Consider the following 56,962-nt stretch of genomic DNA (forward strand, 5'->3'; position numbering starts at 1 on the left):
TTGCGCTGGTGAAGCGCGCAATGCTCAACGGTACACTGCTGCAACGTTTGCTGGAAAACTAATACACGTCATTCTTCGAGCTGCCTCTGCGTTAGCTGCATCTGCTCACCCCGGTCACTTACTTCAGTAAGCTCCAGGGGTTCGCAGACTTGCCGCCTTGATGCAACTCGAATGATGTAGTGTATTTTGTGTATAGTAATGCCTTCTTTTTTTAATGTCGGATTGTCCATGGCCATTAAGAATGTAATTTGTGATATCGACGGCGTGCTGATGCACGACAATGTTGCCGTACCAGGTGCGGCAGAATTTCTGACTGGGATCCTGGAAAAAGGTCTGCCGTTAGTCCTGCTGACTAACTACCCTTCGCAGACCGGGCAAGATCTGGCAAACCGCTTTGCCACAGCGGGTGTGAATGTCCCTGATAGCGTCTTTTATACTTCCGCGATGGCTACCGCTGATTTTCTTCGTCGCCAGGAAGGGAAAAAGGCCTACGTGGTAGGCGAAGGCGCGTTAATTCACGAACTGTATAAAGCTGGATTTACCATTACCGACGTGAACCCCGATTTTGTGATTGTTGGCGAGACACGTTCTTATAACTGGGACATGATGCACAAAGCGGCGTATTTTGTCGCCAACGGCGCTCGTTTTATCGCCACTAACCCGGATACCCACGGTCGCGGCTTTTATCCCGCCTGTGGAGCGCTCTGTGCCGGTATTGAGAAGATCTCAGGTCGTAAACCGTTTTATGTCGGCAAACCCAGCCCGTGGATTATTCGTGCGGCGCTCAACAAAATGCAGGCGCACTCAGAAGAAACCGTTATCGTTGGCGACAACCTGCGTACCGATATTCTGGCTGGTTTCCAGGCGGGTCTGGAAACAATCCTGGTTCTGTCTGGCGTATCCAAGCTTGATGATATTGACAACATGCCGTTCAGACCAAGCTGGATTTACCCGTCCGTTGCGGAAATTGATGTGATTTAATTCGCAGGCCGGATAAGACGCGAGTGCGTCTTATCCAGCAATTTTGCGGCGTTATTGCCGGATAGAGGCATCAACGCCGCATCCGGCCTACGGCAGCCCCTCCATTTAATAAAACCGCCATAAAACTGTCGATTCATCAATAAACGCGTCTATTCTGTAATCTTTTTTCACTAATCCACAATGACCATTGCGTTTTTTATTTTTTGCCCCGTAATTCACTTGCGCCCTCTCCGCCTTTGCGGCATTTTCTTTATCAAGCAAACATAAAAAGCATCACGCAACAGGTTAACGGAGAAGGTTATGTGTTCTATTTTTGGCGTATTCGATATTAAAACTGACGCAGTTGAACTGCGTAAAAAGGCCCTGGAACTGTCTCGTCTGATGCGCCACCGCGGCCCGGACTGGTCAGGTATTTACGCCAGTGATAACGCCATTCTGGCACACGAACGTCTGTCCATCGTCGACGTCAATGCCGGTGCTCAACCGCTGTACAACGTGAAGAAGACACATATCCTGGCGGTTAACGGTGAAATTTATAACCACCAGACGCTGCGTGCTGAATACGGCGATCGCTACCAGTTCCAGACCGGTTCCGACTGCGAAGTTATCCTCGCGCTGTATCAGGAAAAAGGACCCGCGTTCCTCGATGACCTGCAAGGCATGTTTGCTTTTGCGCTGTACGACAGCGAGCAGGACGCCTACCTGATCGGTCGCGATCATATCGGGATCATCCCGCTGTATATGGGTTACGACGAGCACGGTAACTTCTACGTAGCGTCTGAAATGAAAGCGCTGGTTCCTGTATGCCGCACGATCAAAGAATTCCCGGCCGGTAGCTATTTGTGGAGTAAAGACGGTGAAATTCGTCAGTACTACCAGCGCGACTGGTTCGAATATGATGCAGTCAAAGATAACGTTACCGATAAAAACGAGCTGCGTCAGGCGCTGGAAGATGCGGTGAAAAGCCACCTGATGTCAGATGTTCCTTATGGAGTTCTGTTGTCCGGCGGTCTGGATTCATCCGTCATTTCCGCAATCACTAAAAAATACGCGGCACGCCGTGTTGAAGATCAGGAACGTAGCGAAGCCTGGTGGCCACAGCTGCACTCCTTCGCCGTCGGCCTGGAAGGCGCTCCGGATCTGAAAGCCGCGCAAGAGGTGGCGAACCATCTGGGTACTGTCCACCACGAGATCCACTTCACCGTGCAGGAAGGTCTGGATGCGATCCGCGACGTGATTTACCACATCGAAACTTACGATGTCACGACGATTCGCGCCTCAACGCCAATGTACTTAATGTCGCGTAAAATTAAAGCAATGGGCATTAAAATGGTGCTGTCGGGTGAAGGTTCTGACGAAGTGTTTGGCGGCTATCTCTACTTCCACAAAGCACCAGATGCGAAAGAACTGCACGAAGAAACCGTGCGCAAGTTGCAGGCGCTGCATATGTTCGACTGCGCCCGTGCCAACAAAGCCATGTCGGCCTGGGGCGTGGAAGCTCGCGTGCCTTTCCTGGATAAGAAATTCCTTGATGTGGCGATGCGCATCAACCCGCAGGATAAAATGTGCGGCAACGGCAAAATGGAGAAACACGTTCTGCGCGAATGTTTTGAGTCCTACCTGCCGGCAAGCGTCGCATGGCGTCAAAAAGAGCAGTTCTCTGATGGTGTCGGTTACAGCTGGATTGACACACTGAAAGAGGTGGCTGCAGAACAAGTTTCAGACCAACAACTGGAAACTGCCAGCTTCCGTTTCCCGTACAACACGCCATCGTCCAAAGAAGCGTATTTGTACCGTGAGATTTTCGAAGAGTTATTCCCGGTAGCAAGCGCTGCCGAATGCGTGCCTGGCGGGCCGTCGGTTGCCTGTTCTTCTGCCAAGGCGATCGAATGGGATGAGGCGTTTAAAACCATGAACGATCCGTCTGGCCGCGCCGTTGGCGTACACCAGTCCGCTTATAAATAAGTTAATCCTTAGCTAAGAGCCCTGCGGGGCTCTTTTTTTATGTTTGTTTTCTGTGCAAAAAAACAATTAATAACTAATAATTGCCGAATATTGCGTCATGCTGTTCGCAACCTAACCAAACAGTCACATTCCAGCTATTTTCAATGAAAAAGGGGTTGACGCTTCAAGGCTCAATACGCATAATGCGCCCCGCAACGCCGATAAGGTTACGCGAAAAAAAGATGGCTACGTAGCTCAGCTGGTTAGAGCACATCACTCATAATGATGGGGTCACAGGTTCGAATCCCGTCGTAGCCACCATCTTTTTTGCGGGAGTGGCGAAATTGGTAGACGCACCAGATTTAGGTTCTGGCGCCGCAAGGTGTGCGAGTTCAAGTCTCGCCTCCCGCACCATTCACCCGTAAGCGTTGCACGGATGGGGTATCGCCAAGCGGTAAGGCACCGGTTTTTGATACCGGCATTCCCTGGTTCGAATCCAGGTACCCCAGCCATTTTTTCTTCGATATAGCGGTTCACCGCAACGGTCATTGGGGTATCGCCAAGCGGTAAGGCACCGGTTTTTGATACCGGCATTCCCTGGTTCGAATCCAGGTACCCCAGCCATCGAAGAAAATGTTAGTATTTGGCTACGTAGCTCAGCTGGTTAGAGCACATCACTCATAATGATGGGGTCACAGGTTCGAATCCCGTCGTAGCCACCATATTAAGGACGTATCGATTCGTTCGGTAAATCCAAAAAATTGTTGGGGTATCGCCAAGCGGTAAGGCTCTGGTTTCTGATACCAGCATTCCGAGGTTCGAATCCTCGTACCCCAGCCAATTTCAAAAAGTCGTCCACTCTGTGGGTGCACCCGTTGGGGTATCGCCAAGCGGTAAGGCTCTGGTTTCTGATACCAGCATTCCGAGGTTCGAATCCTCGTACCCCAGCCATATTAAAAAAGCTCGCTTCGGCGAGCTTTTTGCTTTTCTAACGCCAGGTGACGGCAAGTCTTACCCGGCCTACAGGTTATGTAGGCCTGATAAGCGTAGCGCCATCAGGCACCGCTCGAGCTACAACCCTAACGCATACTTCAGTGCCTGACGTTTCAGTACGCCAGCGCGCTCTGCGGCCATGAGCCCGAGATTACGTATGATGCGCAGCGGCTGCAGGTTATTACTGAATCCGGCGTAGAACAGATCCATACCGCTTTGCATGATGAAATTGTCAGTCATACGGCGATTCTGATAGCGCTTGAGCACCGGCTGACTGGCCCAGGATTCACCGTAGCTGCGCGCGTTCACCAGCACATCAATCAACGCATCGACATCACGAAAACCCAGATTAACGCCCTGCCCCGCCAGTGGGTGAATGGTATGCGCGGCATCACCTACCAGCGCCAGCCCCGGTTGCACATATTGCAGCGCATGACGACGCGTAAGCGGGAACGCCCCCGCAGCCACTGGCATCACGTTACCGAGTCGCGATGGAAAATGTTTAGCAATCTCCGTCTGCAATTGCGACATATTCAGCGCTTGCAATTGGCGGATGCGAGCCGGTGAGTCGTACCACACCAGCGAGGCCCAGTTATCAAACAGCGGTAAAAACGCGCGCGGGCCGTCAGGCGTAAATTGCTGCCAGGTGCTATCTCCCGGTGAATTTTCGCATTGCACGGTTATCAACATACAGGACTGTGCATACTGCCAGGCATGGATACCAATCCCGGCCATTTTTCGCACCTGAGAGTTGGCACCATCGGCGCCGATGACCAGCTTCGCGCTGATGGTTTCGCCGCCTGCCAGCTCAAGCTCATGTCGATCGTTATGTTGATGCAAAGAAATCAGGGACGCCGGTACGCGCAACGTGACTTTGGGGTGAGCTTCCAGCGCCTGCCAGAGCGCCTGCTGCAAGACCGTGTTTTCCACCATATAGCCCAACAGAGGCAGCTTAAGCTCGGCGGCATCAAACATCACATGGGCATTTTCCCACTCCCACGTTTCCAGTCGACGATAAGGATGGCTGCGCATCCCCTGCACCGTATCCCAGACGCCAAGCCCTTTTAGCAACGACACCGACGCGGAACTAATGGCAGAAATTCTGACATCAGGCTGTCCGTCAGCCACAAACGGCGCGGGAACGGCATGCTCAATGACCGTTACCGTAAATCCATGCTGCGCCAGTCCAAGCGCCAGCGCGCCGCCGACCATCCCCCCGCCGACAATGGCAATTTCCGTTGGTTGATTTGTCATGGTCAATTATCCAGTTACATGTATTGTGTAAGTTTACAGGATTTTTTACCCCTTGAGGCTGACATCCGTCATACTGGTCACAACCGCGCCAAAGCAGTACACTATGCGCCCTGCATTTCAGCCACAATTTCGCAAGAGCAAGTCGATGACCAAAAAACTCCATATTAAAACCTGGGGCTGTCAGATGAACGAATACGATTCATCGAAGATGGCCGATCTGCTGGATGCCACTCATGGGTATCAACTGACTGACGTGGCGGAAGAAGCGGATGTGCTGCTGCTGAATACCTGCTCAATCCGTGAGAAGGCTCAGGAAAAAGTGTTCCATCAACTGGGCCGCTGGAAGCTGTTAAAAGAGAAAAATCCCAAGCTCATTATTGGGGTCGGTGGCTGTGTTGCGTCTCAGGAAGGCGATCATATTCGCCAGCGCGCACATTACGTCGATATTATTTTTGGACCGCAAACGCTGCACCGCCTGCCGGAAATGATCAACAAAGTGCGAGGGAGCACCACCCGTAGCCCGGTGGTTGATATCAGTTTCCCGGAGATCGAAAAGTTCGACCGCCTGCCGGAACCGCGTGCTGAAGGTCCAAGCGCGTTTGTGTCCATCATGGAAGGTTGTAATAAATATTGTACTTACTGCGTGGTGCCCTACACCCGCGGTGAGGAAGTCAGCCGTCCGGCGGATGATATTCTGTTTGAAATCGCCCAGCTTGCAGCCCAGGGCGTGCGTGAAGTGAACCTGCTGGGGCAAAACGTGAATGCCTGGCGCGGTGAAAACTACGACGGCACGATCGGATCTTTTGCCGATCTGCTGCGTCTGGTGGCCGCGATCGACGGCATCGACCGTATTCGCTTCACCACCAGCCATCCGATCGAATTCACCGATGATATCGTTGAAGTTTATCGCGATACGCCAGAGCTGGTGAGCTTCCTGCATCTGCCGGTACAGAGCGGTTCAGACCGCGTACTGAATCTGATGGGACGTACCCATACCGCGCTGGAGTACAAAGCGATCATCCGCAAACTGCGCGCAGCGCGTCCGGATATCCAGATTAGCTCCGACTTCATCGTTGGCTTCCCGGGTGAAACCACGCAGGATTTCGAGCAAACCATGAAGCTTATCGCTGACGTCAATTTTGACATGAGCTACAGCTTTATTTTCTCTGCGCGTCCTGGCACCCCTGCCGCCGATATGGTCGACGACGTGCCGGAAGAAGAGAAGAAACAGCGTCTGTACATTCTTCAGGAGCGTATCAACCAGCAAGCTATGGCCTGGAGCCGTCGTATGGTCGGCACGACCCAGCGCATTCTGGTTGAGGGCACATCGCGTAAGAGCATCATGGAACTGTCAGGCCGTACCGAAAATAACCGTGTGGTGAACTTTGAAGGCAACCCGGATATGGTCGGTAAGTTCGTAGACGTAGAAATTACCGATGTCTGGACTAATTCCCTGCGCGGTAAAGTGGTGCGTACCGAAGATGAAATGGGTCTGCGTATCGCAGAATCCCCTGAATCGGTCATTGCGCGTACCCGTAAAGAAAACGATCTGGGCGTCGGTATTTATCAACCTTAATCCCGCTGAAAGACGTAAAAGAGCCCGATACCGCTACACTTATCGGGCCTACAATCCTGGGCTCGCTGTCCCGGCGGGCCTTGTAATCTGCCCTATCATCCCCATATTTGCTGCAATGCTTGCGCCTTTCCCCCATGGCGTGAATAATTTCCTTAGATGCCGGTAAATGTTCAGCGTCCGGCGAGACATGCATAAGAGGAACAGTTTGAACATAGACACTCGCGAAATCACCCTTGAACCCGCAGACAATGCCCGCCTGTTGAGCCTTTGCGGCCCATTTGATGACAACATCAAACAGCTGGAACGTCGCCTCGGCATCGAAATTAACCGCCGTGATAACCACTTTAAACTGACCGGTCGCCCAATTTGCGTCACCGCTGCGGCAGATATTTTACGTAGTCTGTACGTCGATACCGCCCCAATGCGCGGTCAGACGCAGGACATCGAGCCTGAACAAATTCATCTGGCGATCAAAGAAGCGCGTGTGCTTGAGCAAAGCGCAGACAGCGTGCCTGAATTTGGCAAAGCGGTGAACATCAAGACCAAGCGTGGGGTAATTAAGCCGCGTACGCCGAACCAGGCACAGTACATTGCGAATATCCTCGACCACGACATCACCTTTGGCGTTGGCCCTGCGGGTACGGGTAAAACGTATCTCGCGGTTGCCGCTGCGGTCGATGCGCTTGAGCGTCAGGAGATCCGTCGTATTCTGCTGACCCGTCCGGCTGTAGAAGCGGGTGAAAAACTGGGATTCCTGCCGGGAGATCTCAGCCAGAAAGTCGATCCGTATTTACGACCGCTGTATGACGCGCTGTTCGAAATGCTCGGCTTTGAAAAGGTTGAAAAGCTGATTGAGCGTAACGTCATTGAAGTTGCGCCGCTGGCCTATATGCGCGGTCGTACGTTGAACGATGCATTCATCATTCTTGATGAGAGCCAGAACACCACCATCGAACAGATGAAAATGTTCCTGACCCGTATCGGCTTTAACTCCAAAGCGGTCATCACTGGCGATATTACCCAGATTGACCTGCCGCGTAGCACCAAATCCGGTCTGCGTCATGCCATTGAAGTGCTGGCTGAAGTCGACGAAATTAGTTTTAATTTCTTCCATAGCGAAGACGTGGTGCGCCACCCGGTGGTCGCCCGTATCGTCACAGCGTATGAAGCCTGGGAAGAAGCAGAACAGAAACGCAAAGCCGAGCAGGCTGCAGAACGCAAGCGCGAAGCTCAGGAGCAGGAACAAAAATGAGTCAGGTTATCCTCGATTTACAGCTGGCATGTGAAGACGAATCCGGTTTACCAACAGAAAGTCAGTTTCAGGGCTGGCTGGATGCGGTGATCCCGCAGTTTCAGGAAGAGTCTGAAGTGACGATTCGTCTGGTCGATGACGCGGAAAGCCACGACCTGAACCTGACCTATCGCGGGAAAGATAAATCCACCAACGTGCTCTCTTTCCCGTTTGAAGCTCCGCCGGGCATTGAGATGCCGCTGCTGGGCGATTTGATCATCTGCCGTCAGGTGGTTGAGAAAGAAGCGCAGGAGCAAGGCAAACCGCTTGAGGCCCACTGGGCGCACATGGTGGTGCACGGTAGCCTGCATTTACTCGGCTACGACCATATTGAAGACGATGAAGCGGAAGAGATGGAATCCCTCGAAACAGAGATTATGCTTGCTCTGGGCTATGAGGATCCGTACATTGCCGAGAAAGAGTAAGCATTTCGACATCTTGTAGGCCTGATAAGGCCTACAAGGTTTGAAGTACAATGAAGAGATATGCCGTCAACAGCTGAATATACGCGCATGACGAGCTTTGTATTAACTAACATGAGAACCCATACGACGCCATGAGCGACGACAATTCACACAGTAGTGACACCTTAAACAGCAAAAAGGGATTTTTTTCCCTGTTACTGAGCCAACTTTTCCACGGTGAACCGAAAAACCGCGACGAACTGTTGGAGCTGATCCGTGATTCCGGGCAAAACGACCTTATCGATGAAGATACGCGCGATATGCTCGAAGGGGTAATGGATATTGCGGACCAACGTGTTCGCGACATCATGATCCCTCGCTCCCAGATGATTACCCTGAAACGCAACCAAACTCTGGACGAATGCCTCGATGTCATTATCGAGTCTGCCCACTCGCGTTTCCCGGTAATTAGCGAAGACAAGGATCACATTGAAGGGATTCTGATGGCCAAAGATCTGCTGCCGTTTATGCGTAGCGATGCCGAAGCCTTCAGCATGGAGAAAGTGTTACGCCAGGCGGTTGTCGTCCCTGAAAGCAAGCGGGTTGACCGCATGCTGAAAGAGTTCCGCTCCCAGCGTTATCATATGGCTATCGTTATCGACGAGTTTGGCGGTGTCTCAGGTCTGGTGACCATTGAGGACATCCTTGAACTGATCGTCGGTGAAATTGAAGATGAGTACGACGAAGAAGACGATATTGATTTCCGTCAGCTCAGTCGCCACACCTGGACTATTCGCGCGCTGGCGCCAATTGAAGACTTCAACGAAGCTTTCGGCACGCATTTCAGCGATGAAGAAGTGGATACCATTGGCGGGTTGGTCATGCAGGCCTTCGGTCATCTGCCCGCACGTGGAGAGACCATCGACATTGATGGTTACCAGTTCAAAGTGGCAATGGCCGACAGCCGTCGTATTATTCAGGTTCATGTCAGAATTCCGGACGACTCACCCCAGCCCAAACTGGACGAATAAACCCGAAACTGGATCTAAGACTACATGGCATTTGCCCCATTAATTGAACGCCAGCGCATTCGCCTGCTGCTGGCGTTATTATTCGGTGCCTGCGGGACACTGGCTTTCTCACCGTATGACATCTGGCCCGCTGCGATTGTTTCGCTGATGGGCCTGCAGGCTCTCACCTTCAACCGCCGTCCGCTCCAGTCTGCCGCTATCGGCTACTTCTGGGGACTGGGACTGTTTGGCTCAGGCATCAACTGGGTTTACGTCAGTATCGCGCAGTTTGGCGGTATGCCGGGCCCCGTTAACGTCTTCCTCGTGGTTCTGCTTGCTGCTTACCTTTCCCTCTATACGGGTCTGTTTGCCGGTGTTTTGGCGCGTCTGTGGCCGAAAACCACCTGGATACGCGTAGCGATTGCCGCGCCGGTAGTCTGGCAAATCACTGAATTCCTGCGCGGCTGGGTGCTGACCGGCTTCCCATGGCTACAGTTCGGCTACAGCCAGATCGACGGTCCGTTAAAAGGACTGGCGCCGGTAATGGGCGTTGAGGCGATTAATTTCCTGCTGATGATGATTAGCGGCCTGCTGGCGCTGGCGCTGGTTACGCGTAACTGGAAGCCGCTGGTTGCCGCCTTGGTGCTTTTCGCTCTGCCCTTTCCGCTGCGCTATATCCAGTGGTACACGCTTGAGCCGGAAAAAACCACCCAGGTCTCGATGGTGCAGGGTGACATTCCGCAGTCGCTTAAATGGGATGAAGGCCAGTTACTCAACACCCTGAAGATTTATCTCGACGCCACCCAGCCTGAGATGGGCAAATCACAGCTCATCATCTGGCCAGAATCCGCTATTCCGGACCTGGAAATTAACCAGCAGCGTTTTTTGAGTATGATGGATGACCTGCTGAAATCGAAAAACAGCACGTTGATTACCGGTATCGTAGACGCACGTCTGAACAAGCAGAATCGTTACGACACCTACAACACCATTATCACGCTGGGTAAAGACAGTCCGTACAGCTACGATTCCAGCAACCGCTACAACAAAAACCATCTGGTACCATTTGGCGAGTTTGTCCCGCTGGAATCGATCCTGCGTCCGTTAGCGCCGTTCTTTGACCTGCCAATGTCTTCGTTCAGCCGTGGCCCTTATGTGCAGCCACAACTGCATGCGCACGGCTTTAAGCTGACGGCAGCCATCTGCTACGAAATCATTCTTGGCGAACAGGTTCGTGATAACTTCCGCCCGGATACGGACTACCTGCTGACCATCTCCAACGATGCGTGGTTTGGTAAATCCATCGGTCCGTGGCAGCACTTCCAGATGGCGCGTATGCGTTCTCTCGAACTGGCGCGCCCTCTGCTGCGTAGCACCAACAACGGTATTACGGCGGTGATTGGCCCACAGGGTGAGATTCAGGCGATGATCCCGCAGTTTACCCGCCAGGTGCTGACCACCAGCGTGACGCCAACCACAGGCTTAACCCCTTATGCCCGTACCGGTAACTGGCCGCTCTGGCTGCTTACCGCGCTATTTGGCTTTGGCGCGGTGGTAATGAGTCTGCGCCAGCGTCGCAAATAAACCAGTGCCCCATCAAATGCAGGCCGGATAAGGCGGTACGCCGCCATCCGGCAGTTGTGCAGCATCGTGCCTGATGGCGCTACGCTTATCAGGCCTACTCCCCCTCCAAAAGACCATTCTGGCACGTCTATTGCTTTGTTCTACAAGGCAAACGCTGTTTTGGCTGAATGTGCAACCTGGTCGCACCAAAGTTGAGCGCCGGTAGCACCTGAAAAGTGCAACAAGATATTTTTGCCCCCAAATGGTGCGGCGCACTTCGCAAAAATAAACAATAACACAGCAAATTCTTTACATTCATCCAAACTAAATGTTAACAAACACATACAAGACTGCACGTTTTAGTAGCAAACAATAACAACATCACAATGGGTATCAATGCGTCCCTGGCGCAGACGATAAAGGAGTTGGATATGCAATTACGTAAGCTCGCCACTGCCATGCTGGTCATGGGAATGTCCGCCGGTCTGGCGCACGCAGAAGACGCAGCACCAGCGGCAGGCAGCACGCTGGATAAGATCGCCAAAAATGGTGTGATCGTTGTCGGCCACCGTGAATCATCAGTACCGTTTTCTTACTACGATAATCAGCAAAAAGTGGTCGGTTATTCACAGGATTACTCCAACGCGATCGTTGAAGCCGTGAAGAAAAAGCTGAACAAGCCTGATCTGCAGGTGAAACTGATCCCGATTACTTCACAAAACCGTATCCCGCTGCTGCAAAACGGCACCTTCGACTTTGAGTGCGGATCCACCACCAACAACGTCGAACGCCAAAAACAAGCGGCTTTCTCTGACACCATTTTCGTTGTCGGCACCCGCCTGCTGGCGAAAAAAGGCGGCGACGTCAAAGATTTCGCCGATCTGAAAGGTAAAGCCGTAGTCGTGACTTCGGGTACCACCTCAGAAGTTCTGCTGCATAAGCTGAACGAAGAACAAAAAATGGATATGCGCATCATCAGCGCGAAAGACCACGGTGACTCTTTCCGTACTCTGGAAAGCGGTCGCGCCGTTGCCTTTATGATGGATGACGCCCTGCTGGCTGGCGAGCGCGCGAAAGCGAAGAAACCAGACAACTGGGAGATCGTCGGCAAACCACAGTCTCAGGAAGCCTACGGCTGCATGCTGCGCAAAGATGACCCTGAGTTCAAAAAGCTGATGGACGACACTATCGCCAAGGCGCAAACCTCAGGCGAAGCTGAGAAATGGTTTGATAAGTGGTTTAAAAATCCAATTCCACCGAAGAACCTGAACATGAATTTCGAACTGTCAGACGAGATGAAAGCCCTGTTCAAAGAACCGAATGATAAAGCGCTTAACTAACTAAAATAAATGGGAGGCTTCCCCTCCCTCTCGATTGCTACTCGGCACGGACAGACTATAAGCCTGATGGTCGTTCCCCACCAGGCCTGAAAACCGCAAAACGCCGAATAACAATCTTCGAGGGTAGCGCTGCTACCCTTTTTTTTCTGGAGTAGATTTATGTCTATAGACTGGAACTGGGGTATTTTTTTACAACAAGCCCCGTTCGGCAACACCACCTATCTCGGCTGGCTCTGGAGTGGCTTCCAGGTCACGGTCGCGTTATCCATCACCGCCTGGATTATCGCTTTCCTCATAGGCTCTTTATTCGGCATCTTACGTACCGTTCCAAATCGTTTTCTTTCCGGGATCGGCACGCTATACGTTGAGCTGTTTCGTAACGTTCCGCTCATCGTCCAGTTTTTCACCTGGTATCTGGTTATTCCTGAACTGCTTCCGGAAAACATTGGGATGTGGTTCAAGGCTGAGTTGGATCCCAACATCCAGTTCTTCCTCTCATCGATGCTTTGTCTGGGGCTGTTTACCGCCGCTCGCGTCTGCGAACAGGTTCGTGCCGCTATTCAGTCTCTGCCTCGTGGGCAGAAAAACGCCGCACTGGCGATGGGGCTGACGTTACCGCAGGCCTACCGCTATGTTCTGTTGCCAAACGCATACCGCGTGATTGTTCCGCCGATGACCTCAGAGATGATGAACCTGGTGAAGAACTCCGCGATCGCCTCCACCATCGGCCTGGTCGATATGGCTGCACAAGCCGGCAAACTGCTGGATTACTCCGCCCACGCATGGGAATCGTTTACCGCTATCACTCTGGCCTACGTCCTGATTAACGCCGTCATCATGCTGGTGATGAATCTCGTTGAACGTAAAATCCGCCTGCCTGGCAATTTGGGAGGCAAATAATGTACGAATTTGACTGGAGTTCAATCGTCCCTTCCCTGCCTTATCTGCTGGATGGGCTGATCATCACGCTGAAAATCACTGTTACGGCAGTGGTCATTGGTATTGTCTGGGGAACCATCCTTGCAGTAATGCGTCTGTCCAGCTTTGCGCCAATTGCCTGGTTTGCGAAAGGCTACGTCAACGTATTTCGTTCCATTCCGCTGGTCATGGTGCTGCTGTGGTTCTACCTGATTGTGCCCGGCTTCCTGCAAAACGTACTGGGCCTGTCGCCAAAAACAGATATTCGCCTGATCTCAGCGATGGTCGCGTTTTCGATGTTTGAAGCCGCGTACTATTCCGAGATTATCCGTGCCGGTATCCAGAGTATTTCTCGTGGGCAGTCCAGTGCCGCGCTGGCGCTGGGGATGACCCACTGGCAGTCGATGAAGCTCATTATTCTGCCGCAGGCATTCCGCGCGATGGTACCGCTGCTGCTGACCCAGGGCATCGTACTCTTCCAGGATACCTCGCTGGTCTATGTATTAAGTCTGGCAGACTTCTTCCGTACCGCCTCTACCATTGGCGAGCGTGACGGCACACAGGTTGAAATGATCCTGTTTGCTGGCGCCGTTTATTTTGTATTCAGTCTGAGCGCATCGTTGTTGGTCAGCTATTTGAAGAAAAGGACAGTTTAATGATTACCCTGAAAAATGTTTCTAAATGGTATGGTCACTTTCAGGTGCTGACCGACTGCTCCACAGAAGTGAAAAAAGGTGAAGTGGTGGTGGTCTGCGGCCCGTCAGGTTCAGGTAAATCAACGCTTATCAAAACGGTGAACGGGCTGGAGCCGGTACAGCAGGGCGTCATCACCGTTGATGGCACCGTGGTGAATGATAAAAAAACCGATCTGGCTAAACTACGCTCCCGCGTTGGTATGGTGTTCCAGCACTTTGAACTGTTCCCGCATCTGTCGATCATTGAGAACCTGACTCTGGCGCAGGTAAAAGTGCTTAAGCGCGATAAAAAGCCGGCCCGCGACAAAGCGCAAAAGTTACTGGAACGCGTTGGTCTGTCAGCACATGCCGAGAAGTTTCCAGCTCAGCTCTCAGGGGGCCAGCAACAGCGTGTCGCTATCGCCCGGGCGCTGTGTATGGATCCTATCGCCATGCTGTTTGACGAACCAACGTCAGCGCTTGATCCTGAAATGATCAACGAAGTACTGGACGTTATGGTTGAACTGGCCAATGAAGGGATGACCATGATGGTGGTAACCCACGAAATGGGCTTTGCGCGTAAAGTGGCGAACCGGGTGATCTTCATGGATGAAGGGAAAATTGTTGAAGACTCACCGAAAGAAGAGTTCTTCGCTAATCCGAAATCGGACCGAGCCAAAGACTTCCTCGCGAAAATCCTGCATTAATCTTGCTGGCGCGCACCTCCATGTGCGCGCCACCTCACGATTTATCTCTTCACTTCTCGAAACAGATACAGCCCAGCGTTAACCTTGTCACAAAGTCCCACTTACAAGGAGCAACAATGGCACTTCCTATCCTGTTTGATTGCGATCCAGGTCATGACGACGCTATCGCAATTGTTCTCGCCCTCGCCTCACCTGAACTGGATGTGAAAGCGATAACCTCATCTGCCGGTAACCAGACACCCGACAAAACGCTGCGTAACGTGTTGCGCATGTTAACGTTGCTCAACCGTACGGATATCCCCGTGGCCGGCGGCGCAGTGAAGCCACTGATGCGCGATCTGATTATTGCCGATAACGTCCACGGTGAGAGTGGGCTGGATGGCCCGGCGCTGCCGGAACCCGCTTTTGCGCCACTGGACTGTACCGCTGTGGAACTGATGGCGAAAACCCTGCGTGACAGCCTGGAACCGGTGACCATTGTCTCCACCGGGCCGCAAACTAACGTAGCATTGCTTCTGAATAGCTATCCGGAGCTGCACGCCAAAATCGCCCGTATCGTGATTATGGGTGGTGCAATGGGCCTCGGAAACTGGACGCCCGCCGCCGAGTTCAACATCTTCGTGGATCCTGAAGCCGCTGAAATCGTATTCCAGTCGGGTATTCCGGTGGTGATGGCTGGTCTGGACGTCACACATAAAGCGCAAATACATCGCGAAGATACCGAGCGGTTCCGCGCTATCGGCAATCCTATTTCGACGATCGTTGCTGAACTACTCGACTTCTTCTTTGAATATCACAAAGATGAAAAATGGGGATTCGTCGGCGCACCGCTGCATGACCCATGCACCATTGCCTGGCTGCTGAAACCTGAACTATTTACCACCGTTGAACGCTGGGTCGGCGTGGAAACTCAGGGTAAATATACCCAGGGAATGACCGTGGTGGATTACTACTTCCTGAGCGGCAATACGCCAAATGCCACCGTAATGGTGGACGTGGATCGCGAATGGTTTGTCGATTTGCTGGCAGAACGGCTGAAGTTTTACGCCTAATACACGCCGGATAGCGCTAACGCTCATCCGGCCTACAAAATCGTGCAATTTGTAGGCCGGATAAGACGCTTTACGTCGCCATCCGGCAATAAGCGATCACGGTTCAAACGGTCGGCGCTGAAACTGATCGTGTCCGCATTTCGGACATAGCGGCAGCACATCCGGGGTGTAAACCGCTAAATGGAAGTGGCACTTCTCGCAGACCAGATTACCTAATCCGACCACCTCGCCGCTGTGATAAACCCCGTGATGACTGAGGTCCTGGAACACTTCGCGCCATTCGAGCTGCGTTTTATCAGTAATATCGGCTAGTTCTTGCCAGATACTCTCCTTGATAACCCGCATAAAGACGCTGTCTGTCTCCTCATCGAGACTTTCTTCATAGCTCAGAGCAAACTCTTCCAGGTCGCGTCTGACGGCCCGGGTGACCTCTTCCACCTCGGTTCGCGTTAACTCCCCGGTCTGCATAACTCGTTGACGCGCCTGCTCCACCAACGCATCGATATCGCGTTCGCCATTACGCAGACGTTCGCTCAGTGAAGCCACCAGTTCACGGTAATATTGAGCAACCTTGTTCATCGCTTCGCCTCCTGGGTCGTTAACTGTCTATAATAATAGACGTTATTTACGCTACGCTTTGCAAGACTGTCCACAGAGTGTGTAAATTCGTGCAAGAATTATCCTTGCGGGAATTCAACGCTGAATGCGCGAAAGGCTGTTTTGGCGCGGGCGTTTGGGCTATGCTATGCGGATCTGAAACACCACATCTAGAGCTACGTTTGTAGCTGTATTGAAAACAGGACCACTGGCTGCCATGCAAGAGCAATACCGCCCGGAAGAGATAGAATCCAAAGTACAGCTTCACTGGGATGAGAAGCGCACATTTGAAGTTACCGAAGACGAGAGCAAAGAGAAGTATTACTGCCTGTCTATGCTTCCCTATCCTTCTGGTCGACTACACATGGGCCACGTACGTAACTACACCATCGGTGACGTGATCGCCCGCTACCAGCGCATGCTGGGTAAAAACGTACTGCAGCCAATTGGCTGGGATGCGTTCGGTCTGCCTGCGGAAGGCGCAGCGGTTAAAAACAACACCGCGCCGGCACCGTGGACGTACGACAACATCGCATACATGAAAAACCAGCTCAAAATGCTGGGTTTCGGTTACGACTGGAGCCGTGAGCTGGCGACCTGTACCCCGGAATACTACCGCTGGGAACAGAAATTCTTCACCGAGCTGTACAAAAAAGGCCTGGTGTACAAGAAAACGTCTGCGGTCAACTGGTGCCCGAACGACCAGACCGTACTGGCGAACGAACAGGTTATCGACGGCTGCTGCTGGCGTTGCGATACCAAAGTCGAGCGTAAAGAAATCCCACAGTGGTTCATCAAAATCACCGCTTACGCTGACGAACTGCTGCGTGACCTGGATAACCTGGATCACTGGCCTGACACCGTGAAAACGATGCAGCGCAACTGGATTGGCCGTTCTGAAGGCGTGGAAATCACCTTCGATGTGAACGGTTACGACAACACGCTGACCGTTTACACCACCCGCCCGGACACCTTTATGGGTGCGACCTATCTGGCCGTTGCCGCAGGTCACCCGCTGGCGCAGAAAGCTGCTGCAAATAACCCAGAACTGGCCGCCTTCATTGACGAATGCCGCAACACCAAGGTTGCTGAAGCCGAAATGGCAACCATGGAGAAGAAAGGCGTCGACACGGGCTTTAAAGCTGTTCACCCGCTGACTGGCGAAGAGATCCCGGTTTGGGCAGCAAACTTCGTCCTGATGGAATACGGTACGGGTGCAGTCATGGCCGTTCCGGGCCACGATCAGCGCGATTACGAGTTTGCGACAAAATATGGCCTGACCATCAAGCCGGTAATTCTGACCGCTGAAGGCGCAGAGCCGGATCTGTCTGAACAAGCCCTGACCGAAAAAGGCGTGCTGTTTAACTCCGGTGAGTTTGACGGCCTCGGCTTCGAAGCTGCCTTCAACGCCATTGCTGACAAGCTGGTAGCGAAAGGCGTAGGCGAGCGTAAAGTGAACTACCGTCTGCGTGACTGGGGTGTTTCCCGTCAGCGTTACTGGGGTGCGCCAATTCCGATGGTCACATTGGAAGACGGTACCGTACTGCCGACGCCAGAAGACCAGTTGCCGGTTATTCTGCCGGAAGACGTGGTTATGGACGGTATTACCAGCCCAATCAAAGCCGATCCAGAGTGGGCAAAAACCACCGTTAACGGCATGCCTGCGCTGCGCGAAACCGACACCTTCGATACCTTTATGGAATCCTCCTGGTACTACGCGCGCTACACCTGCCCGCAGTACAACGAAGGGATGCTGGATCCTGAAGCGGCAAACTACTGGCTGCCGGTTGATATCTACATTGGTGGTATTGAACATGCCATCATGCACCTGCTCTACTTCCGCTTCTTCCACAAGCTGATGCGTGATGCGGGCATGGTCAACTCTGACGAACCGGCTAAACAGCTGCTGTGCCAGGGTATGGTGCTGGCCGATGCGTTCTATTACGTTGGTGCAAACGGCGAGCGTAACTGGGTTTCTCCGGTTGATGCCATCGTTGAGCGCGACGAAAAAGGTCGTATCGTCAAAGCTCAGGACGCAGAAGGTCATGAACTGGTGTATACCGGCATGAGCAAAATGTCCAAGTCGAAAAATAACGGTATCGACCCGCAGGTCATGGTTGAACGTTACGGCGCCGACACCGTACGTCTGTTCATGATGTTCGCTTCTCCGGCTGATATGACGCTGGAATGGCAGGAATCTGGCGTTGAAGGGGCGAACCGCTTCCTGAAACGTGTATGGAAGCTGGTTTACGAACATACTTCCAAAGGCGATGTTGCTGCCCTGAACGTTGATGCGTTGAGCGAAGACCAAAAAGCGCTGCGTCGCGACGTGCACAAAACCATTGCTAAAGTTACCGATGATATCGGTCGTCGTCAGACCTTTAACACCGCAATTGCGGCGATTATGGAGCTGATGAACAAGCTGGCGAAAGCACCGCAGGAAGACGAACAAGACAGAGCCCTGATGCAGGAGGCGTTACTGGCCGTCGTTCGCATGCTGAACCCGTTCACCCCACACGCTTGCTTCACGATGTGGCAGGCGCTGAAAGGCGAAGGCGATATCGACAACGCACCGTGGCCGGTGGCAGACGAAACCGCAATGGTTGAAGACTCGAAGCTGGTTGTTGTTCAGGTGAACGGTAAAGTCCGTGGCAAAATTACCGTTCCGGTAAATGCGACAGAAGAACAGGTTCGTGAACGTGCTGGCCAGGAGCATCTGGTGGCAAAATATCTTGATGGCGTTACCGTACGTAAAGTGATTTATGTACCGGGTAAACTCCTCAATCTGGTCGTTGGCTAAGCGCGGGAGGAAGCGTGCGACTTCTGACAACATTGTTGTTATCTCTGGCGGTGCTTGTCACCGCCGGGTGTGGCTGGCATCTGCGTAGTACTACGCAGGTTCCACCCTCAATGAAAACCATGATCCTGAACTCTGGTGATCCGAACGGCCCATTAAGCCGCGCGGTTCGTAATCAGCTGCGTCTGAACGGCGTTACGCTGCTTGAAGACGGTACAATGCGTAAAGATGTGACATCCTTACGTCTTGGCGCGGTCAGCATTTCGCAGGATACGGCGTCGGTATTCCAGAACGGTCAAACGGCTGAATACCAGATGGTGATGTCCGTAAGTGCTACCGTGCTGATCCCAGGTCATGATATTTATCCAATCAGCGCCAAAGTTTATCGTTCGTTCTTTGACAACCCACAGGCTGCACTGGCGAAGGATAACGAGCAAGAGATGATCGTTAAAGAGATGTATGACAAAGCTGCTGAACAGTTAATTCGTAAGCTGCCAAGCGTACATCTGGCCGATACTCAGTCATCCAGGGCTGATGCTGAGCCTGCGGTGAATAAAGCCGAGGCGCCTGCGTCATCTCCGGCGCGTGTCTCCACCACGCTGGGTAACTGATGCTCAAGTTGTACCCTGAACAACTCCGCGCACAGCTCAATGAGGGGCTACGCGCGGCGTATTTGCTCTTAGGTAACGATCCTCTCTTATTGCAGGAAAGCCAGGACGCCATCCGTCAGGCTGCTGCCACGCAAGGATTCGAAGAACACCATGCCTTCACTCTGGACAACAGCACCGACTGGGGAGAGATTTTTTCACTCTGCCAGGCGATGAGCCTGTTTGCCAGCCGTCAAACCCTGCTCCTGCAGTTGCCTGAAAATGGCCCTAATGCTGCCATTAACGAACAGCTCGCTTCACTCGTCACACTGCTACATGACGACCTGCTGCTGATTGTTCGCGGCAACAAGCTGACTAAAGCGCAAGAAAACGCCGCATGGTATACCGGACTTGCCAATAATGCGGTGCAGGTAAGCTGCCAGACGCCGGAGCAAGCACAGCTCCCGCGTTGGGTCGCCGCCAGAGCGAAGCTTAACAATCTGCAACTGGATGACGCAGCCAATCAGCTGCTGTGTTATTGCTATGAAGGTAATCTTTTAGCACTGGCACAAGCGCTGGAACGGCTGGCATTGCTTTGGCCTGATGGCAAATTAACGCTGCCTCGTGTGGAGAAAGCCGTTAACGATGCCGCGCACTTTACCCCGTTTCATTGGGTGGATGCGCTGCTGATGGGCAAAAGTAAACGCGCGCTGCACATTCTGCAACAGTTACGCCTGGAAGGCAGTGAGCCGGTTATTTTGCTGCGTACGATACAGCGTGAATTACTGCTGTTGGTCAACTTAAAACGGCAGTCAGCCCATACGCCTTTGCGCTCGTTGTTTGATAAACACCGGGTGTGGCAAAATCGTCGGGGTATGATAGGAGATGCGCTAAACCGGCTGAATCCGGCGCAGTTGCGTCAGGCAGTAACGTTGTTAACGCGTACGGAAATTACGCTTAAACAAGACTATGGTCAGTCAGTGTGGGCAGAACTTGAGGGACTTTCCCTTTTGCTTTGTCATAAATCGCTGGCCGATGTTTTTATTGATGGTTGATATGAAATCATTGCAGGCTCTGTTCGGTGGCACCTTTGATCCGGTGCATTATGGTCATCTTAAACCGGTTGAAATTCTGGCGAATCTGATTGGCCTTTCCCGGGTTATTATCATGCCCAATAACGTGCCGCCGCATCGTGCGCAACCCGAAGCGTCCGGCGAACAACGTCAGCGCATGGTTGAACTGGCCATTGCCGATAAGCCGTTGTTCTCGCTCGATGAACGCGAACTGAAACGTGATACCGCTTCCTACACCGCACAAACGCTCAAAGAGTGGCGCGAGGAGCAAGGTCCGGACGTGCCATTAGCATTTATTATTGGCCAGGACTCACTGCTCACTTTCCCTTCCTGGCATGACTACGACACGATTCTGGGTAACACCCACCTTATTGTGTGCCGACGTCCGGGCTATCCGCTCGAAATGGCGCAGGAAAAGCACCAGCAGTGGCTGGAGGATCATCTGACCCATTCGCCAGATGACCTGCACAACCTGCCTTGCGGGAAAATTTATCTGGCTGAAACGCCGTGGTTTAACATCTCCGCCACGCTCATCCGTGAGCGTCTGGAAAAAGGCGAGCCGTGCGACGACCTGATGCCTGGCGCAGTGCTTGACTATATCAATCAGCAGGGGTTGTACCGCTAAGCACCTTGCGTAAAGCCGCCAACAGGCGGTAATTTTCTTCCTGGCTGCGAACGGCTACCCGATAATAGCGCGCATCCAGCCCCGGATAGTTGGCACAACTGCGAATCAAGACATGTTGTTCCAGCATTGCGTGTTGCAGATCAATATCCGCCCGCTCGCAGCGCAATAAACGATAATTTGCCCGACCGGGATACGCCGTCAGGCCGGGCAGTTCTTTCAACTGCCGATCAAACCTCGCGCCCTCTTGCTCCAGCCACTTCCACGTTGCCTGCTGATATGCGCTGTCGCGTAAAATAATCTCTCCAGCCAGTGCAGCAAATGCGTTAATTGACCACGGCATTTGCCTGCGGCGCATCTGTGCAACATCCTGTTCATTACTGTTGACCAGATACCCCAGACGCAGCCCCGGTATCGCATAGAACTTGGTGAGCGAGCGCAGCACCCAAATATGCGGGTTATCCCGAAGCAGCGGAATAAACCCCTGCTCCCCGGCAATAAAATCGATAAACGCTTCATCAAGGATCAGATTGATCCCAAGCCGTTCACAACGCGCGGCTATTTCGCGCAGCAGGCGGTTATCTGGCAGCAAGCCGGTGGGGTTATTGGGCGTACAAAGAAACAGGCAGTCCAGCTCTGAGGTTAACGCATCGAGGATCGCATCGTTAAGCTGCCAGCCATCATCTTCGCGCAGCGCAAACTCATGGATCGTACAATCTCCCCATTGCAGCGCCCGACGATATTCAGCAAACCCAGGCGTCACGATCATCGCATGGCGTGGTTTAAGACCTTGCACCAAAGTGAAAATCGACTCAGTCTCACCGTTTCCGGCAAGTACCCATGAGGCAGGAATCTGATGATGCTCCGCCAGCGCTGCATGCAGTTTAGCGTAATCAACATCCGGGTAACGCTCCGCGCAGTCCAGATTGTCGACGATCGCGCGTTTTAAACTTGCTGGCATACCCAGCGGATTAATATTCGCGCTAAAATCCAGCAATTGTTCAGGCGAGATGCCCAACAGTTCAGCGGCTTCTCGGGTATTACCGCCATGCGCGCTCTTCAATAAAGACATCGTGCCGCTCCACGCAAAAAAAGGTATTTTAGTGAAAAATCACTGCGCAATCAGGGCAAACATCATGTTTTGTGCGAATAACCTCAAGAGGAAAAAATGAGACTCTGGTTAGTACGTCATGGCGAAACTGAAGCCAATGTCGCTGGTTTATACAGCGGCCACGCCCCCACACCGCTAACGGAACGGGGTATCGCTCAGGCGCAAACACTGGGTACGCTGTTACGCCATGTGCCTGTCGACAACGTTCTGTGCAGCGAGTTGGAACGTGCCCGCCATACAACGCAGTTGATCTTAGGCGATCGCGAGGTCCCTGTGCGCAACATGCCTGAGCTTAATGAAATGTTTTTTGGTGACTGGGAAATGCGCCATCATCGCGATCTGGCGCGCGAAGACGCCGAAAACTACGCCGTGTGGTGTAACGACTGGCAGAATGCGACACCAACCAATGGTGAAGGTTTTCAGGCGTTTTCCCAGCGCGTGGAACGCTTTATTGCTCAGCTCGCTGATTACAAAACGTGCCAAAACCTGCTGGTGGTGAGCCATCAGGGTGTTCTGAGCGTGTTGATCGCCCGTCTGCTGTCCATGCCGGCTGCAGCAATGTGGCATTTTCGCGTCGAACAAGGTTGCTGGAGCGCAATTGATTTTTGCGACGATTTTGCGGTTCTGAAAGTGCTTAACAGCCGGGCTGTATGGCGCGACGGGGAGTGAAAGCACTGTTTTTTCTGCCGAAGGGCTTCTCTCCCATTGACACCCCATGACAGGCTGTTATTCTCCGCAACCTGACTTTTCCCGCCCTTCAGAGCTTTGCAGAAATTGTTTTACAAAAATGGCGATGCATTCTGCGGCGTGGGGTGGGATGATAGCGCACTTCAAAAGCGCTTTCGGAGACATTTGTCCCGATATCGCCTCTGGTTCAGGTATACTAACAGACGTTTTTAACTCTTTTCACCCAGGGGGAACACTTGCAGGGTAAAGCACTTCAGGATTTTGTAATCGACAAAATTGATGACCTGAAAGGTCAAGACATCATCGCCTTAGACGTTCAGGGCAAATCCAGCATCACTGATTGCATGATTATCTGCACCGGCACATCCAGCCGTCATGTAATGTCTATCGCAGACCACGTTGTTCAGGAGTCCCGCACTGCAGGCCTGCTGCCGCTCGGCGTAGAAGGCGAGAACGTCGCAGACTGGATCGTCGTTGACCTCGGTGATGTGATTGTCCATGTGATGCAGGAAGAAAGCCGTCGCCTGTATGAACTGGAAAAACTCTGGAGTTAATGCGTGAAGCTGCAACTTGTCGCTGTGGGTACGAAAATGCCTGACTGGGTGCAAACCGGTTTTACGGAGTATCTCCGTCGGTTTCCAAAAGATATGCCTTTTGAGCTGATCGAAATCCCGGCAGGAAAGCGCGGCAAGAACGCGGATATTAAACGCATTCTCGACAAAGAGGGTGAGCAGATGCTGGCTGCCGCAGGCAAGAACCGCATCGTCACCCTTGATATCCCTGGTAAACCCTGGGACACGCCGCAGCTGGCGACTGAACTGGAACGCTGGAAACTGGACGGTCGTGACGTCAGTCTGTTGATTGGCGGGCCGGAAGGTCTCTCTCCTGCCTGTAAAGCGGCAGCGGAACAAAGCTGGTCACTCTCTGCGTTAACCCTTCCTCACCCTCTCGTTCGGGTTCTGGTCGCGGAGAGTCTGTACAGGGCGTGGAGCATCACCACCAACCATCCTTATCACCGTGAGTGATCATTGATTCTTGAGTAGATTAAGCAGCGGATGAAACTACAGAATTCTTTTCGCGACTATTCGGCTGAGTCCGCGCTGTTTGTGCGCCGGGCGCTGGTCGCTTTTTTGGGGATTTTGCTGCTCACCGGCGTGCTGATCGCCAACCTTTATAATCTGCAAATCGTTCGCTTTACTGATTACCAGACCCGCTCGAACGAAAACCGCATCAAACTGGTGCCTATCGCCCCCAGTCGCGGCATCATTTATGACCGTAACGGAATTCCACTCGCCCTTAACCGCACCATTTATCAGATAGAAATGATGCCAGAAAAGGTCGACAACGTTCAGGATACCCTTGACGCGCTGCGTAACGTCGTAGACCTGACGGACGATGACATTGCCGCCTTTAAAAAAGAGCGTGCCCGTTCACACCGCTTCACTTCCATTCCGGTAAAAACTAACCTGAGTGAAGTGCAGGTGGCACGCTTCGCCGTTAATCAATATCGCTTTCCCGGCGTCGAAGTTAAAGGCTATAAACGCCGCTATTACCCCTACGGCTCTGCGCTGACCCACGTCATTGGCTACGTATCGAAGATCAACGATAAAGACGTGGACCGCCTGGACAAAGACGGCAAGCTGGCCAACTACGCGGCAACGCACGACATCGGTAAATTGGGTATTGAACGCTATTATGAAGACGTACTTCACGGCCAGACTGGTTATGAAGAAGTTGAAGTGAACAACCGCGGCCGCGTCATTCGCCAACTGAAAGAAGTGGCACCGCAGGCCGGGCACGATATCTATCTCACCCTTGACCTGAAACTCCAGCAGTACATTGAAACGCTGCTGGCGGGCAGTCGTGCCGCGGTGGTCGTCACCGACCCGCGTACCGGTGGCGTACTGGCACTGGTATCCATGCCGAGCTACGACCCGAACCTGTTTGTCGATGGTATCTCGAGTAAAGATTACTCCGGGTTGCTCAATGACCCGAATACCCCATTGGTTAACCGCGCGACTCAGGGTGTCTACCCTCCTGCTTCGACGGTTAAACCTTACGTCGCGGTTTCTGCATTAAGTGCAGGCGTCATCACCCGCAATACTGGTCTGTTCGATCCGGGTTGGTGGCAATTACCGGGCTCTGAAAAACGTTACCGCGACTGGAAAAAATGGGGGCACGGCCATCTGAACATCACCCGTTCCCTGGAAGAGTCCGCGGATACGTTTTTCTATCAAATCGCCTATGATATGGGGATAGACCGCCTTTCAGAATGGATGAGCAAGTTTGGCTACGGCCAATATACGGGCATCGATCTTGCCGAAGAGCGCGCCGGAAACATGCCAACCCGCGAGTGGAAGCAAAAACGGTTTAAAAAGCCATGGTACCAGGGTGATACCATTCCGGTCGGCATCGGTCAGGGTTACTGGACGGCAACCCCTATCCAGATGAGTAAAGCGCTGATGATCCTTATCAACGACGGTTTGGTAAAAGTCCCGCATCTGCTGATGAGCACGGCAGAAAACGGCAAGCAGGTACCGTGGGTACAGCCACACGAACCACCCGTTGGTGACATTCATTCCGGTTATTGGGAAATCGCAAAAGACGGCATGTACGGTGTCGCGAACCGTCCTAACGGTACTGCACACAAATATTTCGCTGGCGCACCTTACAAAATTGCGGCGAAATCCGGTACTGCACAGGTCTTTGGCCTGAAAGCCAATGAAACCTATAACGCGCACAAGATCGCCGAGCGCTTACGTGACCACAAGCTGATGACGGCCTTCGCACCCTATGATAAGCCCCAGGTTGCTGTTGCCATAATCCTTGAAAACGGTGGCGCGGGCCCGGCTGTGGGTACCATTATGCGCCAGATCCTTGACCACATTATGTTGGGCGACAACAACACCAATCTGCCTGCAGAAAACCCCGCGGTTGCAGCAGCGGAGGACCAATAATCGTGACGGATAATCCGAACAAAAAAACATTCTGGGACAAAATCCACATCGATCCCACGATGTTGCTTATTTTGCTGGCACTGCTGGTTTACAGCTCGCTGGTCATCTGGAGTGCCAGCGGCCAGGATATCGGCATGATGGAGCGCAAGGTCGGTCAGATCGCAATGGGTCTGGTCATCATGGTGGTGATGGCGCAAATCCCGCCCAGGGTTTATGAAGGCTGGGCCCCCTATCTCTACATCTTTTGCATCATTCTGTTGGTGGCGGTAGATGCTTTCGGCGCTATCTCCAAAGGGGCGCAGCGCTGGCTGGATTTGGGTATTGTGCGTTTTCAGCCTTCCGAAATTGCCAAAATCGCCGTGCCGCTGATGGTCGCGCGCTTCATCAACCGTGATGTTTGCCCGCCATCGCTAAAAAATACCGCCATTGCGCTGGTGCTGATATTTATGCCTACCCTGCTGGTCGCAGCCCAGCCTGACCTCGGCACTTCAATTCTGGTTGCCCTTTCCGGCCTGTTTGTTCTGTTCCTTTCCGGTTTGAGCTGGCGCTTAATCGGTGTTGCGGTGGTCCTGGTTGCGGCGTTTATCCCGATACTGTGGTTCTTCCTGATGCATGATTATCAACGTCAGCGCGTCATGATGTTACTCGATCCGGAAACCGATCCACTGGGTGCGGGTTATCATATCATTCAGTCTAAAATTGCTATTGGCTCCGGCGGTCTACGCGGTAAGGGCTGGCTACACGGTACGCAGTCGCAGCTTGAGTTTTTACCCGAACGTCATACAGATTTTATCTTCGCGGTATTAGCGGAAGAACTGGGTCTGGTAGGGATCTTAATTCTGCTGGCGCTGTACATTTTGCTGATTATGCGCGGATTATGGATCGCTGCCCACGCGCAAACCACCTTTGGTCGCGTCATGGCGGGTGGTTTAATGTTGATATTATTCGTTTATGTCTTCGTAAATATTGGTATGGTGAGCGGTATTCTGCCCGTGGTTGGCGTTCCTCTCCCACTGGTCAGTTACGGAGGCTCGGCACTTATCGTGCTGATGGCCGGGTTCGGGATTGTTATGTCGATCCATACCCATAGAAAAATGTTGTCGAAAAGCGTGTAAGGGGTACGCAATGCGTAAGCAGTGGCTTGGTATCTGCATCGCAGCAGGAATGCTTGCGGCGTGTTCGAGTGATGATGGTCAGCAACAGGGTGCTGTCGCGCCGCAGCCTGCGGTGTGTAATGGTCCGATTGTTGAAATCAGCGGGGCCGATCCGCGCTTTGAACCCCTGAACCCAACGGCGAATCAGGACTATCAGCGTGATGGTAAGAGCTACAAAATCGTCCAGGACCCTTCCCGCTTTAGCCAGGCAGGGCTTGCCGCTATCTATGATGCGGAACCAGGAAGCAACTTAACCGCGTCTGGTGAAGCGTTCGACCCGATGCAGTTAACCGCAGCGCATCCGACGCTGCCAGTCCCAAGCTATGCCAGAATAACCAACCTGGCAAACGGCAGGATGATTGTCGTGCGTATTAACGATCGCGGCCCTTATGGCAACGATCGCGTGATTTCACTTTCACGTGCGGCAGCCGACCGTCTGAATACCTCCAACAACACCAAAGTGCGTATCGACCCGATCATCGTCGCCCAGGATGGTTCATTGTCCGGTCCAGGAATGACTTGTACGACAGTCGCAAAGCAAACCTATGCCCTGCCCGCGCGTCCTGATTTAAGCGGCGGTGGCAATATGGGCAGCATGCCTGCGCCATCGGATGCGGGTCAGCCGCAAGGCGATATTCGTCCGATCAGCAATTCCACGCTGAAAAGCGATGATACAACTGGTGCGCCAGTGAACAGCAGTGGATTCCTCGGTGCGCCGACCACACTCGCTGCAGGCGTGCTGGAAGGTAGTGAACCGACTCCGGCTCCGCAACCGACCACTACCGCACCGGTAACGCCAACCGCACCAGCAGCAACACCAACCGCCGTCGCGGCACCTGCGCCAGCGGCAGCGGCAGTAGCCAACGGACGCTACGTGGTTCAGGTTGGCGCTGTCAGCGAGCAGTCGCGTGCGCAGCAGTATCAAAAACGTTTAAGCCAACAGTTTGGCGTCCCAGGTCGGGTGGTACAAAACGGCGCAGTCTGGCGTATCCAGATGGGGCCGTTCGCCAGCAAAGCTGAAGCCTCCACATTGCAACAGCGTCTTCAATCCGAGGCGCAATTACAGTCCTTCATCACTGGCGTGTAATAACGTAAATCAGGTATCTGAACTGTCAGTTTCTGTAAATGACATTAACAAAGTCACGCGGAAAGTCAGATGCCTGCCCGTTTTGCATTTGCTATAGTAGGGCACTTTTTTTAATTTCATCACGGACGTCGTAGTTCAGACCATGAAGACCACTTTTTCCGCTCGTTTCGTGCAGCGTATGGCGCTCACCGCGGCTCTCTGCGCAGCTTCTCTCTCTGCTGCCCATGCCGATGACCTGAATATTAAAACCATGATCCCGGGTGTTCCGCAGATCGATGCGGAGTCATATATCCTGATTGATTACAATTCAGGCAAAGTTCTGGCAGAACAGAACGCTGACACTCGCCGCGACCCCGCCAGCCTGACCAAAATGATGACCAGCTACGTCATCGGCCAGGCGATGAAAGCCGGGAAATTCAAAGAAACCGATCTGGTCACCGTCGGCAATGACGCCTGGGCTACGGGTAACCCGGTCTTCAAAGGTTCATCGTTGATGTTCCTGAAGCCAGGAATGCAGGTTCCTGTTTCCCAGCTGATCCGTGGTATAAACCTGCAGTCCGGGAATGACGCGTGTGTGGCAATGGCGGACTTCGCAGCCGGTAGCCAGGATGCTTTCGTCGGTCTGATGAACAGCTATGTAAACGCGCTGGGCCTGAAAAACACCCACTTCCAGACCGTTCATGGTCTCGATGCTGACGGTCAGTACAGCTCGGCTCGCGACATGGCGATGATTGGCCAGGCACTGATTCGTGACGTGCCTAACGAATACTCTATCTATAAAGAAAAAGAGTTCACCTTTAACGGCATTCGTCAGTTAAACCGTAACGGCCTGCTGTGGGATAACAGCCTGAATGTCGACGGTATCAAAACCGGTCATACCGACAAGGCTGGCTATAACCTGGTTGCATCCGCAACCGAAGGTCAGATGCGTCTGATCTCTGCCGTCATGGGTGGCCGCACCTATAAAGGTCGCGAAACCGAAAGTAAAAAACTGCTGACCTGGGGCTTCCGTTTCTTTGAAACCGTGAACCCACTGAAAGTCGGTAAAGAGTTTGCTTCAGAACCCGCCTGGTTTGGTAACACCGATCGTGCATCGTTAGGCGTAGATAAAGATGTCTACCTGACTATTCCGCGCGGCCGCATGAAAGATCTGAAAGCAAGCTATGTACTGAACACCACGGAACTGCACGCACCGCTGCAGAAAAACCAGGTTGTCGGCACCATCAACTTCCAGTTAGATGGCAAAACTATCGAGCAGCGCCCGCTGGTAGTCCTGCAGGAAATCCCTGAAGGCAACTTCTTTGGGAAAATCATTGATTACATTAAATTAATGTTCCATCACTGGTTTGGCTAAAAATCGAACACTTGAAAGTGTGATTTACGTCCCCATATACTAGGTATCCAGATAACTCCCACGCGCTGTGGGAGTTATTATTTATTGATGTAACGCCGGAGCTGACATGAAAACCAAACTTAACGAACTGCTTGAATTCCCTACTCCATTTACTTACAAAGTAATGGGGCAGGCGTTGCCTGAGCTGGTTGATCAGGTGGTTGAAGTGGTACAGCGCCATGCGCCAGGTGATTACTCTCCGACGGTAAAACCGAGCAGCAAAGGCAACTACCACTCGGTCTCAATCACTATTACTGCTACACACATTGAGCAGGTTGAAACGCTGTACGAAGAATTAGGCAATATCGATATCGTTCGCATGGTACTGTAAAAACCTGTTGGTTACCCGCTGCATCCCCGCTCGGGTAACCCCTCCCTCCTGTGATATACTTTTTCCCCTCTTTTATATTCTCTACTCTATGTGAGTATCTACGGAGATGCCGTTTTGTATCAGGATAAAATTCTTGTCCGCCAGCTCGGTCTTCAACCTTACGAGCCAGTTTCTCTGGCCATGCACGAATTCACCGATACCCGCGATGAAAACAGTTATGACGAAATCTGGCTGGTAGAGCATTATCCTGTTTTTACCCAGGGTCAGGCAGGTAAAGCAGAGCACGTACTGATGCCGGGAGATATTCCGGTGATCCAGAGCGATCGTGGCGGTCAGGTGACTTATCACGGGCCGGGCCAGCAGGTCATGTATGTGCTGTTGAACCTGAAGCGTCGTAAACTTGGCGTTCGCGAACTGGTTACGCTGCTGGAGCAAACCGTGGTGAATACCCTTGCGGAAATCGGTATTGATGCCCACCCGCGAGCCGATGCGCCAGGCGTATACGTTGGAGAGAAGAAAATCTGCTCTTTGGGGTTACGTATCCGTAAAGGTTGCTCATTTCACGGCTTAGCGCTCAACGTGGATATGGACTTGTCGCCTTTCCTGCGTATCAATCCTTGTGGTTATGCCGGAATGGAAATGGCGAAGGTATCGCAGTGGGATAGCACCGCCACGACCGAGAGCATTCGCCCAAGGCTGCTGAGCAACATTCTGGCGCTGTTGGGTAACCCACCGCACGAGTACATCGCGGACTGAAAATACGCGCATACTTTGCCACGGCATATGTTGTGGCAAATGGCACAAAACAACAACTATTTTACATTTTGCCAGCCTGTCAGGCTGCTTTCTGGCCCGTTTCAATGATATACTGCGTATCACTAATTCAAAAATAGTTGATAAATGCAACATTCCCTTGAATTGAAACGCTTTCCTTCGTAATTCGCAACTGGAACACGCAAGCTATGAGTAAACCCATTGTGATGGAACGCGGTGTTAAATACCGCGATGCCGATAAGATGGCTCTTATCCCGGTAAAAAATGTGGCAACAGAGCGTGAAGCCCTGCTGCGTAAACCGGAATGGATGAAAATAAAACTGCCAGCGGACTCCACTCGCATCCAGGGCATCAAAGCAGCAATGCGCAAAAATGGCCTGCACTCTGTCTGCGAAGAAGCTTCCTGTCCTAACCTGGCTGAATGTTTCAATCACGGAACCGCAACCTTTATGATCCTCGGCGCAATCTGTACTCGCCGTTGTCCATTCTGTGACGTTGCCCATGGCCGTCCGGTTGCTCCTGATGCTAACGAGCCGTTAAAACTTGCTCAGACGATTGCTGACATGGCGCTGCGCTATGTCGTCATTACCTCCGTTGACCGCGACGATCTGCGTGACGGCGGCGCTCAGCACTTTGCTGACTGCATCACCGCTATTCGTGAGAAAAGCCCGTCGATTAAAATCGAAACGCTGGTGCCAGACTTCCGTGGTCGTATGGATCGCGCGTTGGATATCCTCACCGACACGCCGCCAGACGTGTTTAACCACAACCTCGAAAACGTACCGCGTATTTATCGCAATGTACGCCCTGGGGCTGACTACAACTGGTCACTGAAGCTTCTGGAACGTTTCAAGGAAGCGCACCCGGAGATCCCGACCAAATCAGGTCTGATGGTCGGTCTGGGCGAAACCAATGCTGAAATCATTGAGGTCATGCGTGACCTGCGCAGCCATGGTGTCACCATGCTGACGCTGGGGCAGTATTTACAGCCAAGCCGCCATCACCTGCCGGTTCAACGCTATGTAAGCCCGGATGAGTTCGATGAGATGAAAGCCGAAGCTATGGCAATGGGCTTTACCCATGCAGCCTGCGGTCCATTCGTTCGCTCTTCATACCATGCTGACATGCAGGCCAAAGGTCTGGAAGTGAAGTAATCGTGTAATACTCACTTACATATCAGCAATAAAAAAACCGGCAAATTGCCGGTTTTTTTTCATGCAGAGTATGCAGTATGAGCATCATGCTCCTGACATTACTCTTTATGAGAAAGCTTCTCAGCCTGAACGCTACCATCAGCATCTTTCTTAGCATCGGCATTATCGTCGTTCATTGCTTTCTTGAAGCCCTTGATTGCCGTTCCCAGGTCTCCACCCAGTGTACGTAACTTCTTGGTACCAAACAGCAGAACAACCAGTGCGGCAACCACCAGCAGTTTGGTAATACTAATCTCACCCATAGATACCTTCTTCACTTAAACCAGGCTGCATAAAGCGCCATATTAACCTGAGAATATTAACGGCCTTTCGACGCGCGCACACAATACCAATCTGTAACAAGGTGAATCAAGCCTTGTTTAAAAAAACGTCATAATAATTGCGGTGGCGCAAAGCGTCGGTTACTTAACACCGGAAGTTGCGCCCTGACCTGCCTTACCCGCTCTGCAGAAACCTCGGCCATAATTAGCGCAGGCGTTTCTGCCGCAGCAGCAATGGTCACACCAAAAGGGTCGATGACCCGGCTTTGGCCGATATTCTTATTACCACACTCTCCCGCCGCAATCAGGTAACACGTTGCATCTAACGCTCTGGCAGCCAAAAGCGTAGACCAGTGATGCTCTTTAAGCGATCCCCGTACCCAGGCTGCGGGTAATACGAGAATTTCCGCTCCCTGCAATGCGTGCGCCAGCGCCAGCTCAGGGAAGCGCAGATCATAACAGGTCATTAACCCTACTTTTAATCCGTCTACGTCCAGCAGAGGCGCTATGGCGTCCCCTGCATCCACATTTCGTGACTCCTGAATCGAAAAGGCGTCGTAGAGATGTAATTTAGCGTAATGGGCCACGACCTGCCCTGCCCGTAGCGCCACCAGCATGTTAAATGCCCGGCCAGACACAGAAGGAACATGAATCGTCAGGATTGTCGTCATCTCGTTTTGCGCGCTTTCTCGCAGCAAGCGCGTCAAAAATCCACCTTCCAGCAATTGAGCTGATTTCACTGACAGGTCTGGGTCCAGATCGTCACGAGCCAGAAGTGCCTCCGGTAATACCAGTAACGATGCCCCCTCTCCCGCAGCCTGGGACATCAGTAAGGCGCAGGTTTCTGCATTTTTTTCCCATGAAGGTCCCACGGCAAATTGCCCTGCAGCAACGAACATATTCCCTCCAGAAAACGTTGTTAGGCTCGCCAACCACGATTATTCAGCGTTACACTGATTCTATATACAATCAAATAGCAGGATTATGCAGTGTTACAACTCCTTTTAGCGGTTTTTATTGGTGGTGGTACAGGTAGTGTAGCAAGATGGATGTTGAGCATGCGATTTAACCCGCTGCATCAGGCCATTCCATTCGGTACGCTGGCTGCAAACTTACTTGGCGCATTTATCATTGGTATGGGTCTGGCGTGGTTTAATCGCATGACAAACATTGACCCAATGTGGAAGGTACTGATTACAACTGGCTTTTGCGGGGGACTAACAACGTTTTCCACTTTCTCTGCTGAAGTGGTGTTTTTGCTACAGGAAGGACGCTTTGGTTGGGCTATGGTGAATGTGCTGGTGAATCTGTTGGGATCATTTGCGATGACCGCCCTGGCATTCTGGCTGGTTTCGGCCTCTCCCGCACACTGAAGCGAAAAAAAACCCGCAATTAAGCGGGTTTTGAATGCTTGCTGCCGTATGCTTACAGAGCGATTACGTTTGCAGCAGAAGGGCCTTTGGCACCGTTAGTGATTTCGAACTCTACACGCTGACCTTCAGCCAGAGTTTTAAAACCATTGGTCTGGATTGCAGAGAAGTGTACGAACACGTCTTTGCTGCCATCTTCCGGAGTAATGAAACCGAATCCTTTGGACTCATTAAACCACTTAACGTTACCTTTAATCTTAGACATCAAAATTACCTTTACATGAAAAATAGACACAAATGCTGTGTCGGGTATCAGTACAACAATTGTGGTGCGCTTTGTCCAGTCGAACTTTATCAAAAAGTGATAAATGTCGCGTTATTTTTCAGTTAAAGTTGATATCTCACTGTTTTTAAAATACTTTTTAATAATCCACCTGACAATACAGGTAGTCCATCAAAACTGGAAACGCATCCACGCAAAGTAGACGTTACCGTTGTTGTAGGTTCCCGGAATGTAAGTCATCTGGAACGTTGCCGGGCCATACCCTATCGATGCCAGCGGTAACAGCACGGGTACCGGAATGTAGTTCCAGTTATCGCGCGCGGTAAAACCGGCGGTAAAACCGAGACCTGTATGGAAATTTTCATCCGCCAGCGGTCGCCAGGTTTTTTCCCAGCCATAGCCGCCAATAGGTTCCCATTTATTGTAGGAATCCTTAAAGGCCATTATATAAAGCCCGTGCCAGTTACCTTTATCATCCCAACGGGATTGACCAAATCCAGCCCCCCACGGGCGTTCATTGTAACGATCCGTTTTTTCTTTATCGTAGGCAAAACGCGCATGCCAGGTAATAGCTGGCACATATAGATCATAATGTTCCGGCTGCTGCCAGGTTTCACTGACGTTGTCTTTAAAAGTAGCGAACCAACCTTTATCTTCAGCAGCGCCCTGGGGAATGAAAGCTAACTGAATAAAAAGAAATGAAAAAATGAGAAAATATCGTTTAGCGACAATCACAACTTAATTACCATCCTGGGATTTATTATTAATTGTAGCAAACCCAACCTTAATGTTAGCTTAACAAAAATGCGCAGCTAAAAAATCAGAATATTCCTCAGCCTATAATTTTTAAGATAATTATCCCTTAATTTATTGAGCCATCTGATAGGAACTATTTTCTCTTTATTGCCAATAAATTGTTCTTTCCTCCGGAAAAAGTTAAATATCATCACAATAAATTAACAACCAAGAATCAACATCGCAACAAAACACACACATCAGCACTGCGCTTCACAGTTTTTTATTGTGAGATTCTTTTTTTAACCACGATGCTGAAAAAACGGCTTAGCCATCGCTTGAATCCGTATTTTTATTGATTTTAATCAGCAAGAGTTATCGGTTTATTAGGCACATTCTGTCACCACTTTTTACTTTTTTTAGTTTTTTTACTTTCTGGGCAGCGATGCGACAGGGGAAACGATGTTGACATTTATTGAACTCCTTATTGGGGTTGTGGTTATTGTCGGTGTAGCGCGCTACATCATTAAAGGTTATTCCGCGACAGGCGTACTGTTTGTTGGCGGTCTGGTTTTGCTGATTATCAGTGCGCTGATGGGGCATAAAGTTTTGCCATCCAGCGCGGCATCGACGGGTTATACGGCAACAGACATTGTTGAATATATTAAAATTTTGCTGATGAGCCGTGGTGGCGATCTCGGCATGATGATCATGATGCTATGTGGTTTTGCCGCCTATATGACCCATATTGGCGCGAACGATATGGTCGTTAAGCTGGCCTCCAAACCTCTGCAATATATCAACTCTCCTTACCTGTTAATGATTGCCGCCTATTTTGTCGCCTGCCTGATGTCACTGGCGGTTTCTTCAGCAACCGGTCTGGGCGTATTGCTGATGGCAACACTGTTCCCGGTCATGGTTAACGTTGGGATCAGCCGTGGCGCTGCAGCGGCCATTTGTGCCTCCCCTGCCGCGATCATTCTTTCACCAACATCCGGTGATGTAGTACTGGCGGCAAAAGCTGCGGAAATGCCACTGATCGATTTCGCCTTTAAAACCACGCTGCCCATTTCCATTGCCGCCATCATTGCTATGGCGATTGCCCACTTTTTCTGGCAGCGTTATCTGGATAAAAAAGAGAACATTTCTCATGAAATGTTAGATGTGGCTGAAATCACCACGACTGCCCCGTCATTTTACGCCATTCTGCCGTTTACCCCGATCGTTGGCGTCCTGATTTTTGATGGTAAATGGGGCCCGCAGCTGCACATCATTACGATTCTGGTTCTGTGCATGCTCATCGCGGCTATTCTGGAGTTCGTACGTGGGTTCAACACCCAAAAGGTTTTCTCTGGTCTGGAAGTCGCTTACCGTGGTATGGCGGATGCCTTTGCTAACGTGGTGATGTTGTTAGTCGCTGCGGGTGTTTTTGCCCAGGGTCTGAGCACAATCGGCTTTATTCAGAGTCTGATTTCTATCGCCACCTCGTTTGGTTCAGCGAGCATTATTCTGATGATGGTGCTGGTGATCCTGACTATGCTGGCGGCAATGACTACGGGTTCCGGTAACGCTCCGTTCTATGCCTTCGTTGAGATGATCCCTAAGCTGGCGCATTCCTCCGGCATTAACCCAGCTTACCTTGTTATCCCGATGCTGCAGGCGTCAAACCTTGGACGCACAATCTCCCCGGTCTCCGGCGTGGTGGTTGCTGTTGCAGGTATGGCGAAGATTTCTCCGTTCGAAGTGGTGAAACGTACCTCGGTTCCGGTTCTGGTTGGGCTGTTGGTTGTGATTATCGCAACTGAAGTGATGGTACCAGGTTCTTCTTCAGCCGTCGTTGGCGGTTAACAATACCTGTCAATACCTGACCTTAATACACAAAATCATTTATGCTGCATCGCGGCGGCAAGTGAAGAAATCCCCAGGAGCATAGATAACTATGTGACTGGGGTTTCTCCACGCAGCCAACAAAGAGGCAGCTTAAAGGATGACGTGTATTAGCCGCCGTGATAAATACGCTGCGGCCTACCCACCTTACCGTGAATAATCTCCGCAATAATCAAATGACGGCTGGCACAGTACTCCAGGTAGCGCCTGGAAGTCGTTCGGCTGATGGTGAGCGCCTGGGCGATCGTTTCTGCTGTATGGTGTACCGTCGGATCGGCAAATAATTTCAGCACTGCATTCAGCGTTAAGGCATCAATCCCGGTCGGTAAATCCCCTTTCGGCTCGCCCCGCGCGTAGGCATTAAACATCTCATCTATCTGCTTTTGACTGGCGCTATCATTACCCGCCAACATGCGTCGACGCTGTTGATAACGCGTCAGGGTCTGCCCCAGCCGCTCGTAGGCAATGGGTTTAACCAGATAATCAAACGCGCCGCTACGCACAGCTTCGGAGACTGTTTCCATGTCGCTGGCCGCCGTGGTAAACACCACACCGCCCGGATAACGCGCCTGGGTTAGCTCATGCAATAACGTAATTCCCTTGCCGTCCGGCAAGTAATTATCGAGCAGAATCAAACCGGGCTTAAAACGCTCAATCATCATCCTCGCTTGCGCAAGATTACCCGCCAGCCATATCTGGCTGAAGCCGGGTATATGGCGGATATATTCAGCATGCATTTCCGCCAGTAGCGTTTCATCCTCAACGATCAATAGCGTTAATGGTTCCGTCATTGTTTTTTTTCACTTTCGGAAGAAATAAAGAAAATAAGGTGCCGCAGGGGGAGTTATCTTCGAGCGTAATCACCCCGTCACAGCGCCTCACATAGCTTGCAATAAGATACAAACCGATGCCATGTTCACCTGGTTCATCGGTACGGGTGCTCACACCCTGTTCAAATATTTTTTCACGCAATGCTTCCGGCACACCGCATCCCTGATCGGCAACTTCGATGATCACGTCATCCCCTTCATCGCTCAAATAGAGCTCTACGACCTTGTTGCCTTGCTGGGTACGCAAGCTCGCTTCAAATGCATTATCAAGTAGATTGCCAACAATTGCTGCAAACTCTGTGCTATCCAGCCCCTCGGGGAGTTGATGCAGTTGGCTGCCTGGAACAATAGTCATGGTAAGACCCAGTTCCCGCGCGCGCTGCACCTTACCAAACAACAGACCGGCTACCTGACGATCGGCAAACGCGCCGCGCAGGCTGTCAATCAGTTGCTGTTGCGCCTGAGATTCTCCCTGCACCATGGCCAGAACCTTGTCATACTCTTTCATTTGCAGCAGGCCATTGATGGTCGACATCCAGTTCAGGTGCTCATGACGCAGCGTTCTCAGGCTCTCTACATACTGTTTGATCTGCGTTAACTGCGCATTAAGAGTAGCAATTTCATCTTTACTACGAAAACTGATGATTGCCCCAAGCAGTTCGTCACCGGAGCGAATCGCCTCACGGTTGGCGATAACGCTCAGTCCATTAAAGTTGACCATCGCGTCCTGTCGTTTTTCCGCAATCTGTTGGGTGAAAAAGTCCGCTGGCTGAACCACCTCACTCACCGGTTTTCCAAGCCACTTTCTCCCAGGTGAAGACAGCCCCAGCATTTTCCTCGCACTGCGGTTTATTGCAGTGATATATCCATCAGGATCCACGGCAATCAATCCTTCATATACCGAGCTGAACAACGCTTCCTGCTGACGTACCACCCGCGCAATTTGTTTCGGTTCCATACCCAACATCTGCCGACGAATATGGGCAGCGAAAAACCAGGAGAGCAGCATAAGTACCAGCAACAGCAAAATAAACACACCGGCCATCGGGAGTAAGAAGTCCGATCGCCAGCTATCGATTTTGCTGATCAGATAACCAATTGAGACTACGCCAATGATTTTGCCATCATCATCAAAGATGGGCGTTTTAGCGCGCATTGCCATCCCGATTGACCCTTTACCGGTAATAAAGTAGCTCTCCCCTTTTTCCAGCGCACCGGGTTTGGTGAACTGCATCGGATAGCCAATCTTTTCCGGGTTCGGATGATATAGACGAATGGAGTTGGTATCCCCGATAACCACATAGTCGAAATCAGTTCCGCTCTGCAGTTTGTCGGCAATCGTCGCCAAACGCTTGTAATCACGATGCTTAACCGCCGTGATGATACTGTCGTTAGAGGCGATGATTTTGGCCTGGTTCATTGCCATATCGCGGACATGCGTTGCCAGATAATCTTCAAAGCTGGCGGTAAAGTATTGTGCCAGGGCGGCGATGATAAAAACAGAAACGACCAAAATAAGCAGAAAGATACGTAAAGGAAACGCCAGACTGCGAAAAAAAGGAAACCGTGTTTTATTTTTCTGTTTTACCATCACATTTTTCCTCACCGACGTTAACTAAAACTAATTTCTCATTGTAGTTGTAATTAAAATGTTCTATTTACACGTTATGGTATAAAACATGATCGTTGCAGATTCCCCACCTTAAATCAATTAAACAAATTAAAACCACACCTTATTTTAGGGTTAAATTAATTAAAAAACTTAAAACCATAAAACACATTAAAACCTTCTAACTTATTGTGAAATAAATCAAAAATTACCTCTAAAATACCCCTTACGATGTATGCAGCAGGGAAAAAAAGAAATACTCCGTAATAAAAAACCATTCCCTTCAGTTGCAAACAAAACGTTATCAGGTTGCTAAACAGAGCAACAAAAACAGAAACCCAGTAACAAATATAGCATCGGGGCTCTATTCACTATGTTCGGTAATAATATATTCACGCAAGTTAAACGCTCAGAAAATAAAAAGATGGCGGCTATCGCGCAATTTCTGAAAGAGAATGATTTGAGCGTTGATACCACCGTCGAAGTATTTATCACCGTCACCCGTGACGATCGTCTGATTGCCTGCGGTGGTATCGCTGGGAATATTATTAAGTGTGTCGCAATCTGTGAATCTGTCCGTGGCGAGGGCTTGGCGCTAACACTGGCGACCGAGTTAATCAACCTTGCCTATGAACGCCACTGTACGCACCTCTTCATCTATACCAAAACCGAGTACGAATCGCTGTTTAAACAGTGCGGTTTTTCTACGCTCACCAGCGTGCCGGGCATTATGGTGCTGATGGAAAACAGTACTACGCGCCTGAAACGCTACGCCGAATCACTGGCAAAACAACGCCATGATGGGAAAAAAATTGGCTGTATCGTCATGAACGCCAACCCTTTCACTAACGGACATCGTTTTCTGATCCAACAGGCAGCCGCGCAATGTGACTGGCTGCATCTGTTTTTGGTGAAAGAAGATACCTCGCGTTTTCCGTATGAAGACCGTCTGGATCTGGTGCTTAAAGGGACAAAAGATATTCCACGTTTAACCGTGCATCGCGGTTCGGAGTACATCATTTCCCGCGCCACGTTCCCGTGTTACTTCATCAAAGAGCAGAGCGTTATTAACCACTGCTACACCGAAATAGACCTGAAAATCTTCCGCCAGTATCTGGCTCCAGCTCTCGGCGTCACACACCGCTTCGTCGGTACTGAGCCCTATTGCACCGTCACCTCCCAGTACAACAACGATATGCGCTACTGGCTGGAGACCCCAACGCTTCCCGCCCCGCCGATTGAACTGGTGGAAATTGAGCGGCTGTGCTTCCAGGAGTTGCCGATTTCCGCCTCCTGGGTGCGCAAGCTGCTGGTTAAAAAAGATCTCACGGCTATCGCATCCCTGGTCCCGGACGCCACGCTGCAGTATCTGCAAAGCATGGTTGAACGAGCCTCATCGGGTGCGGCAGTCCGCCAAAATACCCCCGCATTAGCAACAGGTGAAAAATGAAAATAAACCAGGCAGCCGTCGCAGGCACACTCGAGTCCGGTGATGTGATGATTCGCATCGCCCCACTCGATTCGCAGGATATTGACCTGCAGGTTAACAGTAGCGTCGAAAAGCAGTTCGGTGATGCCATCCGGGCCACCATTCTGGACGTTCTGTCCCGCTACAACGTACGCGGCGTGCAATTGAATGTTGATGATAAAGGCGCACTGGACTGCATTTTACGTGCGCGACTGGAAGCACTACTGGCCCGCGCTGGCGGTATTCCGGCACTGCCATGGGAGGATTGCCAGTGATTTCCGAATCTTTGCAACAACGTAAAACCCGTACCCGCCGCAGCATGTTGTTCGTACCGGGCGCCAATGCCGCCATGGTCAGCAACTCGTTCATCTACCCGGCAGATGCGCTGATGTTCGATCTCGAAGACTCCGTCGCGTTGCGTGAAAAAGATACCGCTCGCCGCATGGTGTACCACGCGCTGCAGCATCCGCTGTATCACGACGTTGAAACCATCGTGCGCGTAAACGCCCTCAACTCCGAATGGGGCATCAACGACCTCGAAGCCGTGGTACGCGGCGGTGCTGACATCGTACGTTTACCGAAGACCGATACCGCGCAGGATGTCATCGACATCGAAAGCGAAATTCTGCGTATCGAAAACGCCTGTGGCCGTGAACCCGGCAGCACCGGTCTGTTAGCCGCCATCGAATCGCCGTTAGGCATTACCCGTGCGGTAGAAATTGCCCATGCTTCCGAACGTCTGATCGGTATTGCCCTGGGTGCGGAAGACTATGTACGTAACCTGCGCACTGAGCGCTCCCCGGAAGGGACTGAACTGCTGTTTGCCCGCTGCTCTATTTTGCAGGCTGCACGTTCTGCCGGTATTCAGGCGTTCGACACCGTGTATTCCGATGCCAACAACGAAGCGGGTTTCCTGCACGAAGCCGCACACATCAAGCAACTGGGTTTTGACGGCAAATCGCTCATCAACCCGCGCCAGATCGAACTCCTGCATAACCTGTACGCCCCAACGCGCAAAGAGCTGGCTCACGCCCGTCTGGTCGTAGAAGCCGCTGAAGCCGCTGCTCGCGAAGGTCGTGGCGTAGTTTCCCTGAATGGCAAAATGGTCGACAGCCCGGTTATCGAGCGCGCCCTTCTGGTTATCTCCCGTGCAGAACTTTCCGGCATTCGCGAAGAATAAGGCAAAAAAATGACGCAGAAAATCGAACAGTCTCAACGCCAGGATCGCGTGGCGACCTGGAGCCGTCATGCAGAAAGTGAGCTTTCCGCTTATCAGAGCACCGCAAAAACAGAATTGCAGGCGCAAAAACCGCGCGACAAAAAGCTGTGCGCTAACCTGGAAGACGCCATTCGCCGTTCAGGTTTACAGGACGGCATGACCATCTCTTTCCACCACGCTTTCCGCGGTGGCGATCTGACGATTAACCTGGTGATGGACGCCATCGCCAGTATGGGCTTTAAAAACCTGACGCTGGCCTCCAGTTCCCTGAGCGATTGCCATGCTCCGCTGGTTGAGCACATCCGTCAGGGCGTGGTTAGCCGCATTTATACCTCCGGTCTGCGTGGTCCGCTGGCGGAAGAAATCTCACGTGGCCTGCTGGCCGAACCGGTACAGATTCACTCCCACGGTGGCCGTGTACATCTGGTACAAAGTGGCGAACTCAGCATTGATGTGGCGTTCCTCGGCGTGCCGTCCTGCGATCAGTTTGGTAACGCCAACGGTTATACCGGTAAAGCGTGCTGCGGCTCACTGGGCTATGCCCGCGTAGACGCCGAAAACGCGAAACAAGTTGTCCTGCTAACTGAACAGCTGCTGACCTATCCGCATAACCCGGCCAGCATTACGCAGGATCAGGTGGATCTGATCGTGCAGATCGATCAGGTCGGCGATGCGGACAAAATTGGTGCCGATGCGACCCGCATGACCACCAACCCGCGTGAACTGTTAATCGCCCGTAGCGCGGCAGAGGTCATTGCTAACTCCGGCTACTTCAATGAGGGCTTCTCACTGCAGACAGGAACCGGCGGCGCTTCTCTGGCCGTTACGCGTTTCCTGGAAGACAAAATGCGCAGCCGCGATATCCGTGCTGACTTCGCGCTGGGCGGCATTACCGCTACCATCGTTGACCTGCACGAAAAAGGCCTGATTCGCAAGCTACTGGACGTTCAGAGTTTCGACCGTAACGCCGCAGAATCACTGGCCCGCAATCCGAACCACATTGAGATCAGTGCCAACCAGTATGCCAACTGGGGCTCGAAAGGCGCGTCCGTCGATCGTCTGGACGTCGTGGTGCTCAGCGCGCTGGAAGTTGATACCAGCTTCAACGTTAACGTACTGACCGGTTCTGACGGCGTACTGCGTGGTGCTTCCGGTGGTCACTGCGATACCGCGGTTGCCGCTGCGCTGTCTATCATCGTCGCGCCGCTGGTTCGCGGACGCATCCCGACGCTGGTTGATAACGTGCTGACTTGCGTAACCCCTGGCTCCAGCGTTGACATTCTGGTCACTGACCACGGTATCGCCGTCAACCCTGCACGTCCGGAACTGGCAGAACGTCTGAAAGAAGCCGGTATGAAAGTGGTGTCCATCGAATGGCTGCGCGAACGTGCACAGCAACTTACCGGCCAGCCTCGCGCTATCGAATTCACTGACCGCGTGATTGCCGTTGTGCGTTACCGCGATGGTTCAGTGATTGACGTTGTGCATCAGGTGAAGGAATAAGCCATGCACCTGCTCCCTGAATACGCCACCCAACACGCGGTTTCCATTCCCGAGCTGCTCGCCAGCCGTGATGAGAGACAAGCAAGGCAACAGGACTGGCTGACACGCCACTCTGCGCCGCTGGTCTCGTTTACCGTAGTCGCACCGGGGCCGATTAAAGACAGCGAATTAACGCGTCGCATCTTTAATCACGGCGTAACCGCCCTGCTCGCGTTAGCGGAACAATCCGCCTGGATTGTCAGGGAGCAAACAGCGCTGGTTTCTGCCAGCGGTCCGGAAGGTCTTTTGTCTATTGAGGCTCCGGCCCATGACCTCAAGCTCGCCACGATTGAACTCGAGCATTCACACCCGCTGGGACGGCTATGGGACATCGATGTCCTGACTCCTGAAGGGGAAATTCTGTCCCGGCGTCATTTCGCACTCCCTGCCCGCCGCTGTCTGCTGTGCGAGCAAAGTGCTGCCGACTGTGCGCGGGGTAAAACCCACGCGCTTTCCGACTTACTCACTCAGATGGAGGCACTGCTGCATGATGCCGATTCCCGCAACATCAACCAATAACGCAGTCCTTCCTCTGGATCTGCCTGATGCTTACGCAACGCTTGCGTGGCGCGCCATGTTGACTGAAGTCAACCTGTCGCCCAAACCCGGCCTGGTAGACCGTATTAACAACGGCGCGCATAAAGATATGGCGCTGGAAGATTTTCATCGCAGCGCTGAAGCGATTCAGTCATGGCTGCCACGTTTTATTGAATATGGGGCGTTTAGCGCACAGCTGTCGCCTGAGGATGTATTGAAAGGACTGCGCCCGCTGGGTATGGCCTGCGAAGCCGATATGTTCCGCGCTACCGCCGGGGTGAACACCCATAAAGGGAGCATCTTTTCTCTGGGCCTGCTGTGTGCCGCCATTGGCCGCCTGCACCAGCTCCAACTAACTGTTACCGCTGAAACCATTTGCTCTACGGCAGCAACATTTTGCCGTGGCCTGACCGAGCGCGAACTGCGCCAGAACAATCAACAACTCACGGCTGGCCAACGTCTTTATCAGCAACTGGGATTAACCGGCGCACGGGGCGAAGCCGAAGCGGGATACCCGCTGGTCATCCAGCATGCCCTGCCGCACTACCGCGCACTGCTGACTCAGGGCCGCGACCCTGAACTGGCGTTACTCGACACATTATTGCTGCTGATGTCTATCAACGGCGACACCAACGTGGCTTCACGTGGCGGCGCAGAAGGTCTGCGTTGGCTACAGCAGCAGGCCACCGCCCTGATGCAGCAAGGGGGGATTCGTACCCCTGCCGATCTCGAATATCTACACCAGTTCGACCAACAGTGCATTGAACGCAACCTCAGTCCCGGAGGCTGCGCCGATCTGCTGATCGTCACCTGGTTCTTAGCTCAGATTTCACAAGTTCATCATTATCACAATTAAAGATCCTTTCCGGAGAATCACACACATGTCTTTAGCAAAAGATAAAATATGGAAGTTGCTGGCCCCATTGGTCGTAATGGGCGTCATGTTTCTTATCCCCGTCCCTGATGGAATGCCTCCGCAGGCCTGGCACTACTTTGCCGTATTCGTGGCAATGATTGTCGGTATGATCCTGGAGCCAATCCCGGCAACAGCGATCAGCTTTATCGCCGTAACGATCTGCGTTATCGGCAGCAACTATCTGCTGTTTGATGCTTCAGAACTGGCCGACCCGGCGTTTAAAGCGGGTAAGCAAGCGCTGAAATGGGGTCTGGCGGGTTTCTCCAGCACCACCGTGTGGTTGGTGTTTGGTGCGTTTATCTTCGCACTGGGTTATGAAGTCACCGGTCTGGGTCGTCGTATCGCGCTGTTCCTGGTGAAATTCATGGGTAAACGTACCCTGACGCTAGGCTATGCGATTGTTATCATCGACATTCTGCTGGCGCCGTTTACACCGTCTAACACCGCGCGTACCGGTGGTACCGTATTCCCGGTTATCAAAAACCTGCCGCCGCTGTTTAAGTCATTCCCGAACGATCCTTCCGCGCGCCGTATCGGCGGATACCTGATGTGGATGATGGTAATCAGTACCAGCCTGAGCTCCTCTATGTTCGTGACCGGCGCTGCGCCTAACGTACTGGGCCTGGAATTCGTCAACAAAATTGCCGGTATTCAAATCAGCTGGTTGCAGTGGTTCCTCAGCTTCCTGCCGGTCGGTATTATTTTGCTGATCGTTGCTCCGTGGCTGTCCTATGTTCTGTACAAGCCAGAAGTCACTCACAGTGCTGAAGTTGCCGCATGGGCCGGTGATGAACTGAAAACCATGGGTAAACTGACGCGCAAAGAGATGACCCTGATCGGTCTGGTTCTGCTCAGCCTGGGTCTGTGGGTCTTTGGTGGTAAACTGATTGATGCAACCGCAGTGGGTTTGCTGGCTGTCTCCCTGATGCTGGCGCTGCACGTGGTACCATGGAAAGACATTACCCGCTATAACAGTGCATGGAACACCCTGGTTAACCTCGCCACGCTGGTCGTTATGGCGAATGGTTTAACCCGTTCAGGCTTCATCGACTGGTTCGCCAACACTATGAGCACGCACCTGGAAGGCTTCTCGCCTAACGCGACCGTGATCGTTCTGGTGCTGGTGTTCTACTTTGCTCACTACCTGTTTGCCAGCCTTTCTGCTCACACCGCCACCATGCTGCCGGTTATTCTGGCTGTCGGTAAAGGTATCCCGGGCGTGCCGATGGAACACCTGTGTATCCTGCTGGTACTGTCCATCGGTATCATGGGCTGTCTGACTCCATATGCAACAGGTCCTGGTGTTATCATCTACGGCTGTGGTTACGTGAAGTCCAAAGACTACTGGCGTCTGGGTGCTATCTTCGGCGTTATCTACATCGCTATGCTTCTGCTGGTCGGTTGGCCGATTCTGGCAATGTGGAGCTAATCATTCCTGTTCACGCCTGATCAAAATGATGCCAGTCAGCTAAACCTGACTGGCATTTTTTATGATTAAATAGATGATATTCAGAATTTATATAAGTATCCGAAATCATCATGACATCAACATGGCGTTATTCTTCGTTGCTGGCAGCACTCCTGCTGCCAGTTTCTGCAGCTCAGGCCGATGAACTTCAGGCAAAACAGTACGCTGATTTTGACAGCTACGTGCTGGCCCTCTCCTGGCAAACCGGATTTTGCCAAAGCCAACACGAGCGTAATCGTCAGGAGCCTGACGAATGTCGTTTACAAAAAGAGAGCGCAGACAAAGCAGATTTCCTGACCGTTCACGGTTTATGGCCCAGCCTGCCTAAATCCATTGCCGCCCGTGGAGTAGACAACCGCCGTTGGATGCGTTTTGGCTGCGCGACTCGCCCTATTCCCAACCTGCCTGAAGCCCGCGCCAGCCGTAAATGCGCGGCCCCCGAAACCGGGCTGTCGCTGGAAAGCGCGGCAAAACTCAGCGCTGTAATGCCCGGCGCTGGAGGGAGATCCTGTCTGGAACGTTACGAGTATGCCAAACATGGCGCGTGTTTCGGTTTTGATCCCGACGCATACTTCGGCACGATGGTGCGGCTGAATAATGAGGTTAAGAACAGCGAGGTGGGCAAATTCCTGGCGGAAAACTACGGCAAAACCGTCAGCCGTAACGCATTTGACGCCGCCGTTGCCAAAAGCTGGGGGAAAGAGAACGTCAAAGCAGTGAAGCTAAGCTGCCACGGCAATCCGGCGTATCTCACTGAGATCCAGTTATCCCTGAAAGCCGACAACATCAACCAGACGTTATCTGCACAGTCATTCTTACCGCAACCGCATCCGGGTAGCTGCGGTAAACAGTTTATTATCGACAAAGTGGGATACTGAAACGCGCGACCGACGCTGCAAGCTGGCGTCGGTCCGTAAGCTTAGCGTTTTGCTCGGGCGTCCGGGCGAACTAAATCAAAACGGTGTGTTTCACTGATCGAATAATACGCCGTTGGCCCACCTGCACGCAGTACAGGCTTCGCTTTCGCCGTCTGATAGATGCCGTCTTCCAGAAGCGTTTCATCTATGTGGATGCCCACCACCTCTCCCAACACCAGCCAGGTTTCAACAGGTGCGCCATCAGCAGTAGTCAGTTGCAGAGTTTGCGATAAACGACACTCAAAATTGACCGGGCTTTGCGCCACGCGCGGCACGTTGACTATCCGGCTATCTGCCTTGCTAAGCCCGGCGGCAAAAAACTCATCCTCACCGTGCGGCAAGCTGGCTGACGTTTCGTTCATCGCAGTGGCTAGCTCAAGAGTCGTCAGGTTCCAGACAAATTCACCGGTTTCGATAATATTCTGCACGCTGTCTTTCCAGCCGCTGCTGGCGAAACCGATAATCGGCGGATGATAGTTAAAACAGTTAAAGAAACTGTAGGGTGCCAGATTGTGCCGACCATTGCCGTCACACGACGCAATCCAGCCAATCGGGCGCGGTCCAATGATGGCATTTAGCGGGTCATGCGGTAAGCCGTGTCCCTGTGACGGTTGATAGAAATACATAGCGTTCCCTGTTGAAGTTGACGTCAGCTCAGCACAAATTATGCTTCGCTCATCCCCCTGGAAAAAGAAGATCAGCGTAGAACAATCTGCCAACGATTACGACTGAATAAAGTTGAGCAGGTCACCGTTGATCTGTTGCTTATGGGTGGTGCAAATTCCATGCGAGCCGCCGACATATACCTTCAACTGCGAGTCCGGCAGTATTTCCGCCGCGACCTTTCCGCAGGTTTCAAACGGGACAATCTGATCGTCATCACCGTGGATCACCAGCGTCGGGATGGTCATCTTTTTGAGGTCCTCACGCAGATCTGTTTCCGAAAACGCGTGTATACAGTCGTACAACGCTTTGATTGAACCTTGTAAACCCTGTTCAACAAAACTCTCCCTGACGGCTTTCGACTCTTTTGCGCCCGGACGGTTGTAGCCATAGAATGCAGCAGTCAGTTCATAGAAAAAGGCGGCGCGATCGTTCACAACCCCCTCACGGATGCCATCGAATACCTCTTTCGGCACGCCATTTGGATTAAAGTCAGTCTTGACCATGATGGGCGTCACCGCACCAATTAACACCGCTTTTGCCACCCGCTGCGTCCCATGCCGGCCAATATAACGAGCCACTTCCCCACCGCCGGTAGAGTGCCCGACATGTACAGCATCTTTAAGATTGAGATGCGCGGTAAGTTCAGCCAGATCATCAGCATACTGATCCATATGATGACCATCCCAGGGTTGAGCCGAACGCCCATGCCCGCGCCTGTCATGGGCGATCACACGAAATCCTTTCGATCCAAGAAACAACATCTGATCTTCAAACGCATCTGCCGTCAGCGGCCAACCGTGACTAAACACAATAGGTTGTCCACTTCCCCAATCTTTAAAATGCAAATAGCTGCCGTCTTTCAAGGTAAGTTTGTCGTACTGGCTCATGAGATCTCCTGTTGCGGAACACTGAGTTGTTTGACGCGCCCGCAGCGAGCGCTTAAAAAGCATAATGCAAATTGGAGAACGATCACGTTTTTCGGCTAAAATCACACCATATGCGACAATGTTGATGATTTACCTGAATGTGAACTAAATCACTTCAAACATGGGGTAAGTCTCAGTATCATCATAAAAGCTAAACCCTTGCCGCCTGACGGTGAGGGTTTTCTTTTGGGATTATTTACCTGCGCACCCGCAGTATCGACGACATGGAGTAATAAATGTCCAGACCAACTATCATCATTAACGACCTCGATGCGGAACGCATTGACCGCCTGTTGGAGCAACCTGCGTTTGCTGGTTTACCGATTGCCGACGCCCTTAACGCCGAGCTGGATCGTGCCCAAATGTGTTCTCCAGAAACCATGCCGCACGATGTCGTAACCATGAACAGCCGCGTGAAATTCCGCAATCTGAGTGATGGCGAAGTCCGTGTGCGTACCCTGGTGTATCCGGCCAATATGACTGACAGCAGCACACAGCTTTCAGTAATGGCACCTGTCGGCGCTGCACTTCTGGGGTTGCGCGTTGGTGATACCATTCACTGGGAATTGCCTGGCGGGACCTCAACGCACCTCGAAGTTATCGAGCTTGAGTACCAGCCTGAAGCTGCAGGCGACTACCTGCGCTAACTCTGTCTTATCAAAGCCACTCGCTTTATCTTACAGGGGATGCATCCGCATCCTCTTTCCGCTTAGATCTCCCTGTTCCTCGCTTTCTTTCCTGTTCGCAAAACATAAATCTGTGTCGTGACTGACAGAATCATTTTTAATACTATGCTGTTATGTGTTCATGTAATGACAAGGAGAATGTTTATGTACAACACAATCATAATGCCTGTTGATGTATTCGAAATGGAACTGAGCGACAAGGCTATTCGCCATGCAGAATTTCTGGCCCAGGATAAAGGGGTTATCCATCTGCTGCACGTGCTGCCAGGCTCAGCGAGCTTAAGCCTGCACCGCTTTGCCGCTGACGTTCGTCGTTTTGAAGAACATCTGCAACACGAAGCGGAAACCCGTCTGCAAACAATGGTCGGTCACTTCAGCATCGATCCTTCCCGTATTAAGCAACACGTCCGCTTTGGCAGCGTCCGTGACGTGGTCAACGAGTTGGGTGAAGAGTTGAATGCGGATGTCGTTGTCATTGGGTCGCGTAACCCATCAATCAGCACCCATCTGCTCGGCTCTAACGCCTCCAGCGTTGTTCGCCATGCAACTTTACCGGTACTGGTTGTACGTTAACAGCCACTGATTTGTTAAAGAAAACCCCTGCCAGGTTAACGCCTGACAGGGGTTTTTATTACCTCACGATCAGTACAAATGACCGATATTCACGATGGTGCTAACCGTATCGCCAAAAAACGTCAGACGGCTCAGGAATATGCCAACAAACAGCAGGACAAAAAGCGCTTTTGCGCGACGTTCTCCCTGACGGCTAAGCACAAAGGCCACCGCCAGGCACACCAGACTTGCCAGGTAAAGCGGCGACGTCAGCCAGGCATGCGCCGTCATCTGCATGATGGTGCCGCCGCTTAGCCAGATAATGGGCGCGGCGATCATGACTGCCATACACACGACAATCCCCTGGCGCAATGCGGCAACGGCAGGCGCGAGGTTAAGCAACGGAATTGCCGCACAGCCCATCACCCACACCGTGATAAAGAACAACAGCATTGTCAGACCGTTGGCGATCGCCACCATTGCCGGGGCGGCATAGGTCATCCCCTGTACCGCCACCAGCGCGATACCGAGAACAGAGGCCAGAACAGCTGGCGCTTTGTGCCCTTTTGCCAAAAACGTCACCCCGACCGCTGCACCGTATAAGGTGGCGCCCAGAATTTCACGACTCAGCCAGGCATGCTGCAGGTTAATCAGGGCATCGTAAGCGCGATCCGGATGCGCAAGGTGCAATACCGCCGCCACCGAAGCCGCAGCCAGAACCAGTCCGCTAACCAGCCAGTACAGGCGTTTGCTTTCCAGCTTTCCTTGCAGCGCGCGTAGCGTCAGAATGAGCGTGATCCCGACCGACATCTGGCTCAACACGGTAAAAATCACCAGAGGAAGTTCATACTTTTCCATTACTTGCCCTCCGGTTGCTTCGGTTGACGCGCGAGGATAAAACGCGTGCCAGGATTAAGCTGCGGCATACGCGGGAACCCCGGCGGATACTGCACGGCATTGTTGGGGATCGGATCGGCATCCAGGTCGATGAGCGTCAGCGCACCTACCGGACAGGCATTCACGCACGCTGGCTGCATGCCAACATCAAGGCGCTCATAGCACATGCTGCATTTTTCCGCTTTTTTCGTCTCTTCATTAAAGCGCGGCGCACCGTATGGGCAGTTGCGGATACAGTTTTTACATCCGATACAACGTTCCGGGTTATGTACCACAACACCATCCTCACGTTTGGTGTACGCCTCTACCGGACAAGCCGCCAGGCAGGCCGGATTTTCGCAGTGGTTACAGGCCAGCGAGTAGAATGCCCGCTCTTCATGCGGATAAATTTCTTTATCCAGCGGGTAGACATAGCGCCAGAAACGTTCAGGCTCCAGCTGGTTAAAACTTTTACACGCCATCGCACAGCCACGGCAGCCGATGCACTTATCGCTATTAACTAAAAACGCGCGTCTCATGCCGCAGCTCCTTCATTTCCTGACAGCGTAATATCTACAAATTGACTGTGAATGGCCGCACCCGGTGCGCCGGTCGCCATTTTCCCCATATCGGCTGGCGTATCTTTGACCACGTTCTGTACGTTGTAACTAAGCTTGTTGAACCAGGATTCGTACATCACAAGGAAATCTTCCGGCACATTCGTGGTGATTTTGGCGCGCAGCTCAACATGCCCCGCCTCGTTGAAGACTTTGACGTGAGCGCCCTCCGTGATGCCCTTTTTCTGTGCAGCAAGCGGGTGGATATAGACAAAAGGTTCTGGCCAGAAAACCTGCATCCAGTCCAGATTGACAAACTGCGAGTGCAGACCGTACTGAAGATGAGGTGTAAACAGGTGGAACGGCAACGCCCCCTGCGCACCCGCTTTATATTCCGGCAAAGCCGTGTGACCATTTTCCGCACAACGTTCTGATTTGAATTCATACTTACCTGACGGCGTTTTGAATTTGCGATCGTACCAGGCTGCGCTGCTGACCATTTTTGCTTTGCGGGGTCCTTCCAGCAGGTCATTCCAGCCCGCTATGCCGAACTGTTTGCCCATCCCCTCATTGAATTCCTGATCCAACCAGCGTTTAGCATCAAACTCCTGCGGGAAGGTACATGAACCGGGTTCCAGTTTATTGATGGTTTTAGACAGCAGCGCAGCGATTTCCGGATCGCTCTTGCACTCATACAGCGGTTTGATAGCTGGCTCGTTGACGGATAACCAATAGTGCCAATAGGACGAAGAGACATCCCATTGTTCAAAGGTTGTAGTGACAGGCAGCACGATATCCGCATGCTGGACGGTTTCGTTGAAGAACTGGTCAACACAAACCACCATTTCCAGTTTATCAAACGCTTTAATCATCTTGTTGCGGTCAAAATCCTGAGCAAATGGGTTTTTAGAGGCCACCCACAGCATACGTACCGGCGGTTCGCTGGCGTCCAGGATCCCCTGTGCCGTCTGGTTGATATTCAGCGCACGATCGGAGTATTCGCTTTTCTCACCGCTATCACTGACAAACTCACCCACCGGACCACCAGCGCCTTTCATGCCGACAGAACCTGCAGGAGGCTTTTGCATCATTCCATGGTAGTTATAGCCCCATGTCTGCAGATGGCCGTAGCGAGCGCCGCCGCCCTCAATACCAATATTGCCGGTCATCGCCACAAAGGCGTCGATCGCACGTACATTCGCGCCGCCGTTGACATGGCGCTGCATACCGTAGCCAATCCACACGGTGGCAGGATTAACCGCCGTAAACTCTTCCGCCAACTGGCGAATGACATCCGCCGACAGTCCGCAAATTTCCGCTGCCCACTCGACGGTAACGTTATTACGCAGGTACTCTTCAAACTCAGCATAACCATGCGAATAGTTGTTAACGAAATCCTGGTCAACCAAGCCTTTATCCACCAGGTGGCGCGCCATACCCAGCGCCAGAGCGCCATCTGAGCCAGGGCGAACACGTAAATAGAGATCGGCTTTCGCGGCGGTTTGGGTTAAAAGCGGATCGATAACGACCACTTTTGCGCCTTTTTCTCGCGCCTGATAGATATATTTCATGGTGTGCATAGAGCACCAGGCGGGGTTCGCGCCCCAGATGATAATGTATTTGGCTTTAACAAAATCTTCCGGGTCGTTACACCACATATCGCCCATGTCATAGTTTTGGGCATCGATACCGGCTGGCCAGCAGGGCGTCCCGGCAAAACGGGTGGTGTAACCCAGCGAAGACATCATCCCTTCAACGGCATAGCCCATCACACCAAGGTTGCCTGAGTATTTTGACAGCGCCAGCCCTAACATTGAGCCATCTTTCTTTTTAATCTCCAGCATCTTGGTTGCAATGCGCTGCATTGCGTCTTCCCAGGAGATACGACGCCAGTTACCGCTACCGCGAACATCCTGAACCATCGGATATTTAATGCGATCCGGGCTATATACCCGGCGTGGGTAAGTCAGACCTTTTACACACGGAGTTCCATGTGTAAACGTTGACTCAGGTGCGCCTTCCACGAAGGTGATTACATCATCCTTCACCCAGGTTTTCAGGCTACAAGTGTCATAGCAGTTACGCGGACAGGCGTTGCGAGAAATTTTGTAGGTTTTAGGGTTAAACGGTATGGGCGGTTGCGCTAATGCACAGCGTGAAGTCAGCAATCCCCCTGGCAGGGCAGCTACTGTTCCAAGGGCAATTAACCCTTTCAAAAATGAACGTCTGTTCAGAACTCCCGGTTCATTACTCATATTGATACTCTCGTGTTTAATTCATCAAGCCAAGAAGACAATCTTTCCGCTACGGTTTTCAACGTGGCGGTTTGTGCATTTATATTTATTTTTTCTATATACTCGGGCACCCACATCGCTATATACCCTTTTATATATCGATTGAGCATAACCTGGTATTCAGCTGATACTCTGGCATTAGCCAATAATAAAACGGCCAATTCCAATACACAGGAAATATGATCATCCGGGATATCATTTACATGACTTATAGATAGATCTATGTTCGCCATGAATTCCCGAATGCTTAGGGTAGATTTACCCATTACGAGGGCATCTTCTTCGAGATAAACCGAAGCAAACGGCGGGGCTTTTAGCGTCTGCGGCCCGACAAATAGCGCATTGAAGTCGTACTCCGCTTCCAGCCACTCCTGCTCTGTTAGCGCCACGGCATTTTTATCCAGAGCTGAATAAGCCGCTTTCAGTGTTTGACCATCGTGAGAGATAAAAAAATCACGCAATAATAACCCTGTCGATTCAAAGATCGTCAGGGTTTTATATATTTCACCCATGAATTAACCAACCATTTATTCATACAACAAATGAAAACATAATGCAGGTTGATATAATAAAGAAAACGCCTAATCTTTCTTTGATAAAACTAATGATCAGACTAATTAAGTGAATGCTTTAAGCGGTTAATTGTTTCAAGAATTGACAATTTGAGAGCGTGGAAATAAAAAACCGCCAGCAGATGGCTGGCGGTTTAGGCATTGCAGGTGAGTCTTACTTTTTTTATGCTACTGTCGTGCGAATCAGATAATCAAACGAACTCAATGAGGCCTTCGCGCCTTCACCGGTCGCGATGATAATCTGCTTATACGGTACGGTGGTGCAGTCACCGGCGGCGAAAACACCTTTCACGCTGGTTTCGCACTTGGCATCGATGATGATTTCGCCCATGCGATTACGTTCAACGGCGCCTTCCAGCCAGTTGGTGTTCGGCAGCAGACCAATCTGAACAAAGATACCTACCAGTTCTACATTGTGAATATCGCCGCTCACGCGGTCACGATACTCCAGGCCAGTAACTTTGCTGCCATCGCCTTTCACTTCTGTCGTTTGCGCATTCAGAATGATGTCGACGTTTTTCAGACTGCGAAGCTTATTTTGCAGCACCTGGTCGGCCTTCATTTCAGGAGCAAACTCCAGCAGCGTAACATGTTCAACAATACCTGCCAGGTCGATAGCCGCTTCAACGCCGGAGTTACCGCCGCCAATCACCGCAACACGCTTGCCTTTAAACAGTGGGCCATCACAGTGCGGGCAGTAGGTTACGCCTTTGGTGCGATACTGATCTTCACCCGGAACGTTCATGTTGCGCCATTTCGCGCCGGTGGCGATGATAATGCTACGTGCTTTCAGCACCGCGCCGGAGGCTGTTTCAATCTGATGCAAACCGCCTTCCTGCGCTGCAGGGACCAGTTTGCTTGCGCTCTGGCTGTCAATCACATCGACATCATAATCATCAACGTGTGCTTTCAGCGCCCCCGCCAGTTTCTGACCTTCAGTTTTCGGTACTGAGATATAGTTTTCAATATCAACGGTATCAAGAACCTGACCGCCAAAACGTTCGCCCATCAGACCGGTGCGAATGCCTTTACGTGCAGAGTACACCGCTGCCGCCGCACCCGCAGGACCTGAACCGACAATCAGCACGTCATAAGCATCGCGCTTATTCAACTCTTCAGCCGCACGTTTTTCTGCGCCGGTATCCACTTTCGCCACGATCTCAGTCAGCGTCATACGACCCTGCCCGAACTCTTTGCCGTTCATAAATACCGCCGGAACGCCCATCACATTGCGATCCGTGATTTCGTTCTGGAATGTACCGCCGTCAATCGCCGTATGTTTGATACGTGGGTTCAGCACCGCCATCAGGTTCAGCGCCTGCACCACGTCCGGGCAGTTATGGCAGGAAAGCGAATAATAGGTTTCAAACTCAAAATCACCGTCGAGGTCGCGGATCTGCTCCAGCAACGTCTGCGCCTCTTTTGACGGATGACCACCGGTCCACAGCAGCGCCAGCACCAGAGAGGTAAACTCATGGCCCAGCGGAGAACCTGCAAAACGCGGCCCCTGGTGAGAACCGGGATTGGTAATCAGGAACGATGGCTTACGCACCGCCAGAGTATTGTCTTCTTTGAAGGTGACTTTTTCTGACAGCTCAGCAATTTCAGTCAGCAATTCCTTGATTTCTGCCGATTTAGCGCTGTCATCCAGCGTCGCAATCAACTCAACAGGTTTGGTCAGTTTCTCAAGGTAAGCCCTGAGCTGGGTTTTCATATTTGTGTCGAGCATTCTTCTTCCCTCTCTGAAAACATCATCATGCAAGCCGACTTAGCTGGACTGCATTAATGCAACTTGCGTCATGGTGCTGGAATGAAACAGGCGCAAATTTGCGCCTGTGGAATGCCGGATGCACTACGTTTATCCGGCCTACAAACTATGCGACTTAGATTTTACCAACCAGGTCCAGAGATGGAGCTAATGTAGCTTCACCTTCTTTCCATTTCGCCGGGCAAACTTCACCTGGGTGGGAAGCGACATACTGTGCGGCTTTGATTTTGCGCAGCAGGTCAGACGCATCACGGCCGATACCTTCAGCGGTAACTTCGATTGCCTGGATGATACCCTGCGGGTCAACAACGAAGGTTGCGCGGTCAGCCAGGCCTTCATCTTCACGCATGTTGTCGAAGTTACGGGTCAGGGCGCCAGTCGGGTCGCCGATCATCGCGTATTTGATTTTCGCGATGGTTTCAGAGCTGCTGTGCCATGCTTTGTGGGTGAAGTGGGTGTCGGTAGACACGGAATACACGTCTACGCCCAGTTTCTGCAGCTCTTCGTAATGGTCTGCAACGTCGCCCAGCTCGGTCGGGCATACGAAAGTGAAGTCAGCCGGGTAGAAGAAGAAGACGCTCCAGCGACCTTCGGTATCTTTCTCGGTTACTTCGATGAACTCACCGTTTTTGAACGCCTGGTTTTTGAAAGGTTTAATTTTGGTATTAATCAAAGACATCTGTACTTCCTCCGTGTTTTCGTTGAGAGATAAGTTAACGAAAATCTCTTCGCAGGGCTAATGCGTTTCCTTTATCAAATCAATAAGCGATAACTAACAACTCACTCAAACACATGTTGTGAACTTAAAGACAAAAGTAAAAAAGGCCCCCTTTGCAGGGAGCCTCATTACCTGAGCTACCCGCAGGTAACGTCAGTGCCAGCAGGGCTGGCTATGTGTTGCGCTCTACATTACCTTAACAAAGGTCGTAACAG

General features: G+C 51.9%; 56 protein-coding genes and 7 tRNA genes (1 of these 63 cut by a window edge). 46 read left to right on the forward strand and 17 right to left on the reverse strand.

Annotation, left to right across the window (positions count from 1 at the left end; all coding sequences use genetic code 11):
- From nagC to OGY83_RS09670, 10 genes are all read left to right on the forward strand, one after another.
- Positions 1-62, forward strand: partial view of a DNA-binding transcriptional regulator NagC gene (nagC, locus tag OGY83_RS09625; protein ID WP_048235883.1) — the final stretch only. The gene continues 1,159 nt to the left of window position 1, outside the view; 62 of the gene's 1,221 nt are visible here — the last part of the coding sequence; the start codon falls outside the window, past its left edge; its stop codon occupies positions 60-62.
- A gap of 166 nt (positions 63-228) precedes the next feature.
- Positions 229-981, forward strand: coding sequence for a ribonucleotide monophosphatase NagD (gene nagD, locus OGY83_RS09630; RefSeq protein ID WP_003022792.1), 753 nt, complete (start codon positions 229-231; stop codon positions 979-981).
- Positions 982-1,281: 300 nt separating this feature from the next.
- On the forward strand, positions 1,282-2,946 hold the full coding sequence (gene asnB, locus OGY83_RS09635; RefSeq protein ID WP_079936930.1) for an asparagine synthase B: 1,665 nt from the start codon (positions 1,282-1,284) through the stop codon (positions 2,944-2,946).
- Positions 2,947-3,169: 223 nt separating this feature from the next.
- A tRNA-Met gene (locus tag OGY83_RS09640) sits at positions 3,170-3,246 on the forward strand.
- Between the two features lie 8 nt (positions 3,247-3,254).
- A tRNA-Leu gene (locus OGY83_RS09645) sits at positions 3,255-3,339 on the forward strand.
- A 23-nt stretch (positions 3,340-3,362) separates the two neighbouring features.
- Positions 3,363-3,437 (forward strand) — tRNA-Gln (locus OGY83_RS09650).
- Between the two features lie 37 nt (positions 3,438-3,474).
- Positions 3,475-3,549 (forward strand) — tRNA-Gln (locus OGY83_RS09655).
- A 21-nt stretch (positions 3,550-3,570) separates the two neighbouring features.
- Positions 3,571-3,647, forward strand: a tRNA-Met gene (locus OGY83_RS09660).
- A gap of 43 nt (positions 3,648-3,690) precedes the next feature.
- A tRNA-Gln gene (locus OGY83_RS09665) sits at positions 3,691-3,765 on the forward strand.
- A 36-nt stretch (positions 3,766-3,801) separates the two neighbouring features.
- Positions 3,802-3,876, forward strand: a tRNA-Gln gene (locus OGY83_RS09670).
- Positions 3,877-3,996: 120 nt separating this feature from the next.
- Here the strand turns inward: OGY83_RS09670 and ubiF are convergent.
- Positions 3,997-5,172, reverse strand: coding sequence for a 3-demethoxyubiquinol 3-hydroxylase (gene ubiF / locus OGY83_RS09675; protein ID WP_191213134.1), 1,176 nt, complete (start codon positions 5,170-5,172; stop codon positions 3,997-3,999).
- A 145-nt stretch (positions 5,173-5,317) separates the two neighbouring features.
- On the opposite strand from ubiF, the gene miaB reads away from it, so the two are divergent.
- The 10 genes from miaB to rihA all read left to right on the forward strand — a co-directional run bounded on the left by miaB (position 5,318) and on the right by rihA (position 15,707).
- Positions 5,318-6,748, forward strand: coding sequence for a tRNA (N6-isopentenyl adenosine(37)-C2)-methylthiotransferase MiaB (gene miaB, locus OGY83_RS09680; RefSeq protein WP_003831327.1), 1,431 nt, complete (start codon positions 5,318-5,320; stop codon positions 6,746-6,748).
- Positions 6,749-6,953: 205 nt separating this feature from the next.
- Positions 6,954-8,000: a PhoH family protein gene (locus OGY83_RS09685; protein ID WP_003022776.1), complete on the forward strand. Its 1,047-nt coding sequence runs from the start codon at positions 6,954-6,956 to the stop codon at positions 7,998-8,000.
- Complete coding sequence (ybeY, locus tag OGY83_RS09690) at positions 7,997-8,464, forward strand: rRNA maturation RNase YbeY (RefSeq protein WP_003831323.1); 468 nt, start codon at positions 7,997-7,999, stop codon at positions 8,462-8,464. Before OGY83_RS09685 ends, ybeY begins: the two co-directional genes overlap by 4 nt.
- Before the next feature lie 131 nt (positions 8,465-8,595).
- Positions 8,596-9,474 (forward strand): CNNM family magnesium/cobalt transport protein CorC, encoded by an 879-nt coding sequence (corC, locus tag OGY83_RS09695; RefSeq protein ID WP_003022770.1) that lies wholly within the window; start codon positions 8,596-8,598, stop codon positions 9,472-9,474.
- A gap of 24 nt (positions 9,475-9,498) precedes the next feature.
- Positions 9,499-11,037 (forward strand): apolipoprotein N-acyltransferase, encoded by a 1,539-nt coding sequence (lnt, locus tag OGY83_RS09700; protein ID WP_286635765.1) that lies wholly within the window; start codon positions 9,499-9,501, stop codon positions 11,035-11,037.
- Positions 11,038-11,447: 410 nt separating this feature from the next.
- Entirely contained in the window at positions 11,448-12,356 is a 909-nt protein-coding gene (gltI, locus tag OGY83_RS09705; RefSeq protein ID WP_003022762.1) for a glutamate/aspartate ABC transporter substrate-binding protein GltI, read from the forward strand.
- A 159-nt stretch (positions 12,357-12,515) separates the two neighbouring features.
- Positions 12,516-13,256 (forward strand): glutamate/aspartate ABC transporter permease GltJ, encoded by a 741-nt coding sequence (gene gltJ, locus OGY83_RS09710; RefSeq protein ID WP_003831316.1) that lies wholly within the window; start codon positions 12,516-12,518, stop codon positions 13,254-13,256.
- Complete coding sequence (gene gltK, locus OGY83_RS09715; protein WP_003022757.1) at positions 13,256-13,930, forward strand: glutamate/aspartate ABC transporter permease GltK; 675 nt, start codon at positions 13,256-13,258, stop codon at positions 13,928-13,930. The genes gltJ and gltK overlap by 1 nt, the downstream gene beginning before the upstream one ends.
- A complete protein-coding gene (gene gltL, locus OGY83_RS09720; RefSeq protein ID WP_003022754.1) occupies positions 13,930-14,655 on the forward strand; it encodes a glutamate/aspartate ABC transporter ATP-binding protein GltL in 726 nt (241 codons plus the stop codon). Before gltK ends, gltL begins: the two co-directional genes overlap by 1 nt.
- Positions 14,656-14,771: 116 nt before the next feature.
- Positions 14,772-15,707 (forward strand): pyrimidine-specific ribonucleoside hydrolase RihA, encoded by a 936-nt coding sequence (gene rihA / locus OGY83_RS09725; RefSeq protein WP_286635766.1) that lies wholly within the window; start codon positions 14,772-14,774, stop codon positions 15,705-15,707.
- 96 nt (positions 15,708-15,803) lie between these two features.
- Here rihA and OGY83_RS09730 read toward each other — a convergent pair whose 3' ends face one another.
- Entirely contained in the window at positions 15,804-16,286 is a 483-nt protein-coding gene (locus OGY83_RS09730) for a zinc ribbon-containing protein (RefSeq protein WP_006685521.1), read from the reverse strand.
- A 235-nt stretch (positions 16,287-16,521) separates the two neighbouring features.
- On the opposite strand from OGY83_RS09730, the gene leuS reads away from it, so the two are divergent.
- The 4 genes from leuS to nadD are packed head-to-tail and all read left to right on the forward strand — an operon-like array spanning position 16,522 to position 21,386.
- Positions 16,522-19,104, forward strand: coding sequence for a leucine--tRNA ligase (gene leuS / locus OGY83_RS09735; protein WP_139762564.1), 2,583 nt, complete (start codon positions 16,522-16,524; stop codon positions 19,102-19,104).
- A 14-nt stretch (positions 19,105-19,118) separates the two neighbouring features.
- Positions 19,119-19,712, forward strand: a complete 594-nt coding sequence (gene lptE, locus OGY83_RS09740) for an LPS assembly lipoprotein LptE (protein WP_286635767.1) — start codon at positions 19,119-19,121, stop codon at positions 19,710-19,712.
- Positions 19,712-20,743 (forward strand): DNA polymerase III subunit delta, encoded by a 1,032-nt coding sequence (gene holA / locus OGY83_RS09745; protein ID WP_286635768.1) that lies wholly within the window; start codon positions 19,712-19,714, stop codon positions 20,741-20,743. The genes lptE and holA overlap by 1 nt, the downstream gene beginning before the upstream one ends.
- 1 nt (position 20,744) lies before the next feature.
- Positions 20,745-21,386: a nicotinate-nucleotide adenylyltransferase gene (gene nadD / locus OGY83_RS09750; protein WP_194211068.1), complete on the forward strand. Its 642-nt coding sequence runs from the start codon at positions 20,745-20,747 to the stop codon at positions 21,384-21,386.
- Here the strand turns inward: nadD and cobD are convergent.
- Positions 21,361-22,455 (reverse strand): threonine-phosphate decarboxylase CobD, encoded by a 1,095-nt coding sequence (gene cobD / locus OGY83_RS09755; RefSeq protein ID WP_286635769.1) that lies wholly within the window; start codon positions 22,453-22,455, stop codon positions 21,361-21,363. The genes nadD and cobD overlap by 26 nt on opposite strands.
- A gap of 96 nt (positions 22,456-22,551) precedes the next feature.
- On the opposite strand from cobD, the gene OGY83_RS09760 reads away from it, so the two are divergent.
- From OGY83_RS09760 to lipA, 10 genes are all read left to right on the forward strand, one after another.
- On the forward strand, positions 22,552-23,163 hold the full coding sequence (locus OGY83_RS09760; RefSeq protein WP_286635770.1) for an adenosylcobalamin/alpha-ribazole phosphatase: 612 nt from the start codon (positions 22,552-22,554) through the stop codon (positions 23,161-23,163).
- A gap of 254 nt (positions 23,164-23,417) precedes the next feature.
- Positions 23,418-23,735 (forward strand): ribosome silencing factor, encoded by a 318-nt coding sequence (gene rsfS / locus OGY83_RS09765; RefSeq protein ID WP_003022728.1) that lies wholly within the window; start codon positions 23,418-23,420, stop codon positions 23,733-23,735.
- 3 nt (positions 23,736-23,738) lie between these two features.
- A complete protein-coding gene (gene rlmH, locus OGY83_RS09770) occupies positions 23,739-24,206 on the forward strand; it encodes a 23S rRNA (pseudouridine(1915)-N(3))-methyltransferase RlmH (RefSeq protein ID WP_003022725.1) in 468 nt (155 codons plus the stop codon).
- Positions 24,207-24,236: 30 nt separating this feature from the next.
- Positions 24,237-26,138 carry a peptidoglycan DD-transpeptidase MrdA gene (gene mrdA, locus OGY83_RS09775; RefSeq protein ID WP_057063295.1) on the forward strand — a complete coding sequence of 634 codons (1,902 nt, stop codon included), beginning with the start codon at positions 24,237-24,239 and terminating at the stop codon, positions 26,136-26,138.
- 2 nt (positions 26,139-26,140) lie between these two features.
- Positions 26,141-27,253, forward strand: a complete 1,113-nt coding sequence (gene mrdB / locus OGY83_RS09780) for a peptidoglycan glycosyltransferase MrdB (protein ID WP_003022718.1) — start codon at positions 26,141-26,143, stop codon at positions 27,251-27,253.
- A gap of 10 nt (positions 27,254-27,263) precedes the next feature.
- Positions 27,264-28,379: an endolytic peptidoglycan transglycosylase RlpA gene (gene rlpA, locus OGY83_RS09785; RefSeq protein WP_286635771.1), complete on the forward strand. Its 1,116-nt coding sequence runs from the start codon at positions 27,264-27,266 to the stop codon at positions 28,377-28,379.
- Between the two features lie 142 nt (positions 28,380-28,521).
- Positions 28,522-29,733, forward strand: coding sequence for a D-alanyl-D-alanine carboxypeptidase DacA (dacA, locus tag OGY83_RS09790; RefSeq protein WP_003022711.1), 1,212 nt, complete (start codon positions 28,522-28,524; stop codon positions 29,731-29,733).
- Between the two features lie 106 nt (positions 29,734-29,839).
- The gene (ybeD, locus tag OGY83_RS09795; protein ID WP_003022706.1) at positions 29,840-30,103 is read left to right on the forward strand and encodes a DUF493 family protein YbeD; all 264 of its coding nucleotides are present in this window, start codon (positions 29,840-29,842) and stop codon (positions 30,101-30,103) included.
- A 114-nt stretch (positions 30,104-30,217) separates the two neighbouring features.
- Positions 30,218-30,859, forward strand: coding sequence for a lipoyl(octanoyl) transferase LipB (gene lipB / locus OGY83_RS09800; RefSeq protein WP_079936941.1), 642 nt, complete (start codon positions 30,218-30,220; stop codon positions 30,857-30,859).
- Positions 30,860-31,065: 206 nt separating this feature from the next.
- A complete protein-coding gene (gene lipA, locus OGY83_RS09805) occupies positions 31,066-32,031 on the forward strand; it encodes a lipoyl synthase (RefSeq protein ID WP_194211070.1) in 966 nt (321 codons plus the stop codon).
- 98 nt (positions 32,032-32,129) lie between these two features.
- Here the strand turns inward: lipA and tatE are convergent, their stop codons facing one another.
- Positions 32,130-32,333, reverse strand: a complete 204-nt coding sequence (tatE, locus tag OGY83_RS09810) for a twin-arginine translocase subunit TatE (protein WP_003022699.1) — start codon at positions 32,331-32,333, stop codon at positions 32,130-32,132.
- Positions 32,334-32,461: 128 nt separating this feature from the next.
- A complete protein-coding gene (locus OGY83_RS09815; RefSeq protein WP_286635772.1) occupies positions 32,462-33,250 on the reverse strand; it encodes a deaminated glutathione amidase in 789 nt (262 codons plus the stop codon).
- Between the two features lie 90 nt (positions 33,251-33,340).
- Between OGY83_RS09815 and crcB the strand changes: the two genes are divergently transcribed.
- On the forward strand, positions 33,341-33,724 hold the full coding sequence (crcB, locus tag OGY83_RS09820) for a fluoride efflux transporter CrcB (protein WP_003831281.1): 384 nt from the start codon (positions 33,341-33,343) through the stop codon (positions 33,722-33,724).
- Positions 33,725-33,776: 52 nt separating this feature from the next.
- Here the strand turns inward: crcB and cspE are convergent, their stop codons facing one another.
- Together cspE and pagP are read right to left on the reverse strand one after the other, a co-directional pair.
- On the reverse strand, positions 33,777-33,986 hold the full coding sequence (gene cspE, locus OGY83_RS09825) for a transcription antiterminator/RNA stability regulator CspE (protein ID WP_000034825.1): 210 nt from the start codon (positions 33,984-33,986) through the stop codon (positions 33,777-33,779).
- A 189-nt stretch (positions 33,987-34,175) separates the two neighbouring features.
- Complete coding sequence (gene pagP / locus OGY83_RS09830; RefSeq protein WP_003831280.1) at positions 34,176-34,739, reverse strand: lipid IV(A) palmitoyltransferase PagP; 564 nt, start codon at positions 34,737-34,739, stop codon at positions 34,176-34,178.
- A 462-nt stretch (positions 34,740-35,201) separates the two neighbouring features.
- Here pagP and dcuC point away from each other — a divergent pair, with 462 nt between their 5' ends.
- A complete protein-coding gene (dcuC, locus tag OGY83_RS09835) occupies positions 35,202-36,587 on the forward strand; it encodes an anaerobic C4-dicarboxylate transporter DcuC (protein ID WP_003835592.1) in 1,386 nt (461 codons plus the stop codon).
- 149 nt (positions 36,588-36,736) lie between these two features.
- Here dcuC and dpiA read toward each other — a convergent pair whose 3' ends face one another.
- On the reverse strand, positions 36,737-37,417 hold the full coding sequence (gene dpiA / locus OGY83_RS09840) for a two-component response regulator DpiA (RefSeq protein ID WP_003831279.1): 681 nt from the start codon (positions 37,415-37,417) through the stop codon (positions 36,737-36,739).
- Complete coding sequence (gene dpiB / locus OGY83_RS09845) at positions 37,386-39,047, reverse strand: sensor histidine kinase DpiB (RefSeq protein WP_079936945.1); 1,662 nt, start codon at positions 39,045-39,047, stop codon at positions 37,386-37,388. Before dpiB ends, dpiA begins: the two co-directional genes overlap by 32 nt.
- A 391-nt stretch (positions 39,048-39,438) precedes the next feature.
- On the opposite strand from dpiB, the gene citC reads away from it, so the two are divergent.
- From citC to rna, 8 genes are all read left to right on the forward strand, one after another.
- Positions 39,439-40,515: a [citrate (pro-3S)-lyase] ligase gene (gene citC / locus OGY83_RS09850; RefSeq protein ID WP_079936946.1), complete on the forward strand. Its 1,077-nt coding sequence runs from the start codon at positions 39,439-39,441 to the stop codon at positions 40,513-40,515.
- Entirely contained in the window at positions 40,512-40,808 is a 297-nt protein-coding gene (gene citD / locus OGY83_RS09855) for a citrate lyase acyl carrier protein (protein WP_003831276.1), read from the forward strand. The genes citC and citD overlap by 4 nt, the downstream gene beginning before the upstream one ends.
- Positions 40,805-41,713 carry an aldolase/citrate lyase family protein gene (locus tag OGY83_RS09860; protein ID WP_286635773.1) on the forward strand — a complete coding sequence of 303 codons (909 nt, stop codon included), beginning with the start codon at positions 40,805-40,807 and terminating at the stop codon, positions 41,711-41,713. The genes citD and OGY83_RS09860 overlap by 4 nt, the downstream gene beginning before the upstream one ends.
- A 9-nt stretch (positions 41,714-41,722) precedes the next feature.
- On the forward strand, positions 41,723-43,255 hold the full coding sequence (gene citF / locus OGY83_RS09865; RefSeq protein ID WP_079936947.1) for a citrate lyase subunit alpha: 1,533 nt from the start codon (positions 41,723-41,725) through the stop codon (positions 43,253-43,255).
- 3 nt (positions 43,256-43,258) lie between these two features.
- Positions 43,259-43,813 (forward strand): citrate lyase holo-[acyl-carrier protein] synthase, encoded by a 555-nt coding sequence (citX, locus tag OGY83_RS09870; RefSeq protein ID WP_286635774.1) that lies wholly within the window; start codon positions 43,259-43,261, stop codon positions 43,811-43,813.
- Entirely contained in the window at positions 43,782-44,687 is a 906-nt protein-coding gene (gene citG, locus OGY83_RS09875) for a triphosphoribosyl-dephospho-CoA synthase CitG (RefSeq protein ID WP_003831272.1), read from the forward strand. The genes citX and citG overlap by 32 nt, the downstream gene beginning before the upstream one ends.
- Positions 44,688-44,712: 25 nt before the next feature.
- The gene (gene citT / locus OGY83_RS09880; protein WP_079936949.1) at positions 44,713-46,176 is read left to right on the forward strand and encodes a citrate/succinate antiporter CitT; all 1,464 of its coding nucleotides are present in this window, start codon (positions 44,713-44,715) and stop codon (positions 46,174-46,176) included.
- Positions 46,177-46,286: 110 nt separating this feature from the next.
- Positions 46,287-47,093, forward strand: a complete 807-nt coding sequence (gene rna, locus OGY83_RS09885; protein ID WP_003835606.1) for a ribonuclease I — start codon at positions 46,287-46,289, stop codon at positions 47,091-47,093.
- Positions 47,094-47,134: 41 nt separating this feature from the next.
- Here rna and OGY83_RS09890 read toward each other — a convergent pair whose 3' ends face one another.
- Both OGY83_RS09890 and OGY83_RS09895 read right to left on the reverse strand, forming a co-directional pair.
- Positions 47,135-47,758, reverse strand: coding sequence for a flavin reductase family protein (locus OGY83_RS09890; protein WP_286635775.1), 624 nt, complete (start codon positions 47,756-47,758; stop codon positions 47,135-47,137).
- 96 nt (positions 47,759-47,854) lie between these two features.
- Positions 47,855-48,685 carry an alpha/beta fold hydrolase gene (locus tag OGY83_RS09895; RefSeq protein WP_079936951.1) on the reverse strand — a complete coding sequence of 277 codons (831 nt, stop codon included), beginning with the start codon at positions 48,683-48,685 and terminating at the stop codon, positions 47,855-47,857.
- 275 nt (positions 48,686-48,960) lie between these two features.
- Here OGY83_RS09895 and rnk point away from each other — a divergent pair, with 275 nt between their 5' ends.
- Both rnk and uspG read left to right on the forward strand, forming a co-directional pair.
- Positions 48,961-49,371 (forward strand): nucleoside diphosphate kinase regulator, encoded by a 411-nt coding sequence (gene rnk / locus OGY83_RS09900; RefSeq protein ID WP_005120853.1) that lies wholly within the window; start codon positions 48,961-48,963, stop codon positions 49,369-49,371.
- Between the two features lie 183 nt (positions 49,372-49,554).
- A complete protein-coding gene (gene uspG, locus OGY83_RS09905; protein WP_003022101.1) occupies positions 49,555-49,983 on the forward strand; it encodes a universal stress protein UspG in 429 nt (142 codons plus the stop codon).
- A gap of 69 nt (positions 49,984-50,052) precedes the next feature.
- Here the strand turns inward: uspG and OGY83_RS09910 are convergent, their stop codons facing one another.
- The 6 genes from OGY83_RS09910 to ahpC form a co-directional block, all read right to left on the reverse strand.
- Entirely contained in the window at positions 50,053-50,820 is a 768-nt protein-coding gene (locus OGY83_RS09910; RefSeq protein WP_079936952.1) for a dimethyl sulfoxide reductase anchor subunit family protein, read from the reverse strand.
- On the reverse strand, positions 50,820-51,377 hold the full coding sequence (locus OGY83_RS09915; protein ID WP_047412739.1) for a 4Fe-4S dicluster domain-containing protein: 558 nt from the start codon (positions 51,375-51,377) through the stop codon (positions 50,820-50,822). Before OGY83_RS09915 ends, OGY83_RS09910 begins: the two co-directional genes overlap by 1 nt.
- Positions 51,374-53,650 (reverse strand): molybdopterin-dependent oxidoreductase, encoded by a 2,277-nt coding sequence (locus OGY83_RS09920; protein WP_286635776.1) that lies wholly within the window; start codon positions 53,648-53,650, stop codon positions 51,374-51,376. Before OGY83_RS09920 ends, OGY83_RS09915 begins: the two co-directional genes overlap by 4 nt.
- Positions 53,647-54,201 (reverse strand): TorD/DmsD family molecular chaperone, encoded by a 555-nt coding sequence (locus OGY83_RS09925; RefSeq protein ID WP_286635777.1) that lies wholly within the window; start codon positions 54,199-54,201, stop codon positions 53,647-53,649. Before OGY83_RS09925 ends, OGY83_RS09920 begins: the two co-directional genes overlap by 4 nt.
- 223 nt (positions 54,202-54,424) lie before the next feature.
- Complete coding sequence (gene ahpF, locus OGY83_RS09930; protein WP_286635778.1) at positions 54,425-55,990, reverse strand: alkyl hydroperoxide reductase subunit F; 1,566 nt, start codon at positions 55,988-55,990, stop codon at positions 54,425-54,427.
- Between the two features lie 154 nt (positions 55,991-56,144).
- A complete protein-coding gene (ahpC, locus tag OGY83_RS09935) occupies positions 56,145-56,708 on the reverse strand; it encodes an alkyl hydroperoxide reductase subunit C (RefSeq protein WP_002894394.1) in 564 nt (187 codons plus the stop codon).
- Positions 56,709-56,962 lie beyond the last annotated feature (254 nt).

It is taken from the genome of Citrobacter sp. Cpo090 (assembly GCF_030332665.1).
Classification (GTDB): domain Bacteria; phylum Pseudomonadota; class Gammaproteobacteria; order Enterobacterales; family Enterobacteriaceae; genus Citrobacter; species Citrobacter portucalensis.

What these genes read in the sequence shown, in the direction of transcription:
- nagD (WP_003022792.1), top strand. Translation starts at nt 229, where the DNA reads ATGGCCATTAAGAATGTAATTTGTGATATCGACGGCGTGCTGATGCAC.
- gltL (WP_003022754.1), top strand. Translation starts at nt 13,930, where the DNA reads ATGATTACCCTGAAAAATGTTTCTAAATGGTATGGTCACTTTCAGGTG.
- citX (WP_286635774.1), top strand. Translation starts at nt 43,259, where the DNA reads ATGCACCTGCTCCCTGAATACGCCACCCAACACGCGGTTTCCATTCCC.
- dcuC (WP_003835592.1), top strand. Translation starts at nt 35,202, where the DNA reads ATGTTGACATTTATTGAACTCCTTATTGGGGTTGTGGTTATTGTCGGT.
- mrdA (WP_057063295.1), top strand. Translation starts at nt 24,237, where the DNA reads ATGAAACTACAGAATTCTTTTCGCGACTATTCGGCTGAGTCCGCGCTG.
- citF (WP_079936947.1), top strand. Translation starts at nt 41,723, where the DNA reads ATGACGCAGAAAATCGAACAGTCTCAACGCCAGGATCGCGTGGCGACC.
- rlpA (WP_286635771.1), top strand. Translation starts at nt 27,264, where the DNA reads ATGCGTAAGCAGTGGCTTGGTATCTGCATCGCAGCAGGAATGCTTGCG.
- miaB (WP_003831327.1), top strand. Translation starts at nt 5,318, where the DNA reads ATGACCAAAAAACTCCATATTAAAACCTGGGGCTGTCAGATGAACGAA.
- citG (WP_003831272.1), top strand. Translation starts at nt 43,782, where the DNA reads ATGATGCCGATTCCCGCAACATCAACCAATAACGCAGTCCTTCCTCTG.
- OGY83_RS09915 (WP_047412739.1), bottom strand. Translation starts at nt 51,377, where the DNA reads ATGAGACGCGCGTTTTTAGTTAATAGCGATAAGTGCATCGGCTGCCGT.
- leuS (WP_139762564.1), top strand. Translation starts at nt 16,522, where the DNA reads ATGCAAGAGCAATACCGCCCGGAAGAGATAGAATCCAAAGTACAGCTT.
- dacA (WP_003022711.1), top strand. Translation starts at nt 28,522, where the DNA reads ATGAAGACCACTTTTTCCGCTCGTTTCGTGCAGCGTATGGCGCTCACC.
- rihA (WP_286635766.1), top strand. Translation starts at nt 14,772, where the DNA reads ATGGCACTTCCTATCCTGTTTGATTGCGATCCAGGTCATGACGACGCT.
- corC (WP_003022770.1), top strand. Translation starts at nt 8,596, where the DNA reads ATGAGCGACGACAATTCACACAGTAGTGACACCTTAAACAGCAAAAAG.
- ybeD (WP_003022706.1), top strand. Translation starts at nt 29,840, where the DNA reads ATGAAAACCAAACTTAACGAACTGCTTGAATTCCCTACTCCATTTACT.
- lipA (WP_194211070.1), top strand. Translation starts at nt 31,066, where the DNA reads ATGAGTAAACCCATTGTGATGGAACGCGGTGTTAAATACCGCGATGCC.
- holA (WP_286635768.1), top strand. Translation starts at nt 19,712, where the DNA reads ATGCTCAAGTTGTACCCTGAACAACTCCGCGCACAGCTCAATGAGGGG.
- citD (WP_003831276.1), top strand. Translation starts at nt 40,512, where the DNA reads ATGAAAATAAACCAGGCAGCCGTCGCAGGCACACTCGAGTCCGGTGAT.
- OGY83_RS09920 (WP_286635776.1), bottom strand. Translation starts at nt 53,650, where the DNA reads ATGAGTAATGAACCGGGAGTTCTGAACAGACGTTCATTTTTGAAAGGG.
- ahpC (WP_002894394.1), bottom strand. Translation starts at nt 56,708, where the DNA reads ATGTCTTTGATTAATACCAAAATTAAACCTTTCAAAAACCAGGCGTTC.
- ybeY (WP_003831323.1), top strand. Translation starts at nt 7,997, where the DNA reads ATGAGTCAGGTTATCCTCGATTTACAGCTGGCATGTGAAGACGAATCC.
- nadD (WP_194211068.1), top strand. Translation starts at nt 20,745, where the DNA reads ATGAAATCATTGCAGGCTCTGTTCGGTGGCACCTTTGATCCGGTGCAT.
- gltK (WP_003022757.1), top strand. Translation starts at nt 13,256, where the DNA reads ATGTACGAATTTGACTGGAGTTCAATCGTCCCTTCCCTGCCTTATCTG.
- rnk (WP_005120853.1), top strand. Translation starts at nt 48,961, where the DNA reads ATGTCCAGACCAACTATCATCATTAACGACCTCGATGCGGAACGCATT.
- uspG (WP_003022101.1), top strand. Translation starts at nt 49,555, where the DNA reads ATGTACAACACAATCATAATGCCTGTTGATGTATTCGAAATGGAACTG.
- OGY83_RS09895 (WP_079936951.1), bottom strand. Translation starts at nt 48,685, where the DNA reads ATGAGCCAGTACGACAAACTTACCTTGAAAGACGGCAGCTATTTGCAT.
- dpiB (WP_079936945.1), bottom strand. Translation starts at nt 39,047, where the DNA reads ATGGTAAAACAGAAAAATAAAACACGGTTTCCTTTTTTTCGCAGTCTG.
- rna (WP_003835606.1), top strand. Translation starts at nt 46,287, where the DNA reads ATGACATCAACATGGCGTTATTCTTCGTTGCTGGCAGCACTCCTGCTG.
- OGY83_RS09760 (WP_286635770.1), top strand. Translation starts at nt 22,552, where the DNA reads ATGAGACTCTGGTTAGTACGTCATGGCGAAACTGAAGCCAATGTCGCT.
- tatE (WP_003022699.1), bottom strand. Translation starts at nt 32,333, where the DNA reads ATGGGTGAGATTAGTATTACCAAACTGCTGGTGGTTGCCGCACTGGTT.
- OGY83_RS09910 (WP_079936952.1), bottom strand. Translation starts at nt 50,820, where the DNA reads ATGGAAAAGTATGAACTTCCTCTGGTGATTTTTACCGTGTTGAGCCAG.
- ubiF (WP_191213134.1), bottom strand. Translation starts at nt 5,172, where the DNA reads ATGACAAATCAACCAACGGAAATTGCCATTGTCGGCGGGGGGATGGTC.
- gltJ (WP_003831316.1), top strand. Translation starts at nt 12,516, where the DNA reads ATGTCTATAGACTGGAACTGGGGTATTTTTTTACAACAAGCCCCGTTC.
- gltI (WP_003022762.1), top strand. Translation starts at nt 11,448, where the DNA reads ATGCAATTACGTAAGCTCGCCACTGCCATGCTGGTCATGGGAATGTCC.
- ahpF (WP_286635778.1), bottom strand. Translation starts at nt 55,990, where the DNA reads ATGCTCGACACAAATATGAAAACCCAGCTCAGGGCTTACCTTGAGAAA.
- asnB (WP_079936930.1), top strand. Translation starts at nt 1,282, where the DNA reads ATGTGTTCTATTTTTGGCGTATTCGATATTAAAACTGACGCAGTTGAA.
- citT (WP_079936949.1), top strand. Translation starts at nt 44,713, where the DNA reads ATGTCTTTAGCAAAAGATAAAATATGGAAGTTGCTGGCCCCATTGGTC.
- OGY83_RS09815 (WP_286635772.1), bottom strand. Translation starts at nt 33,250, where the DNA reads ATGTTCGTTGCTGCAGGGCAATTTGCCGTGGGACCTTCATGGGAAAAA.
- lnt (WP_286635765.1), top strand. Translation starts at nt 9,499, where the DNA reads ATGGCATTTGCCCCATTAATTGAACGCCAGCGCATTCGCCTGCTGCTG.
- OGY83_RS09890 (WP_286635775.1), bottom strand. Translation starts at nt 47,758, where the DNA reads ATGTATTTCTATCAACCGTCACAGGGACACGGCTTACCGCATGACCCG.
- OGY83_RS09730 (WP_006685521.1), bottom strand. Translation starts at nt 16,286, where the DNA reads ATGAACAAGGTTGCTCAATATTACCGTGAACTGGTGGCTTCACTGAGC.
- citC (WP_079936946.1), top strand. Translation starts at nt 39,439, where the DNA reads ATGTTCGGTAATAATATATTCACGCAAGTTAAACGCTCAGAAAATAAA.
- OGY83_RS09925 (WP_286635777.1), bottom strand. Translation starts at nt 54,201, where the DNA reads ATGGGTGAAATATATAAAACCCTGACGATCTTTGAATCGACAGGGTTA.
- dpiA (WP_003831279.1), bottom strand. Translation starts at nt 37,417, where the DNA reads ATGACGGAACCATTAACGCTATTGATCGTTGAGGATGAAACGCTACTG.
- cobD (WP_286635769.1), bottom strand. Translation starts at nt 22,455, where the DNA reads ATGTCTTTATTGAAGAGCGCGCATGGCGGTAATACCCGAGAAGCCGCT.
- cspE (WP_000034825.1), bottom strand. Translation starts at nt 33,986, where the DNA reads ATGTCTAAGATTAAAGGTAACGTTAAGTGGTTTAATGAGTCCAAAGGA.